Annotated in this window: 47 protein-coding genes, 1 tRNA gene and 1 pseudogene (2 of these 49 only partly in view); 31 read left to right on the plus strand and 18 right to left on the minus strand. The window is 63.1% G+C overall.

Going from position 1 to position 57,671, the window contains the following annotated elements; translation table 11 throughout:
• From QW868_RS07740 to QW868_RS07750, 3 genes are all read right to left on the minus strand, one after another.
• Window positions 1-337 carry the 5' portion of an SRPBCC domain-containing protein gene (locus QW868_RS07740; protein WP_315773169.1) on the minus strand. Its footprint begins 23 nt before the window's first position, so the window shows 337 of its 360 coding nt (coding positions 1-337); its start codon is at window positions 335-337; the stop codon falls past the left edge of the window.
• Complete coding sequence (locus tag QW868_RS07745; RefSeq protein ID WP_315735325.1) at window positions 334-648, minus strand: metalloregulator ArsR/SmtB family transcription factor; 315 nt, start codon at window positions 646-648, stop codon at window positions 334-336. Before QW868_RS07745 ends, QW868_RS07740 begins: the two co-directional genes overlap by 4 nt.
• 206 nt (window positions 649-854) lie before the next feature.
• Window positions 855-1,289 carry a DUF1330 domain-containing protein gene (locus QW868_RS07750; protein ID WP_315735327.1) on the minus strand — a complete coding sequence of 145 codons (435 nt, stop codon included), beginning with the start codon at window positions 1,287-1,289 and terminating at the stop codon, window positions 855-857.
• Between the two features lie 155 nt (window positions 1,290-1,444).
• On the opposite strand from QW868_RS07750, the gene QW868_RS07755 reads away from it, so the two are divergent.
• Complete coding sequence (locus tag QW868_RS07755) at window positions 1,445-3,655, plus strand: penicillin-binding protein 1A (RefSeq protein WP_316230289.1); 2,211 nt, start codon at window positions 1,445-1,447, stop codon at window positions 3,653-3,655.
• A 231-nt stretch (window positions 3,656-3,886) separates the two neighbouring features.
• Here QW868_RS07755 and QW868_RS07760 read toward each other — a convergent pair whose 3' ends face one another.
• The 5 genes from QW868_RS07760 to QW868_RS07780 all read right to left on the minus strand — a co-directional run bounded on the left by QW868_RS07760 (window position 3,887) and on the right by QW868_RS07780 (window position 10,988).
• The gene (locus tag QW868_RS07760) at window positions 3,887-6,568 is read right to left on the minus strand and encodes an EAL domain-containing protein (protein ID WP_316230290.1); all 2,682 of its coding nucleotides are present in this window, start codon (window positions 6,566-6,568) and stop codon (window positions 3,887-3,889) included.
• Window positions 6,569-6,886: 318 nt separating this feature from the next.
• The gene (locus QW868_RS07765; protein ID WP_315735333.1) at window positions 6,887-7,726 is read right to left on the minus strand and encodes a SprT family zinc-dependent metalloprotease; all 840 of its coding nucleotides are present in this window, start codon (window positions 7,724-7,726) and stop codon (window positions 6,887-6,889) included.
• 208 nt (window positions 7,727-7,934) lie between these two features.
• Window positions 7,935-9,263 carry a polyhydroxyalkanoate depolymerase gene (locus tag QW868_RS07770; RefSeq protein ID WP_315735335.1) on the minus strand — a complete coding sequence of 443 codons (1,329 nt, stop codon included), beginning with the start codon at window positions 9,261-9,263 and terminating at the stop codon, window positions 7,935-7,937.
• Between the two features lie 124 nt (window positions 9,264-9,387).
• On the minus strand, window positions 9,388-10,200 hold the full coding sequence (locus QW868_RS07775; RefSeq protein ID WP_315735337.1) for an ABC transporter permease: 813 nt from the start codon (window positions 10,198-10,200) through the stop codon (window positions 9,388-9,390).
• Window positions 10,197-10,988 carry an ABC transporter ATP-binding protein gene (locus QW868_RS07780; RefSeq protein WP_315756844.1) on the minus strand — a complete coding sequence of 264 codons (792 nt, stop codon included), beginning with the start codon at window positions 10,986-10,988 and terminating at the stop codon, window positions 10,197-10,199. The genes QW868_RS07775 and QW868_RS07780 overlap by 4 nt, the downstream gene beginning before the upstream one ends.
• 97 nt (window positions 10,989-11,085) lie before the next feature.
• On the opposite strand from QW868_RS07780, the gene QW868_RS07785 reads away from it, so the two are divergent.
• Window positions 11,086-12,441 carry an ActS/PrrB/RegB family redox-sensitive histidine kinase gene (locus QW868_RS07785; RefSeq protein ID WP_315735341.1) on the plus strand — a complete coding sequence of 452 codons (1,356 nt, stop codon included), beginning with the start codon at window positions 11,086-11,088 and terminating at the stop codon, window positions 12,439-12,441.
• 174 nt (window positions 12,442-12,615) lie between these two features.
• Window positions 12,616-13,170: an ActR/PrrA/RegA family redox response regulator transcription factor gene (locus QW868_RS07790; protein WP_315715137.1), complete on the plus strand. Its 555-nt coding sequence runs from the start codon at window positions 12,616-12,618 to the stop codon at window positions 13,168-13,170.
• 21 nt (window positions 13,171-13,191) lie between these two features.
• Here the strand turns inward: QW868_RS07790 and QW868_RS07795 are convergent, their stop codons facing one another.
• From QW868_RS07795 to QW868_RS07805, 3 genes are all read right to left on the minus strand, one after another.
• Window positions 13,192-13,557 (minus strand): hypothetical protein, encoded by a 366-nt coding sequence (locus QW868_RS07795; RefSeq protein ID WP_315735343.1) that lies wholly within the window; start codon window positions 13,555-13,557, stop codon window positions 13,192-13,194.
• Window positions 13,558-13,762: 205 nt separating this feature from the next.
• Entirely contained in the window at window positions 13,763-14,059 is a 297-nt protein-coding gene (locus tag QW868_RS07800) for a hypothetical protein (protein ID WP_316230291.1), read from the minus strand.
• Window positions 14,052-14,321, minus strand: coding sequence for a hypothetical protein (locus QW868_RS07805; protein WP_315735348.1), 270 nt, complete (start codon window positions 14,319-14,321; stop codon window positions 14,052-14,054). The genes QW868_RS07800 and QW868_RS07805 overlap by 8 nt, the downstream gene beginning before the upstream one ends.
• A gap of 509 nt (window positions 14,322-14,830) precedes the next feature.
• Here QW868_RS07805 and QW868_RS07810 point away from each other — a divergent pair.
• The 3 genes from QW868_RS07810 to QW868_RS07820 all read left to right on the plus strand — a co-directional run bounded on the left by QW868_RS07810 (window position 14,831) and on the right by QW868_RS07820 (window position 15,680).
• Window positions 14,831-14,968, plus strand: a complete 138-nt coding sequence (locus QW868_RS07810) for a hypothetical protein (protein ID WP_315735351.1) — start codon at window positions 14,831-14,833, stop codon at window positions 14,966-14,968.
• 106 nt (window positions 14,969-15,074) lie between these two features.
• The gene (locus QW868_RS07815; protein WP_315812110.1) at window positions 15,075-15,317 is read left to right on the plus strand and encodes a hypothetical protein; all 243 of its coding nucleotides are present in this window, start codon (window positions 15,075-15,077) and stop codon (window positions 15,315-15,317) included.
• 102 nt (window positions 15,318-15,419) lie between these two features.
• Complete coding sequence (locus QW868_RS07820) at window positions 15,420-15,680, plus strand: DUF1488 domain-containing protein (protein WP_315735356.1); 261 nt, start codon at window positions 15,420-15,422, stop codon at window positions 15,678-15,680.
• 157 nt (window positions 15,681-15,837) lie between these two features.
• Here the strand turns inward: QW868_RS07820 and QW868_RS07825 are convergent, their stop codons facing one another.
• A complete protein-coding gene (locus QW868_RS07825) occupies window positions 15,838-16,320 on the minus strand; it encodes an MmcB family DNA repair protein (RefSeq protein ID WP_316230292.1) in 483 nt (160 codons plus the stop codon).
• Window positions 16,321-16,570: 250 nt separating this feature from the next.
• On the opposite strand from QW868_RS07825, the gene QW868_RS07830 reads away from it, so the two are divergent.
• Complete coding sequence (locus QW868_RS07830; protein WP_316230293.1) at window positions 16,571-17,239, plus strand: MBL fold metallo-hydrolase; 669 nt, start codon at window positions 16,571-16,573, stop codon at window positions 17,237-17,239.
• A gap of 49 nt (window positions 17,240-17,288) precedes the next feature.
• On the opposite strand, the gene QW868_RS07835 is transcribed toward QW868_RS07830, so the two are convergent.
• Window positions 17,289-18,755 (minus strand): PHB depolymerase family esterase, encoded by a 1,467-nt coding sequence (locus tag QW868_RS07835; protein ID WP_315797249.1) that lies wholly within the window; start codon window positions 18,753-18,755, stop codon window positions 17,289-17,291.
• A 442-nt stretch (window positions 18,756-19,197) separates the two neighbouring features.
• On the opposite strand from QW868_RS07835, the gene QW868_RS07840 reads away from it, so the two are divergent.
• Window positions 19,198-20,439, plus strand: a complete 1,242-nt coding sequence (locus QW868_RS07840) for an LLM class flavin-dependent oxidoreductase (RefSeq protein WP_316230294.1) — start codon at window positions 19,198-19,200, stop codon at window positions 20,437-20,439.
• A gap of 211 nt (window positions 20,440-20,650) precedes the next feature.
• On the opposite strand, the gene QW868_RS07845 is transcribed toward QW868_RS07840, so the two are convergent.
• On the minus strand, window positions 20,651-20,773 hold the full coding sequence (locus QW868_RS07845; protein ID WP_315797247.1) for a hypothetical protein: 123 nt from the start codon (window positions 20,771-20,773) through the stop codon (window positions 20,651-20,653).
• 235 nt (window positions 20,774-21,008) lie between these two features.
• Between QW868_RS07845 and QW868_RS07850 the strand changes: the two genes are divergently transcribed.
• The 5 genes from QW868_RS07850 to QW868_RS07870 all read left to right on the plus strand — a co-directional run bounded on the left by QW868_RS07850 (window position 21,009) and on the right by QW868_RS07870 (window position 25,348).
• On the plus strand, window positions 21,009-21,320 hold the full coding sequence (locus QW868_RS07850) for a hypothetical protein (protein ID WP_315735370.1): 312 nt from the start codon (window positions 21,009-21,011) through the stop codon (window positions 21,318-21,320).
• 250 nt (window positions 21,321-21,570) lie between these two features.
• Entirely contained in the window at window positions 21,571-22,350 is a 780-nt protein-coding gene (locus tag QW868_RS07855; RefSeq protein ID WP_315735372.1) for a hypothetical protein, read from the plus strand.
• A 144-nt stretch (window positions 22,351-22,494) separates the two neighbouring features.
• On the plus strand, window positions 22,495-22,641 hold the full coding sequence (locus QW868_RS07860) for a hypothetical protein (RefSeq protein WP_315735374.1): 147 nt from the start codon (window positions 22,495-22,497) through the stop codon (window positions 22,639-22,641).
• A 226-nt stretch (window positions 22,642-22,867) separates the two neighbouring features.
• Window positions 22,868-23,026, plus strand: a complete 159-nt coding sequence (locus tag QW868_RS07865; RefSeq protein WP_213737209.1) for a hypothetical protein — start codon at window positions 22,868-22,870, stop codon at window positions 23,024-23,026.
• Window positions 23,027-23,971: 945 nt separating this feature from the next.
• Window positions 23,972-25,348, plus strand: a complete 1,377-nt coding sequence (locus QW868_RS07870; RefSeq protein ID WP_315797246.1) for a cytochrome P450 — start codon at window positions 23,972-23,974, stop codon at window positions 25,346-25,348.
• A gap of 172 nt (window positions 25,349-25,520) precedes the next feature.
• Here QW868_RS07870 and QW868_RS07875 read toward each other — a convergent pair whose 3' ends face one another.
• The gene (locus tag QW868_RS07875) at window positions 25,521-26,363 is read right to left on the minus strand and encodes an SDR family oxidoreductase (RefSeq protein ID WP_316230295.1); all 843 of its coding nucleotides are present in this window, start codon (window positions 26,361-26,363) and stop codon (window positions 25,521-25,523) included.
• A 181-nt stretch (window positions 26,364-26,544) separates the two neighbouring features.
• On the opposite strand from QW868_RS07875, the gene QW868_RS07880 reads away from it, so the two are divergent.
• The 10 genes from QW868_RS07880 to QW868_RS07925 all read left to right on the plus strand — a co-directional run bounded on the left by QW868_RS07880 (window position 26,545) and on the right by QW868_RS07925 (window position 38,674).
• Window positions 26,545-27,513, plus strand: coding sequence for a sensor histidine kinase (locus QW868_RS07880; RefSeq protein WP_315735382.1), 969 nt, complete (start codon window positions 26,545-26,547; stop codon window positions 27,511-27,513).
• 191 nt (window positions 27,514-27,704) lie between these two features.
• Window positions 27,705-29,483: a putative bifunctional diguanylate cyclase/phosphodiesterase gene (locus tag QW868_RS07885; RefSeq protein ID WP_315797244.1), complete on the plus strand. Its 1,779-nt coding sequence runs from the start codon at window positions 27,705-27,707 to the stop codon at window positions 29,481-29,483.
• A gap of 132 nt (window positions 29,484-29,615) precedes the next feature.
• Window positions 29,616-30,809 carry a substrate-binding domain-containing protein gene (locus QW868_RS07890; protein WP_315773241.1) on the plus strand — a complete coding sequence of 398 codons (1,194 nt, stop codon included), beginning with the start codon at window positions 29,616-29,618 and terminating at the stop codon, window positions 30,807-30,809.
• Between the two features lie 66 nt (window positions 30,810-30,875).
• Entirely contained in the window at window positions 30,876-31,640 is a 765-nt protein-coding gene (locus QW868_RS07895) for an ABC transporter ATP-binding protein (protein ID WP_316230296.1), read from the plus strand.
• Window positions 31,637-32,359, plus strand: coding sequence for an ABC transporter ATP-binding protein (locus QW868_RS07900; RefSeq protein WP_316230297.1), 723 nt, complete (start codon window positions 31,637-31,639; stop codon window positions 32,357-32,359). Before QW868_RS07895 ends, QW868_RS07900 begins: the two co-directional genes overlap by 4 nt.
• The gene (locus QW868_RS07905; protein ID WP_316230298.1) at window positions 32,356-33,366 is read left to right on the plus strand and encodes a branched-chain amino acid ABC transporter permease; all 1,011 of its coding nucleotides are present in this window, start codon (window positions 32,356-32,358) and stop codon (window positions 33,364-33,366) included. The genes QW868_RS07900 and QW868_RS07905 overlap by 4 nt, the downstream gene beginning before the upstream one ends.
• The gene (locus QW868_RS07910; RefSeq protein ID WP_315735395.1) at window positions 33,363-34,433 is read left to right on the plus strand and encodes a branched-chain amino acid ABC transporter permease; all 1,071 of its coding nucleotides are present in this window, start codon (window positions 33,363-33,365) and stop codon (window positions 34,431-34,433) included. The genes QW868_RS07905 and QW868_RS07910 overlap by 4 nt, the downstream gene beginning before the upstream one ends.
• Window positions 34,434-34,637: 204 nt before the next feature.
• Window positions 34,638-37,739 (plus strand): EAL domain-containing protein, encoded by a 3,102-nt coding sequence (locus tag QW868_RS07915; protein ID WP_316230299.1) that lies wholly within the window; start codon window positions 34,638-34,640, stop codon window positions 37,737-37,739.
• Between the two features lie 145 nt (window positions 37,740-37,884).
• Window positions 37,885-38,289 carry a YccF domain-containing protein gene (locus tag QW868_RS07920; protein WP_315797242.1) on the plus strand — a complete coding sequence of 135 codons (405 nt, stop codon included), beginning with the start codon at window positions 37,885-37,887 and terminating at the stop codon, window positions 38,287-38,289.
• 308 nt (window positions 38,290-38,597) lie between these two features.
• A tRNA-Arg gene (locus tag QW868_RS07925) sits at window positions 38,598-38,674 on the plus strand.
• Between the two features lie 189 nt (window positions 38,675-38,863).
• On the opposite strand, the gene QW868_RS07930 is transcribed toward QW868_RS07925, so the two are convergent.
• On the minus strand, window positions 38,864-39,100 hold the full coding sequence (locus tag QW868_RS07930; RefSeq protein WP_315715110.1) for a multiprotein-bridging factor 1 family protein: 237 nt from the start codon (window positions 39,098-39,100) through the stop codon (window positions 38,864-38,866).
• Between the two features lie 177 nt (window positions 39,101-39,277).
• Between QW868_RS07930 and QW868_RS07935 the strand changes: the two genes are divergently transcribed.
• The 4 genes and pseudogenes from QW868_RS07935 to tnpC all read left to right on the plus strand — a co-directional run.
• Window positions 39,278-39,763 (plus strand): hypothetical protein, encoded by a 486-nt coding sequence (locus QW868_RS07935; protein ID WP_315715109.1) that lies wholly within the window; start codon window positions 39,278-39,280, stop codon window positions 39,761-39,763.
• 54 nt (window positions 39,764-39,817) lie between these two features.
• The gene (locus tag QW868_RS07940) at window positions 39,818-39,997 is read left to right on the plus strand and encodes a hypothetical protein (RefSeq protein ID WP_315715108.1); all 180 of its coding nucleotides are present in this window, start codon (window positions 39,818-39,820) and stop codon (window positions 39,995-39,997) included.
• Between the two features lie 289 nt (window positions 39,998-40,286).
• On the plus strand, window positions 40,287-41,363 hold the full coding sequence (locus QW868_RS07945; RefSeq protein ID WP_315715107.1) for a phospholipase D family protein: 1,077 nt from the start codon (window positions 40,287-40,289) through the stop codon (window positions 41,361-41,363).
• A gap of 272 nt (window positions 41,364-41,635) precedes the next feature.
• Window positions 41,636-42,339: pseudogene (gene tnpC, locus QW868_RS07950) on the plus strand (IS66 family transposase); the annotation flags it as partial.
• Between the two features lie 179 nt (window positions 42,340-42,518).
• On the opposite strand, the gene QW868_RS07955 reads toward tnpC, so the two are convergent.
• Both QW868_RS07955 and QW868_RS07960 read right to left on the minus strand, forming a co-directional pair.
• Complete coding sequence (locus tag QW868_RS07955; RefSeq protein WP_315768066.1) at window positions 42,519-48,635, minus strand: DEAD/DEAH box helicase; 6,117 nt, start codon at window positions 48,633-48,635, stop codon at window positions 42,519-42,521.
• Window positions 48,636-48,653: 18 nt separating this feature from the next.
• Complete coding sequence (locus QW868_RS07960) at window positions 48,654-52,121, minus strand: STY4851/ECs_5259 family protein (protein WP_315715105.1); 3,468 nt, start codon at window positions 52,119-52,121, stop codon at window positions 48,654-48,656.
• Window positions 52,122-52,651: 530 nt separating this feature from the next.
• On the opposite strand from QW868_RS07960, the gene zorA reads away from it, so the two are divergent.
• The 4 genes in view from zorA to QW868_RS07980 are tightly spaced (at most 32 nt apart) and all read left to right on the plus strand, a layout consistent with a single transcriptional unit that may run on beyond the window.
• On the plus strand, window positions 52,652-54,637 hold the full coding sequence (zorA, locus tag QW868_RS07965; RefSeq protein WP_315715104.1) for an anti-phage ZorAB system protein ZorA: 1,986 nt from the start codon (window positions 52,652-52,654) through the stop codon (window positions 54,635-54,637).
• Between the two features lie 13 nt (window positions 54,638-54,650).
• A complete protein-coding gene (locus QW868_RS07970; RefSeq protein ID WP_315715103.1) occupies window positions 54,651-55,529 on the plus strand; it encodes a flagellar motor protein MotB in 879 nt (292 codons plus the stop codon).
• 32 nt (window positions 55,530-55,561) lie between these two features.
• Window positions 55,562-56,923 carry an EH signature domain-containing protein gene (locus QW868_RS07975; protein WP_315768069.1) on the plus strand — a complete coding sequence of 454 codons (1,362 nt, stop codon included), beginning with the start codon at window positions 55,562-55,564 and terminating at the stop codon, window positions 56,921-56,923.
• 1 nt (window position 56,924) lies between these two features.
• Window positions 56,925-57,671, plus strand: the beginning of a protein-coding gene (locus tag QW868_RS07980; protein WP_315715101.1) for a DEAD/DEAH box helicase. 2,256 nt of this gene lie beyond the right edge of the window; the window shows 747 of its 3,003 coding nt (coding positions 1-747); its start codon is at window positions 56,925-56,927; its stop codon lies off the right edge, out of view.

Raw genomic sequence — 57,671 nt, forward strand, 5'->3', positions numbered from 1 at the left:
GCCGGTTGCTGTTCGCCGCCGGCGGCGTCCGCCGCATCAGCTTCGTGACGACCAGTCCGTGAATGATTCTCAGCCTGGTCCCGCCTGCGGCATTGGGCATGACCTGGAACGTCACGATGCTCTCGAGGTACGGCGGCTCGTCGTCGCGCATCCGGTAGCGAACTTCTTCGCCGGGCGTCGAGGAGACCGGGGCGGCATCGGCCAATTCTCCTGAAGGCAGCCAGTTCTCGCGCAGCGCGGGAATGCTGATCGCCCGCCACACCTTCTCCGGCGGAGCGTCGAGCTCGTAGTCGAGCACCAGATCGTCGCTCTGCCGGTCAGCCTTGATATCGGTCATTGGTCCATGTCCTTCAGCACGGCCTTCAACGCATCGACCCGCGACGGCCAGTAGGCGCGGTACTTCGCCAGCCAGCGCGCGATCTGCGCCAGGCCCTCCGGATCGACCTCATAGTTGACGAAGCGACCCTGCCGTTCTTCCCTCACCAATCCCGCGCTTCTGAGAACCGCGAGGTGCTGGGACATCGCCGGCTGGCTGATCGTCAGACCCTCGCGAAGCGCGCTGGCATTCAAGCTGCCGTTCGCCAGCTTCTCGAAGATCGCGTATCGCGTCGGATCAGCCAGGGCCCTGAAGATGTCACTCTCGATCATGCCAACACATAAGCATAAACTTATGTGTCATGCAAGCGGCAACGGAGGCTGAGAACGCGGATGTCGTCGAGTAGAGCGACGCGCCTGGGCGCTTCTCGATCAGGACTCGCTCTCACCCAGCCCACTGCCGCGCTCCCTCCCCCACAAGGAGGGAGGGAACGTACCTTTTGCTTGTCGACTGCCGACTACCAATCTTGCGGGTGTAGTCAGACTTGCCCCGCCGGCACCTCGCCAAAGTTCTTGCCCACCGGCAGCACGGCGTGGCGGATCAGGCGCGAGTCTTCGACCGCAGCCTGGCGGTGCTTCACTGCCTCGCGATAGACGGGATCGCGGATCATCTCGACGAAGGCTTGCACGCTCGGATATTCGGCGATGAAGCAGTGATCCCAGTATTCCTCCTGCGGACCGATCAGCATCAGCTCGAAACGACCCTGCCAGACGACGCGGCCGCCGAGGCGCTCGAACACCGGGCCGCTCTCGCGGCCATAGGCGGCATAAGCTTGCGCGCCGCTGACCTTACGTCCATCGGGATAGGCCGCCTCCTTGCGCAGCCGCACCAGGTTCAGCATGTGGATCGGACCCGGGCGGTCATTCTCCCGGAACTGCGCGAACACCTCCTTGGTGGGATCGATATGGCCCATGAATTCCCTCGCCTGATTGTTGTTGACCTTCGCTTAACCATAACGCGGCGTTAGCGGCGCGAAACTCCTAATCGCGCGTTAAGCTCTTCCTAACTGCCCCTTAAACTCCGGACATTACCGTGGTCGGACGGCGGGGTCGCGGGCTCGGGTTGCGTATGGCGCGGGGACGGAAACAGAGCGGCGGACGCAAGGAGCCGCGATTCGGTCTTGCGGCCGCGATGGCCGATCTGCGCCTCGACCCCAAGGATCGCATCCCCTCCGGCAACAACGCGCCCAAGAAGTCCGCTGCGAAGAAAAGGCCGGTCGAGCCCGACGACGAGGAAGATGTGCCGGCGCGCGAGCCGAAGACCTCAACGCCGAAACCAAAGCCGAGCCGCGGCAGGTCGCGCTGGGGATTGTCGATTGGGCGCATGTTCTACTGGGCGCTGGTCTGCGGCCTGTGGGGCGTGATCGCGCTGGTCGGCGTCGTGATCTGGGCCGGCGCGCATCTGCCGCCGATCCAGTCGCTGGAGATCCCCAAGCGGCCGCCGACGATCGAGATCGTGGGCTATGACGGCACCATGCTGGCGCAGCGCGGCGAGATGGCCGGCGCCAATGTCGCGCTGAAGGATCTGCCGCCCTATCTGCCGAAGGCCTTCATCGCCATCGAGGACCGCCGCTTCTACCAGCATTTCGGCATCGACCCGATCGGCATCGCCCGCGCTGTCGTCGCCAACATCCTGCATCGCGGCGTATCACAGGGCGGCTCGACCCTGACGCAGCAGCTCGCCAAGAACCTGTTCCTGACCCAGGAGCGCACGCTGGCGCGCAAGCTGCAGGAGGCCGAGCTGGCGCTGTGGCTGGAGCGCAAATATTCCAAGCGCGAGATCCTCGAGCTGTATCTCAACCGGGTCTATTTCGGCTCCGGCGCCTATGGCGTCGAGGCGGCCGCGCAGCGCTATTTCGGCAAGTCCGCGCGGCAGGTGACGATCGGCGAGGCCGCGATGCTCGCAGGTCTCGTCAAGTCGCCGTCGCGGCTGGCGCCGAACCGCAACCCGGAGGGCGCGGCCAAGCGCGCGCAGACCGTGCTTGCGGCGATGGCCGAGGCCAAGTTCATCACCGACGCCCAGGCGCAGGCCCAGATCGCGCATCCTTCCGTGGCGGTGAAGCCGGCCGGCGCCGGCACCGTGAACTACGTCGCCGACTGGATCGGCGAGGTGCTCGACGACCTCGTCGGCCAGGTCGAGGAGTCGATCGTCGTGGAGACCACGATCGATCCGAAGCTGCAATCCGTCGCCGAGGCCGCCATCATCGACGAGCTCGCGGCCAAGAGCGTGAAGTTCAACGTCAGCCAGGGCGCGCTGGTGGCGATGACGCCGGACGGCGCCGTGCGCGCCATGGTCGGCGGCCGCAACTATTCCGACAGCCAGTTCAACCGTGCCGTGACCGCCAAACGGCAGCCCGGCTCGGCGTTCAAGCCGTTCGTCTATCTCACCGCCATCGAGCAGGGCCTGACGCCGGACACGGTGCGCCAGGACGCGCCGCTCGACCTGAAGGGCTGGAAGCCGGAGAACTACACCCGCGAATATTTCGGCCCGGTGACGCTGACCCAGGCGCTGGCGATGTCGCTCAACACGGTCGCGGTGCGTGTCGGTCTCGAGGTCGGACCGAAGAACGTGGTGCGGACCGCACACCGCCTGGGCATCGCCTCCAAGCTCGATCCCAACCCGTCGATCGCGCTCGGCACCTCCGAGGTGTCGATGATCGAGCTGGTCGGCGCCTACGCGCCGTTCTCCAATGGCGGGGTCAGCGTCTCGCCGCATGTGGTGACGCGGATCAGGACGCTCGACGGCAAGCTCCTCTACATGCGCCAGGCCGAGCAGCCGGTGCAGGTGATCGAGCCGCGCAACGCGGCGATGATGAACCAGATGATGCAGGAGACGCTGATCTCCGGCACCGCGAAGAAGGCGGAGATCCCGGGCTGGATCGCCGCCGGCAAGACCGGCACCAGCCAGGATTTCCGCGACGCCTGGTTCATCGGCTACACCGCGCGCCTCGTCACCGGCGTCTGGCTCGGCAATGACGACAACTCGCCGACCAGGAAGGCGACCGGCGGCGGCCTACCCGTCGAGGTCTGGACCCGCTTCATGCGCGCGGCGCATCAGGGCGTGCCGGTGGCGGCGCTGCCGAACGCGCAGGGCTCGGGTCTTGTGCCGACGCTGGCGCAGATCGCCTCGCAGATTTCAGCACCGTCGGCCCCCGCGCCCAATGCGGCCTACTCGGCGCGCTCGGCGGCGCCGAGCCCGAGCCGCAGCAATGTTCGTCCGGAGCCCGCGGCCGGGCTCGACGGCTGGCTGGTGGACCGGTTGTTCGGCGGCCGGCGCTGATCTGATTGCACCACGAACACCGTCATTCCGGAGCAAGGCCGTAGGCCTGGAACCCGGAATCTCGATGTTGTCTGGCATTCGTTTTCAACAAGCTCGGGATTCCGGGTTCAATCGCCAACGCGCGGACGCGCGTTGACGATTGCCCCGGAATGACGACGGAAGCGCAAATGCGCTGCGTGTTGCGACACAACGAGCGATGCTCGTCAGGGGAAGACAGTGAGTCCGGCCTGATCAGCCCGCGGCGGCCGCAACGGGCCGCGATGACGGCTCGCTTTTCGCAGCACCCTCGCCTTTCGCATCACCGGAGGCCTGCGCCAGCGCGCGTCCGACGAGCCGCAGCATCAGGCTCGCGCGATGGGCGCTGTAGTCGAGCAGCCAGCGGCTGAAGGCGCTGGCGGCCATCGGCCGCGCGAACAGGAAGCCCTGCATCGCATCGCAGCCGAGCTCGGCCAGTAGCTTGCGCTGCGGCTCGGTCTCGACACCTTCGGCGACCACGGCCACGTCGAGGCTCTGGCCGACGCGCACGACCGCGGTCACGATCGCCCGCGTGCCGCTGTCGTTCTCGAAATCGCGCATGAAGCTGCGATCGATCTTCAGCTCGTCGATCGGTAGCTGGGCCAGCCGGCTGAGGCTCGAATAGCCGGTGCCGAAATCGTCCAGCGACAGGCCGACGCCCATGTTGCGCAGCTCGTTCATGGTCGCGATCACGGTGGCGCGCTCGTTGAGGATCACGCCCTCGGTGATCTCCAGCATCAGCATCTTCGCCGGCAGATCGTTGGCGGCCAGGATCTGCGCCACCATCGCCGCCAGATTGACGTTCTGGAAGTTGATCGGCGACAGGTTCACCGAGATGCAGGGGATGTCGAGACCGGCACGCCGCCACGACGCCATCTGCTGGCAGGCCAGCTTGATCGACCACACGCCGATCTGCTCGATCAGGCCGCACTCCTCGGCAAGCGGAATGAACTTGGCGGGCGAGACCTCGCCGAGCACCGGATCGTGCCAGCGCGCCAGCGCTTCCACGCCGTGGATCGCGCCGTCGCGGGTGCGGATCTGCGGCTGATAGTGCAACGTCAGGGCCTCGCTGGCGATCGCCTCGCGCAGCGCGGTCGAATGCATCAGCCGTTCTTCGGCGAGCTTGTCGATGTCGGCGCTGAAGAAGCGGTAGGTCGCCCGGCCGCCGCGCTTGGCCTTGTACATCGCCGCGTCGGCCTGCTTGATCAGGGTCTCGATGTCCTTGGCATTATCAGGATAGAGGCTGAGCCCCATGCTCGCCGACATCGGCACCTGGCGCTTGCCGATCGTCAGCGGCATCGCCAGCGCGGCGGTGATGCGCGCCGCCGCGAGCGAGGCTTCCAGGGCATCGCGGTTCTGCAGCACGATCACGAACTCGTCGCCGCCGAGACGGCCCAGCATGTCGCCGTTGCGGATCTGCGCTCGCAGGCGGTTGGCGAAGCCGACCAGGAACTCGTCGCCGGCGGCATGGCCCAGCGTGTCGTTGACGTCCTTGAAATTGTCGGCGTCCAGGAAGGCGACGGCGACGTGTCCGCCTTCCGGACAGGCCTTGATGGCTTCGGCGATCAGCGACGGGATGCGGGCACGGTTGGGCAGGCCCGTCAGCATGTCATGATAGGCGACCTGTGAGATCGTCGAGCGGACCTCCTGGCGCTCGATGGCGAGCGCACCGAGCTGGACGCAGGCGGCCACGATCTGCTCGTGCCAGGGGCTGGGGCCGCGGCATTCACGGAAGTAGAAGGCAAAGGTGCCGATGACACGGCCGTCCTTGCCCTTGATGGGCGACGACCAGCAGGCGCGCAGGCCGGCGGCGAGCGGGCCGGCCTTGTAGGGTTGCCAGCACGGATCATTGTCGATGTCGTGCGACAGCACCGGCTCGCAGAGATGGGCGGCGGTGCCGCAGGAGCCGACGTCCGGCCCGATCGCGACGCCGTCGAGGCTGGCCGAATAAGCGGGCGGAAGGCTGGGGCCGCCGAGCGGATGCATGCGGCCATCGGAATCGACGTGCAGGATCGAGCAGACGACGTCCGGGGCGAGCTCTTCGACCCGGCGGCACAGCTGATCGGCGATGGTCGTGATCGAAACGTCGGACGCCAGCGACGCCATGATCAGCTGCTGCAGCGAGCGCAACTGCTTGGTCTCCCGGATGTCCGTGAGCAGCCCGAACAGATATCTGACCTTGCCCCGCTTGGTCCGGTGCGCCTTGACATAGGCGGTCGTCCAGATCTCGCGGCCGTCCTTGTCGTAGACCAGCACGTCCTCCTCGATGCCGCGATCGTCCTCGAGGCATTGCCTCAGCCGGTCGACGATGGCGGGATCAGTGCAGGGGCCGATCAGCAGTTCCTCGGCCCGGCGCCCGATCGCCTGTTCAGGCGTGTAGCCGAACAGGCTGGCAAAGGCGGCGTTGGTATAGAGGACGTTGAGCTCGCGATCGGTGACGATGACGGCCCGGTTGGTCCGGTCGGCGACCGACGTCAGCAGCGCATTGCGCTCGCGCATGTCGACTTCGGTGGTCACGTCACGAATGAACAGCAGCGAACGGACCGGCTCGTCGTCACGGCCCGGCGGGAGAGCGCACAGCGACAGGCGGAGGCGGGTCCGCCCGCCATCGGCATGGCGCATCGTCATTTCGCGGGCTTCGGACTGGTCCGCCTCCTGCTGCGCGTCCGTCGTCTCGTCGCAGGGGGGCGCCGGGATCAGATCCGCGGGCAGACCCAGGCTTTCGAGGTCGGCGCCGATCAGAGCGGCCGGCTCACGCCGCAGCAGCACCGACGCCGCCTGGTTGGCGTGCTGGACATGGCCCAGCGCGTCGAGAAACAGGATCGCCTCGGAGGCACCGTCGAGCGCGGCCGAGAGCAATTGTGTGGATGCGGCCGGTTGGAACTCGCTTGCAGGCATCGTTCGATTCGAGGCGCGCTGCACGTTTCGAGAGAAACGATCGGCGCTTTGGTTGCAGCGAACGACCCGGCAGCTCGCTGGGACGTCACCTTGGGGTTGATCGCGGTAAATCTGGCGAGCGCAGCGTTACGGCCGCGTTAAGGCGCCGCCGAATTGAGCAATATCCTCCGACTGCAGGCGAGAAGGCTTAAGAATTCGATAGTCCGCACGCGGGTTCTGAGTTCATCGATGCAGATTGGAACCCGACAAAGAAATGGCCCGGACCAGAAGGCCGGGCCATTGGGACTCGCATCGTCGAGATGCTCTATCGTCGAGACCTCAGTCGTCGATGCCATAGCGATGCAGATCGTTGCCGCAGGTGTCGAGCCACTTCTTGGCGCGCTCGACCGAGGAGCAGATCCTGCCACACACCTTCCAGAACCGCGGCGAGTGGTTCATCTCGATCAGATGAGCGACCTCGTGCGCGGCGAGATAATCGAGCACGAAGGGCGGCGCCAGGATCAGGCGCCACGAGAACGACAGCGAGCCGGCCGAGGTACATGAGCCCCAGCGGCTCGACTGGTCGCGGATCGACAGCCGCTTGACCTTGACGCCGAGCTGCTCGGCATAGGCATCGGCGGCCTTCTGCAGGTCACGGCGCGCCTCGCGCTTCAGGAAGTCGAGCACCCGGCGTTCGGTGTGCTCGATCCCGCCGGCCACGCACAGGATCTTCTCGCCACTGTCTCGCGTCTCGGTCCACACCGTGCCGCGCTCGCCCGCGCGATGCACGATCTTGTGCGGCACGCCGCGCAGCGGCACCAAAGTGCCCGGCAGGAACGGCGCCGCCTTCGGCAGACGGCCAAGACGCGCCGCGATCCACGCGCCGTGACGCTGCGCGAAGTCTTTCGCTTCGATGATCGTGCCGCGCGGAGGCATCGTGAGGATCGCTTCGCGATCCGACGGATGAATTCTCAGGGTATAACGTCGCGCACGACGGTGACGCCGCAATCTAATCGAGTAGATTTGCGAGCCATGCTTGACGAGAAGACGCGAAGGTTCGGCGGGCCGCCGATAAAGTAGCGCGCGAGTGGCCATTTCTGTCAGTCCGGGAGGGAAGAACTCGCCCGGATTTTGCCATATCCATCGCCAGGGAAAGCGCTCGGCGCAAAAACAAATCATTTGCCCAACATACAGGGGTTCGGAAGGTTCCGCACCCTAGCGGTTGGGCCTCGCGCGCCCCCAAAAACATGAATTCAGATTCAAAAGCATCGCTCAAGAAGCGACGCCACATTCACTGCTTGAGTCACTCCTGAGTTCCGGTTTCTAGCGTCCCTTCAAAGGGTTACCCCGCATCCGGATTCGGATGCGCGGTGACCATCGTCTTCACTCATTCAGCCGCAATGGCGAGCAGCGACTTCGGATCGGCTGCCGACAGCATGAAATCGTTGATGCGCGGCACGATCTCCGACTTGAATCGCGAGCCGTTGAACACGCCGTAATGACCGACACCCGGTTGCACGTAGTGAACCCGGCGGTGATCCGGGATCGACGAGCAGAGTCCGTGCGTCGCTTCGGTCTGACCAAGACCGGAGATGTCGTCCTTCTCACCTTCGACTGTCATCAAGGCCACGCGCGTGACCTTCGACGGATCGACCAGGGTGCCGCGATGGGTCATCTCGCCCTTCGGCAGCGCATGTTTGACGAACACGGTCTCCACCGTCTGCAAATAATATTCCGCAGCCAGGTCCATGACCGCGAGATACTCGTCGTAGAAGTCGCGGTGCTTGTCGACCTGGTCACCGTCACCCTTCACGAGGTTGGCGAACAGCGCCTTGTGGGCGTCGACATGGCGGTCGAGGTTCATGCTGATGAAGCCGTTCAACTGCAGGAAGCCCGGATAGACGTCGCGCATGACGCCTGGATGCGGGAACGGCACCTTGGTGATGACGTGGTTGCGGAACCAGTCGATGCCGCGCTCCTGGGCGAGATTGTTCACGCCGGTCGGGTTGCGCCTGGTGTCGATCGGGCCGCCCATCAGGGTCATCGAGATTGGTGCGAAGGGATCGCGCTCGGCCTCCATGACAGACACCGCCGCCAGCACCGGCACCGCCGGCTGGCACACCGCCATGACGTGCATGTTGGTGCCGAGGAAGCGCAGCATCTCGATGACATAGTCGATGTAGTCGTCGAGATCGAAGCGGCCTTCGGCCAGCGGGACCATCCGCGCGTCAGACCAGTCGGTGATGTAGACCTCGTGGGTCGGCAGGAACGCTTCCACCGTGCCGCGCAACAGGGTCGCGTAATGGCCGGACATCGGCGCCACGATCAGCAGCCGGGGCTGGGGGCTGCGCAGCGGGCGGGTCAGCTTGCGGTCGAAATAGAGCAGCCGGCAGAACGGCTTTTCCCAGATCGAGCGGACCTCGACGGGGGTCCGGATGCCGTTGACCTCGGTCTCGTCGAGGCCCCATTCGGGCTTGCCGTAGCGGCGCGTGGTGCGCTCGAACAGCTCGCAGGCCGCCGCGACCGATTTGCCCATCTGGGTGTGGGCCCAGGGATTGAGCGGGTTCTGAAACAGGATCTTGGTGGCGTCGGTGACAGCGCGCGCCGGATTGAGCGAGGCGTGCGCCATTTCGTACATCCAGTACATCGGCGTCGTCAGGACCGGACTGCCTTCCGACGCCAGGGGCGGTGCACCGCCAAACTCACCTATCGGCATTCTCGTTCAACCTCTCTGCAATGCAGCATACTGCCGAATGCGCAATTAAGCGTCAATGCGGTGTTGTACGTGTCAACGCCGCAAAGCGACGAAATGAGCCCGGAAATCCACGGGAAAAGCGCAATTATTCCCCTGCCGCCAGCAACGAGCCGGCGCGGCGCGCGCTACGCAAAAGGGCAATGAATGCCGCAAACGACGCCAGCAGCAGGGCGGCATTGAGCCCGAGCGCCGTCAGCATCAGGTCCGATCGGAAGACGTGATCGGCCAGCAGCGCGCGCATGCCTTCGAACACGTAGGTCGGCGGCAGGGACCAGGCGACCAGTTGCAGCCAATGCGGCAGCACCTGAACGGGATAGTAGACGCAGGCGAGCGGCATCAGCGCGAACATCAGCGTCCAGACGATGCTCTCGGCGCCGAGCCCGTTGCGCAGCACGAGCCCCGACACGAAGATGCCGACCGCCCAGGACGTGAAGATCAGGTTGCAGAAGAAGGCGATCAGCGGCAGGCCGAGGCTGTAGAGGTTGAAGTCGAAGAACCAGACCGCGATCAGGGTCATCGGGATGATGCCGATGGCCAACCGGATCAGGCTCATCGTCATCAGCGCCAGCAGGAATTCGATCGGCGTCAGCGGACTCATCATCAGGTTGCCGATGTTGCGCGCCCACATCTCCTCGAGGAAGGAGATCGAGAACCCGAGCTGTCCGCGGAACAGGATGTCCCACAGGATGACGGCGCCTATCAGCGTGCCGCCGGCGCGGGCGAAGAAGCCGGCATTGGCGGTGATGTAGGTCTGCAGGAAGCCCCAGGTGATGATCTGCAGGGTCGGCCAGTACATCAGCTCCAGCAGCCGCGGCCAGGACGACAGCAGCAGATACCAGTAGCGCAGGATCATCGCGCCGATCCGGTGCGGGGCGATGCGGAGCGAAAGATCGTTCATTGCGCGGCCTCCCGGTCGCGGCCGCGGGCGACGTCGAGGAATACGTCCTCGAGCGTCGAGCGGTTGTAGCGCGCCATGATCTGCGCCGGGCTGTCGTCGTCCTCGATGCGACCGCGCTTCATGATGATGACGCGGTCGCACAGACGCTCGACCTCCAGCATGTTGTGCGAGGCGAGCAGCACGGTGGCGCCACGGCGCTTGCGGTAGCTGTCGAGATGGCCACGCACCCAATCGGCGGTGTCAGGATCGAGCGAGGCGGTCGGCTCGTCCAAGAGCAGCAGCTCGGGATCATTGATCAGCGCCTTGGCCAGCGCGACGCGCGTCTTCTGCCCGGCGGAGAGCTTACCATTGGCACGATCGATGAAGTCGGTCAGGTCGAGCTGGGCGGCGAGCTCCGCGATCCGCTCCTTGAGGTGGTCCACCGCATAGAGCCGGCCGAAGATGGTGAGGTTCTGCCGCACCGTGAGGCGCATCGGCATGTCGACATAGGGGCTCTCGAAATTCATCCGTCCCAGCACGGCAGCAGCCTCGTCCGGCATCCTGTGGCCGAGCACGGCGACCTCGCCCGAGGTCGGCTGCACCAGCCCCATGATCATCGCAATCGTCGTGGTCTTGCCGGCGCCGTTGCCGCCGAGCAGCCCGGTGATGCTGCCGCGGCGGATCGCAAAGGAGATGCCGTCGACAGCGGTCGTCGTCTTGTAGACCTTGGTCAGCCGCGACACGGCAATCGCGGGCGAAACCGAGCTGGAATCGGATGAGAGGGTCGGCACTGCGTCATCTTGCGTCATGGGAGGGGTTCATTGAGGCATTGTGCCGCAAACCGCAACAGGCCACCAACGGCCGGCCAGATTTGTCGCCGCGCCTGCGCGGCATTAGGTTCCCGTCATGACCGACGACGCCCTGATCATCGACACGCCCGACACCGACTATCGCCATCCGCGACAGCGCGTCCGGCTCGACACCATCCTGCGGCTGCGCTGGCTGGCGGCGCTCGGTCAGTTGAGCGCGATCTTCATCGTGGTGCAGGGGCTGGAGTTCGACCTGCCGGTGGTGCCCTGTCTCGCGGTGATCAGCATCTCGGCGCTGCTCAATCTCGGCCTGCAGATCGCCTTCAACCCGATGCAGTTGTTGGAGCCGGCCCACGCCGGAGGCCTGCTCGCGCTCAACATCGTCGAGCTGACGGTGCTGCTCTATCTCACGGGCGGGCTGGAGAATCCGTTCTCCTACATGTTCCTGGCGCCGGTGCTGATCTCGGCGACCGCCCTCCCCGTCCGCCTGACGATCATGCTCGGCCTGCTCGCCGTGGCCTGCGCAACCGCCTTGTTCTTCATGCACCTGCCGCTGCCGTGGGAAGGCGAGGAGCCGCTGATCTTCCCGCCGATCTATCTGTTCGGCGTCTGGCTCTCGATCGCGCTCGCGATCGGCGTCACCAGCCTCTATGCGTTCCAGGTGACCGAGGAGGCGCGCAAGCTGTCGGACGCGCTGGCGGCGACCGAGCTGGTGCTGGCGCGCGAGCAGCACCTCACCCAGCTCGACGGTCTCGCGGCGGCCGCCGCGCACGAGCTCGGCACCCCGCTCGCGACCATCGTGCTGATCTCGCGCGAGTTGGAGCGCGCCCTGCAGGACAACAGCCAGGTCACCTCCGACATCAAGACCCTGCGCGAGCAGGCGCAGCGCTGCCGCGACATTCTCGGCAAGATCACCCAGCTGTCCTCGATCGGGTCGATGTACGACCGGATGAAGCTGTCGACCTTGATCGAGGAGACGGTGGCCCCGCATCGCGACTTCGGCGTCGACATCAAGGTGCGCGTCGCCGTGGCCGCGGCCAAGGAGCCGGTCGGCTCGCGCAACCCGGCGATCCTCTATGGCGTCGGCAATATCCTGGAGAATGCCGTCGACTTCGCGCGCAACGCCGTCGAGGTGAACGCCTGGTGGAACAATGAGACGGTCGAGATCGTGGTGTCCGACGACGGCCCCGGCTTCGCGCCTGATATCCTGAAGCGGATCGGCGAGCCCTATCTGTCGCGACGGCCCAGCGCCGAGGACGGCCCGGGAGGTAACCAGGGCGGCGGCCTCGGGCTCGGCGTGTTCATCGCCCGCACGCTGCTGGAGCGGACCGGGGCCAAGGTCTCGTTCAGCAATCGCACCTTCCCCGACCATGGCGCCGTAGTCCAGATCGTGTGGCCGCGACGGCGCTTCGAGGCCAGCGAGGACGACGATGGCGAGGCGGAGCCGGAATGAAGCCTCGGCGGCAGCCGCCGCCGGCGTGGTCCTGGCATACAGCACACCCGCCCCGCGCGGCGTCACGCCGCAGACTGCGGCAACCCGCGATCTTGGCAGCGGCCGGTCGGCAGACCATATGAGGATGGACCAGACGTCTCGCAACCATCGAGCCTTCTTCTCAAGGATATGACCGTGGGCGCCATCGCCGAACTGACGAACCACCCGGACCGCTCTCTCCTCATCGTGGAGGACGACAAGCCGTTCCTGGAGCGCCTGTCGCGCGCCATGGAGACCCGCGGCTTCACGGTCACCTCCTGCGAAAGCGTCGCCGAAGGTATTTCACAGATCGGCAAGGCAGCGCCGGCCTTCGCCGTGGTCGACCTCCGGCTGGGCGACGGCAACGGCCTCGACGTGGTGTCGGCGCTGAAGCGCAAGCGCCCCGAGGCCCGCGCCATCGTGCTGACCGGATACGGCAACATCGCCACCGCCGTGACGGCGGTGAAGATGGGCGCCGTCGACTATCTCGCCAAGCCGGCGGATGCCGACGACGTCGTTGCAGCGCTGCTGTCGACCACCAGCGAAAAGTCCGAGCTGCCGCAGAATCCGATGTCGGCCGACCGTGTCCGCTGGGAGCACATCCAGCGCATCTATGAGATGTGCAACCGCAACGTCTCGGAAACGGCCCGCCGGCTCAACATGCACCGCCGCACTCTGCAGCGCATCCTCGCCAAGCGCGCGCCGAAGTAGGCTTTTGCGGCTCGTCCGCACTCAGTGCGACTTCACGAATGCCTGCAGCGCATGGAAGACGGTGCGCCGCGGATTGCGGCTGCACCAATTGCGCATCCAGCTGTCGACCTCGGTCAGATCGAGCTTGATCTGCCGGCCCTCGTCGCCGCGGTCCGCATTGATGGCGGAGACGTAGCCCATCATCCACTGCTGATACTTTGAGATGGCGTTGACGTAGGGGCCGTCGGCATTGCCGATCGCCTTGTAGGTGCCGGGCGGCTGCTCCTCGGCGGCGGTGATGAAGCGCTCGCAGGAATCGGCGCCCACGCCCAGGACGTAGAACGCCATCTCCTCCGCGCGAACTCCGGTCGCGTAGAGCAGTGTCAACGCCAAGAGCACCCGTCGCATCTGTCGTCCCTGTTCGCACCCCTCGGCTGGATACCGCTCGAGCCTTAAAAATGTTCCGAGATGTTGCGCCCCATGCGGGGCATTTATCGGGCAGAGAGGGGAAATTGCCGGGAGGGCGGGACAAGCGAATGTTGTTGCGCCAGCAACAGTCTTGGATCGGGCGGGGGATCCAAGGCCGGGCGGCGCCCCGATGCCCCGGCTCGCGTCAGCTCTCCCCCGTCAGCCGGGAGAAGTCGGCCAGGACGGCGGCGATCAGCTCCCGGTGCCTGGTATCCTGTTCCGTAAGGCTCGCGGCATACATGTTCAGGAGATAGCGCGCCTTCGCGGCGGCTTCCGGCCACGACGCAGCCGCGTTGGCGAGCAAGTGCTGCTCGAGAACAGCCTGCCGCTCGCGCAGGTCCCGCGCGTGACTTTCGGCCTCGGCCAGAGCGCGACGCAGGTCCACGGCCTTCTGCGCGCTCATCCCGCGGTGTCTGTCGAGATCGAGCGGTTCGTCAGTCATCCGACGCACTCGCGTCGACACGCTGCGCGTCTGCAAGATCGACCGAGCTGACGGACACCATCTCGACGGCCGCAGAGCGCGAGCCGGCGGCGGGCAGCATCATCATCGTCGCAACCCGGCGGTAGGCAGCAAAGGACAATCCTTCGATCAGCTCCTCGTCCGTGACCACCTCGTAGGTGCCCTCGGGCAAGAGACGCTCGATGCTTCTGATCCGGAACGGATGTTTGAAGGTGACGAATTCGCGCCGCGAGCGGATGCTCATCTGCGCCTACCTTTCGCAACAGCCTCGCTGTCGCTGTCGCAACTTCGAGGTCTTCGAAGCATGCGCCTTACGGCCGGCAATAGCCACCGCTTTCTCATCAGCACGACGTGACGAACGGCTGGGCGTCATCGGACCGTGTCGCTGCGCTTTGGTGCTCGCTATTGCAGGAGCCAGGGTGTATCAATGGTGATCACCGCCATTCCGACGGCATTCATCGGTGACTGAGGGTCACGAGCGCTCCCGCCGCAAACACGCGAGGGACAGCCAATGCCGCAGTTTCGTCTGAGCGAGTGGATCGTTCCACCCATCATTGTGCCGCTTCTGCTGATCCTTCTCGCGCTCGCAACTGCCGCGCTGCATTCGTAGATCAGACCACCGTGCGCCCCGTCGGCAGCCGGTGGATGACGGCCACCCGGCCGATAGGCAGTGACGCCGCGCACGCAGGATCGACGCGGCGCCTTCGTCCGATGCGTTGAACCAGCTCCAACCCGAGCCGAGAGGAGATCGACATGGCCAAAGGTCAGCAAAAAGGCAATCGCGAAGCCAAGAAGCCCAAGAAGGAAAAGCCCAAGAGCATTGCCGCAGCGCCGAGCCAGAAGACCGGAGCATGGCAGCCGGATTTTTCCAGCGACAAGAAGAAGCGCTAGGAGATTTCCGGCCCTCATCAGTCTGGATGGTTCTCCCGCAAGGCCGCAGGGCCGCGCGCAATGCGGCGACGCGGCCGACCGTACTCGACAGCCCAAAGGACAGAACATGGCGCGCGAAACGATCTATTTCGTTCAGGCGTTCAGCGCCGGCCGGGGCGGACGCGCGAAAGCCGAGACGCCGATCGCCTGCAAGACGGAAGCGAGCGCGCTCCGGACTGCGGAACGACTGGTGTCGAGCAAGGCAGGCGTCGTCGCCTTCTCATCCTCGGGCGATCCCGACATGGGTGACTATGACGATGAGCCGACAGTCCTCTTCCGCCACGGCGAGTTGCCGTCGGCTTTCGATTGAGATGCGCGCAAACCTTTGTCGCCGGCGACCACCGCCGAACGACGCCCCTTGGATGACGTCCGCCCTATCGGCGGCGTCCTCCGAACCTGATCGGACACACACATGATTGAGTTTCCAAATCACAGCCGCTCCTATGACCGCACGCGACGTGCCGTACGGTTCTGGGGCTATGACAGCGCAATGGAAGCATCGTTCTTCGTCGACGAGGGCGCGTTGAGACGCCTTCAACCCGACACCCGTCCGGACGAGTCGGGCTTTCTGACCGCGTTCGATTCCAACCGCGAGCGGATCTGCGCCGCCGCCGCCAGGGTCTATGTCCGCGGCAGCCGGGGATCCTACGATCTCGTCGCTGCCAATTTTTGACGGCGATGCCTGGCGATCGATCGGCCAGGCTGGTGGTGATGCGGATCGGCTCTCAGCGATGCTGATGTCTCTCATCTTGAGACTCGTGACCTGACGGAGCCTCTGTCACCTACCTAGGCGGGGAACCCCCGTCCAGTGGACCGCATTTGAGGATTCTCTAGAGGTCCGCGTGGCCCTGCGGGTCGATCAGCCGGTTGATCCGCTGCGCCGCCGCGAGCCCGAAGCGCACCGTCATGAGCTTGCGCGTCGGCGCCGGCAATCTGTGCTCTGGCGCCTCGCAATGCAGGTGGGCGCCATAGGCATCGGCCACGATCAGGCCGGTGTCCTGCGGAAAGATCTCGCACGGCAGATCCTGCGTGAAGGCGAAGAACAGCCGGTCGCAATGGGCACGGTAGTCCTCCCATTTGTGATCCGCGCGCAGATCCTCGACCGACGACTTGATCTCGACGATCCAGATCTCGCCGCGCTCGTTCAGCGCCACCAGGTCGGCGCGACGTCCCGACGGCAGCGGCAGCTCGCTGATGGTGGCAAAGCCGAGCGAGCGCAGCAGGCGCGAGGTGCCGCGCGCGATCGCCAGCGCCGTCTCGGATTGGCGGCGGTCGACGGGAACGAGGCTGATCCTGGCGGCTGACGAGTCCATGACCGCAGCATAGCCGATTCCGGAGCCATCCCAAGCCCCGGCCCCGTCGCGGAACCTGGGACCCAGGCGGCGCTCTTCGCCGATCAAGCAGACGTCAGGTCCTGCGCGACGCGGCCCAGCCGCCGACCTCGCGCGCAGGCAGGGCGCGGCTGCAGGCGGTGGCGGCGTGCCTTGCCGAGAGCGGATTTCAAGCCGCCGCACCGCGGTGTTTTTCGCTTGGCGCACTGCGAAAAATCGGCATGCTGGCGCCATGAGCGAACCCGAAACCACCAAGGCGAAGGCCGGCGCGATGATCGTGCCCGTCACGCCGTTCGAGCAGAACTGCACCATCCTGTGGTGCGAGGCGACCCGGAAGGCGATCGTGATCGATCCCGGCGGCGACGTGCCCAACATTCAGGCGGCGATCGCGCAGGCCAATATCACCGTCGAGAAGATCTGGCTGACGCATGGCCATATCGATCATGTCGGCGGCGCGGCCGATCTGCGCGACGCGCTGAAGGTGCCGATCGAAGGCCCGCATGTCGCCGACAAATTCCTGCTCGACAACGTCGTCACCAGCGGCGCGCGCTTCGGCATCACAGGCGTGCGCGATTTCACGCCGGATCGCTGGCTCGAGGAGGGCGACCGCGTCGAGATCGGCGAGCTCGTCTTCGATATCCTGCATTGCCCGGGGCATTCGCCGGGCAGCGTCGTGTTCTTCAACAACGAGATGCGCTTCGCCCAGGTCGGCGACGTGCTGTTCAACGGCTCGGTCGGCCGCACCGATTTGCCCGGCGGCAGCCATGAGACGCTGATCAGATCGATCAAGGACAAGCTGCTGCCGCTCGGCGACGACGTCGGCTTCATCTGCGGCCATGGCGCCGGATCGAGCTTCGGCCAGGAGCGCATGACCAACCCATTCCTGACCGGGGACGTCTGACCCGCGCGTCCCTCGCGAGCGAGCTCTGAACGGCTGCGGTTGTGGCCGCCTACTTCAGGCCGGCCGCTTGCAGGGCACGGTCGATCACGGCAGCGACGTCGATGGTTCGGCGCCGCGGCCTGACGGTCGCGCCACTGCCGTTGATCGAAGATTCGCCGGTCGCCGACTCCAGCCGTTTCGGCTCCACGGGCTTGGAGACGGCCACGGGCTTGGACTCCGGCCTCTGGTCCGGCTTGGACTTGGCCGCTTTCCGCGACGGCGACTGGGGCTCGACCTCGGGCTGCGGGACCGCAGCGGATGCCGGTGCAGAGAGCAGCATGCCGGTCGGCGACATTCTGGGCTCGACCACCTTGATCTCGGCCGGCTTGACGTCGACCGGTTCCGCAGCGGGCGATGGAGCGTCCGCCGCGCGTCGCAAGGTCTTGGTGAAGGCCGGCACCGCCGAGATCGGCGACACCTGCGGGATCAGCTTCGTGCTCGGCGACGTCGTGGCCGCCTTGAGCGGACGAATCCAATCGGTGACGCCGAAGAATTTCGCGATGTGATAGGACGAGGAAATGCCGGCCTCGAGCAGGAACGGCCCGGCCTTGCCATAGCGCTTGTCGTTGGCCGCGATCCCGATCGGCGTGCCATGCGCCATGTTGGAGATCGTGAACGATTCCACGACGGTCTCGCCGTCGGCATTCCACCATTGCTCATGCGGATAGCCGTTCACCTCGGCCGCGGCCATCGGCGCCAGCGGCAGATGGTGCAGGTCCAGCCACTGCTTGACGATCTCGCCGGCATTGTCCGGATGCACGGTGTAGTCCGCTGTGCCGTGCCACACCGACAGCTTCGGCCACTTGCCGCGGTGGTTCGAGGCACGACGAACGAGATCGCCGAGCTCGCCTGCGGGGCGCGCCGGCGGCATCCGCATCTGCAGGATCGCGTCGCGCATGCTGCGCGCGGTGCCGAACGGCAGCCCGGCGATGACAGCGCCGGCAGCGAACAATTCGGGATGCGCCGAGAGCAGCGCCATGGTCATCGCGCCGCCCGCCGACAGGCCGGTGACGTAGATGCGCCTGGGATCGATGGCACAATCCGCCACCATGCGCGCAATCATCTGACGGATCGAGGCGACCTCGCCCTGATCACGCGTGATGTCTTCGGACTGAAACCAGTTGAAGCAGCGCTGCGGATTGTTGACCCGCTGCTGCTCCGGCAGCAGCAGCGCGAAGCCGAAATGCTTGGCGAGCGTCGACCAGCCGGCGCCGAGATCGTAGTCGGCGGCGCCCTGCCCGCAGCCATGCAGCACGACGACCAGCGGCGCCAGCGGCTGACGCTGCGCCGGCACATAGGCAAACATCTTCAGGCGCCCAGGGTTGGTGCCGAAGTGCTCGATCTCGATCAGGGGATTCTCTGGAGCGCGACGCGGCTGACGATGAAAATCGGCAAATCCGGTAATACTGTTCAGCTCGCGCAGCCGTCGCAAATACTCAACATTTTCGGCGAGGGACAACGGCAGCTCCTTAGGCATTCGCGTATTCACGGCAGCGGGTAGACAATCCACCATCACCCAGATGGTTGTTGCAGTGCAAAAGAAAAAGCCCACACCATCCCGGACGTCAGCAATTTGATTGCGAATTTCGGTCTTGCTGCGATCTAAATGCCACGCCGACGCGGCGCTTCACGCAGCAATCACCGAAATGCGAACCGAGCACCACGAATATCGCCGTTGGCGTGAACGCGACAGACTCCGCAACCGCAAAGGCCGACGACCGCGATTTGGAAATCATCATTCGAGCCACATCGCGAATCGACCATGTCAGCGGGAAGTGTGCCGTACCGATCGGCGATCAGTAAACAAACAAATGGCAGCCATGCACCGATCGGCATACGCGCCAAGGTGATTGCCTGACTCCGATGCGCCAATTAGCCTGATCGGCAAGCAACAACGAATTCCGCTTGGGAGAAAACGCATGGCGCGGCTCAAATTCGGAGCGTTCCTCGCTCCGCATCATCCGATCGGCGAGCATCCGATGCTGCAATTCCGCCGCGACCTCGATCTGGTCGCGCAGCTCGACGAGCTCGGCTACGATGAGTTCTGGTGCGGCGAGCATCATTCCAGCGGCTGGGAGATGATCGCTTCCCCCGAGATGTTTCTCGCCGCCGCCGGCGAGCGCACCAAGCGCATCAGGCTCGGCACCGGCGTGATCTCGCTGCCCTACCATCATCCCTACAACGTCGCGCAGCGGATGGTGCAGCTCGATCACATGACCGGCGGCCGCGCCATCTTCGGCTCGGGCCCCGGCGCGCTCGCCTCCGATGCCCACACTCTGGGCATCGATCCGATGACGCAGCGCGACCGTCAGGACGAGGCGATCGCCATCATCCGCCGCCTGTTCAACGGCGAGCGCGTCACCGCCAAGAGCGACTGGTTCACGATGAACGATGCGGCCTTGCAGATCCTGCCGTTGCAGGAGGAGATGCCGTTCGTCGTGGCCTCGCAGATCTCGCCGTCCGGCATGACGTTGGCCGGCAAATACGGCATCGGCATCATCTCGCTCGGCTCGATGTCGACGCAGGGGCTGATGGCGCTGCCGCAGCAATGGGAGTTTGCCGAGGACGCGGCGAAGAAGCACGGCACGACAGTGAGCCGCGCCGACTGGCGCGTGCTGCTGTCCTGGCACATCGCGGAGACGCGCGAGCAGGCACGGCGCGACGCCGGCGCGGGACTGATGCGCTGGCACAACGAGTACACCGTCGGCACCCTGATGCGGCCCGGCCTGAAGGCCTTCTCATCGCCGGACGAGGCCGTCGACAAGACCGCCTTCGTCGAGGGCGCGGCGTCGACGATCGGCACGCCGGACGATCTCGTCAAGACGATCAGGAACCTGATGCAGGTGTCGGGCGGCGTCGGCCACATCATCGGCTTCGTGCACGACTGGGCCAACCCGGAAGCTTCGCGGCGCAGCTGGGACATGGTCGCGCGCTACGTCGTGCCGGAGATCAACGGCTACATCGACGGCCTGCGCCGCTCGCAGAAATTCGTCATCGAGAACCGCGCCATCTTCGAGCGCGCGGGCCAGGCCGTGATGGCCAAGATCATGGACAACGACAAGGCCGCCGCCGCGCTGTCGCAGACGGGGCCAGGACGGATCGCGATTCCGGCCGTGAATGCCCCGGATCTGCAGGAGGCGGCGGCGAAACAGCGAGGGTGAGCGTGGGGCGAAGCCGCTCCGTGGCACGCGCAATATCGCGGCATTCGATGCCGCTAATTAGTTACTCGTCATGCCCGGGCTTGACCCGGGCATCCACGTCCATCCACTATCTCGAACGACGTGGATCGCCGGGACAAGTCCGGCCATGACGGCCTTAATGGTTGGACTCTAATATGGCGGCAAGGCGCAACTCGAACGGTCGAGCGCGTGACTACCTCACCGCCGCGACGAGCTTCTCGCAGTCGGCGATGGTCGCTATCTGCTTCAGCGTCTCGCGCAGGGCCGGCAGGTCGACCGGCTTCTGGAATTGCGGGTAGACGACGAGGCCGAGCACGGTGGCGAGGCGGACATTCTTCGTCGCCGGCGGCGTCGGTGTCGGCTTCGACGACCGCTTCACCGCGCATGTGACGACGCGAACGCATACGGCGACGGTCGGCGTCGGCTACAAGTTCTGAGCGCGGCTAGTCCTGAAGCGAGCGGTCGTGCGCTCGTCGATGACAGTGAGAACAGTCAAACCATGGGGCAGGCGAGGCTTGGCTCCAAACTGCCCGGGCGCTACTTTGAGCGCCATGCCCGCTGCCAAACCCCAGTGCCCTCCGCAGCCGCCCGCTCCCTTGTCTGCTGATGAAGTCATTTTCATCAAGGACACGATCAAGCGCTTTTATGGCGACGACGCGATCGTGCGCAATTTCGGCCCAGACCCGGCCCGCATGGAATTGCACGTCGAAACAGGCCGCGACATTGGAATTGCGCATTATGACTGCTGCGGCGTCCTGATGACCCGAATCGACCGCGACCAAATCGCTCTCGAGGTCTCGCGGCGAGGCATGCGGATAAAGGGCCGGGCCAAGCTCGCCTATCGTTATGGCGTCGCGCTTTGAAAACCGGCACCTCAAGCAGGCCGCGCGGATCCTTCCGGTCTGGACGACAGTTGGGCGACAGCTTCGCAGCCGCGGAAAGGGATGACACACCGCCCTCATCCGCACTCATAGCCGCTAGCTTAAGCGCTCCGCTATCGCGATATTTGGCGTCATACGTCCTAGCGCGTCACCGACATAGCCGCGCAATCATCCAATACTCTTGCCGATTTATAACACAAATGTATACGTCGTTTAGGTTGAGGGAAAAGAAATGGACAAGGCGGAGTTCGTGGCCCGAGCGCCAATTTACTATGCCCTGGCGATTGCAGTGGCATTGCACGAAGCGAGCACTCCTCTTCCGGAGTTTAAAATAAAGGGCCGGTATCCGGATTTAGATGATCCGAACCCCGAAGGAGGAAGCCTCATCGAGCGTTGGATGATCTGGGACCGTGCGGTGGCATGGCTGGTTAAACGTGAAATGATCAAGATTAAGCGCGACCCATTCGGACCCGCGATTTTTTCGTCAAGTCCCGAATTCGATGACGTATGGAATACTCTCATCCAGGACGAAGATCTTCCGTTCTCCACCTACGAAGCAGCCGGACGGAGCAATGATTGGCTTGTACCTGCGCTAATCTCTCTCGAAAACCATTTCGTCAACTTGGACATAAAGGTCCTGGATTTTGAGAATCCGGACGGCGAGTGGGCGCCCATTCAATTAGAGGAAGACGACCCGACAGCGAAGAAGGCGATCTCATCACTTGAAAATGTTATCGAAGAAGTCCGTTCTGATAACGGATATAGCGCCACGCACTCCCAAGAACGCGACTTTGCTCTGGAAGGCCTCCAAGGGACGCTCAACAAGCTGCGATCCCGAATTGTCAGCGCTGGCTACGTGAAGATCGCCCTTGAGCGGCTTGGGATGCTCGGCAAGCGGTTTGCGGGAACGATCAAAGAGGGGACAATTGCGGCGGCGAGGGCGGCTCTAATCGACTTTGCCAAGGCACATTTTGGCGATGCCTTGAACTACGTTTGGAAGATCTTCTTTTAATCGACCTACTAGCGCGTGCGCGAAAGCATGATCCGCGTCCGTGGTCCACAAGGCGCGGCACTCGGGATCGGCGCTGGCAGCCGACCTGCCCCTCGAAGCGCAGCCGCGGATGGCTGCGCCGTTGTGGTCGGCGGAAACTGGATCGTGCGTGCCGACTATCGCTCCGCCGATTTCGGCACCTGGACGCAGCCCTTCTTCACCACCGGCGGCGTCGGCTTCGACGACCGCTTCACCGCGCATGTCACGACACGCACCCACACCGCAACGGTCGGCATCGCCTACAAGTTCTGAGGTCGACTGATCGCCAGCGTTTGGTAGCAGTGGATCTCCACACCTCGAGCCGTCGGTGGCGACCTGGCGGCCATCGGCGATTGGGCGCCACGAGGATTTTCTTAACCCGGGCCTGCCATGCTCACTGCGAATCGAGCATGGCCTTGCAAGGGACCGCTCGCGCGTAGGACGCGTCAGGCAGCCCGCCGTCTCGACCCGGCGGGCTTTTCCGTGGGAAAGATCGCCAATGTCACTCTCCTCAGCCAAGAACTACGCGCTGCGCGCCGAACGGTCGCAGGACCCCAAGGAGGCCGCCGACCTCCTGGCAAAGGCGATCCTGGAGCTGGCGGCCTCGATCGAGGCAACCGACGCCAAGGTGAAGAAAATCAACAAATCGGGCGGCTGATGATCCTGACGCCCGCGTCGGAACGCGTGGCAGCTTCCGGCGGTGGCGGGACCTCCTCGCAGCGAGACATGATCCGCTGAACCTGCGTCGATCGATCGCCGATATCGCGGCGTCGCCCACCGGCGACAACAGCAGGAAGCTGATGGCGACCGTCGGGCCCGACGGGCAAATCGCTTCCAGCAAAACATCTTGAGAAAAGAAACACCACCGCGCCGACCTGCCGATCACAGGTCGATCGCCGCGAGACGGTGCGCGCCGAAAAACTCATTTCGCGAACCACCTCAATCACATCACCCCTGTCCAGTCCTGCCCGCAAAAATATTCCTGTTTCTCTTTATCAGAATTCATGCTTCTCTCCCACCGTCCCGTCTCGATAAGAGGGGCGCTTCGCGGTCGTCACGAACGTTGAGGCGGGATGCGGTGGGCGTGTCGATGTCGCAGCGTGGTTGACGCCGCGCGGACGAACGACGGCGATGCGCACGGTCAAGTCGCGTGGTCCTGGCACCCCGATGCTGGTGTTACGCTTGCGGTGGCGCTCACGCGTCGCGCAGGCAACGGTGACCAACAAGCCCGGCGCACCGGGGAGCACGCGAAGCAGCCGTTCAAACCATCGCGCGGGGAATGCCGGGATGCCTCGGCTGAACCTATGGTACCTGCCGCCTGCATTTTTTTCTGCAGGCGGGCCATGGGTGCGGCCAGCGCCCGGCATTCCCCGTGCCCTCTGACTGGAGGAGGACGGAATATTCCATCCCTCGGACGCATCAACGCGCCGCGAGATCGCAGCCGCGTGCGACGCAGCACAACTGGCGGATCATGAGACACCGGAGCGTATTGCATCAGGGCCGCAACCGCCCGACAATGCAGGCCACGGTGTCTGTCACTGTGCCACTGACCGAAACGAAGTCAGATCCGAGACACCGCCATCAGACGAGAGGAAGCCCCGCGATGTCGATGCAGCATGTGGTCTCTGAAGCGATCAGGCTGACCCCGCCACGGCGCAATTCACTCACCCATATCCCCGGCGACGAAGGCTGGCCGATCATCGGCAAGACATTCGAGACGCTCGCCGACCCCAAGGGTCACGTCGAGCGCAACGCCAGGAAGTATGGCCCCGTCTACCGCACCCACATGTTCGGCGACGTCAACGTCGTGCTGCTCGGCCCCGAAGCCAACGAGCTTGTGCTGTTCGACCAGACCAAGCTGTTCTCGTCGGCCCATGGCTGGGGCCACATCCTCAATCTGCTGTTTCCGCGCGGCCTGATGCTGCTCGATTTCGAGGAGCATCGCATGCACCGCAAGGCGCTGTCGGTCGCCTTCAAGGCCGGGCCGATGAAGTCCTATCTCGCCGGCCTCGACCGCGGCATCGCCGCACGCATCGCGCAGTGGAAGGCAAATCCCGGCGAGATGCTGTTCTATCCCGCGATCAAGCAGCTGACGCTGGATCTCGCGGCGACGTCCTTCCTGGGGAGCGAGATCGGGCCCGAGGTCGATGCGATCAACCGCGCCTTCGTCGACATGGTCGCGGCCGCGGTGGCGCCGATCCGCCGGCCGCTGCCGGGCACGCAGATGGCGCGCGGCGTCAAGGGCCGCCAGCGCATCGTCGCCTATTTCTCCGAGCAGATCCCGCTGCGCCGCGCGCGCGGCGACGGCGAGGACCTGTTCTCGCATCTGTGCCGCGCCACCGACGACCGCGGCGCGCTGCTGTCGACGCAGGACATCGTCGATCACATGAGCTTCCTGATGATGGCCGCGCACGACACGCTGACCTCGTCGATCACCTCGTTCGTCGCCCAGCTCGCCGCGCATCCAGAGTGGCAGCAGAAGCTGCGCGACGAGGTCGCGAGCCTCGGCCTTGCAGAGGGCGATCCGATGAGCTCGGAGCATCTGGAGAAGATGAAGCTCACCGAGATGGCGTTCCAGGAGACCTTGCGGCTGATGCCGCCGGTGCCATCATTGCCGCGCCGCCCGGTCCGGGACTTCACCTTCAAGGGCTATGCGATTCCCGCCGGCACCGGCGTCGGCATCAATCCGATGTTCACGCATCACATGCCGGAGATCTGGCCCGAGCCCGAGCGCTTCGATCCGATGCGCTTCACCGACGAGGCCCAGCGCGGCCGCCACCGCTTCGCCTGGGTGCCGTTCGGCGGCGGCGCGCATATGTGCCTCGGCCTGCACTTCGCCTACATGCAGGTAAAGTGCTTTGCCCGGCACTTCCTCTCCAACCTCGAGGTCTCCTTCGCCCCCGGCTATCAGCCGAGCTGGCAGGTCTGGCCGATCCCGAAGCCGCGCGACGGGCTGAAGGTGATGCTGAAGGCGGTGTGACCCGCGCGCATTGATACAGCAAGGGCGCCAAGGATCTTGGTTTGTTGCGGACGCTTTCCTCCTCGTCTTCCTCCTCGTCATGGCCGGGCTTGACCCGGCCATCCATCCTGCTGCAACTCGCAGATGAGAGACGTGGATGCCCGGGCATGACGAAATGTATACTTCGCCGTCCCTACTCCACCGCGTCCCCCAACAGCTTGCGCATCGCCTGATAGCCCTGCTGCTGCTGGCTCCAGTTGCGGCCGCCGGTGATGGCGCCGTCGATGACGAGATCATGGCCGTTGATGAAGCTGGCTTCGTCGCTGGCGAGAAACACCGCCGCGTAGGCGATGTCGTCGGGCAGGCCGGCACGCGGAATCGGCTGCGCCGTGGCATAGGCGTTGCGGATCGTCTCCGGCGTCTTCTCGGCGGCCTCGGTCGACAGACCGAGCGCCTTGCCGAAGATGCCGGTGGCGATCAGTCCGGGCGAGATCGAGTTGACGCGCACGCCGGACTCGCCGAGCTCCATCGCCACGCATTTCGTCAGATGGATCACGGCCGCCTTCGCCGTGCTGTAGACCACCGAGGTCGAATAGCCCGCGAGCCGGCCGGCGATCGAGCCGTTGTTGATGATGCTGCCGGCGCCTTGCCGCTTCATGTGGGGCGCGGCGTATTTCATGCCGAGCATGACGCTGCGCACCAGCACCGCCATGGCCTGGTCGAAACGATCGGCGTCGAGCCCTTCGATGCCGCCGGTCTGCGCCGGGCCGCCGGCATTGTTGAACACGCAATCGAGGCGGCCGAAGCGCTCGGCCGCGCCATCGATCAATGCCCGCATCTGCTCGTCGACGGTGACGTCGGTCTGCCGGAAGACGCAGTCCGCTCCGAGCCGGCGCGCCAGCGCCTCGCCCTCGGCGCCGCGCCGGCCTGCAACGACGACCTTCGCCCCCTCGGCCACGAAGATCTCCGCCGTCCGCAGCCCGATCCCGCTGGTCGCGCCCGTGATCACGGCGACCTTGCCCTCCAACCGTCCCATTCCCTGCTCCTTCCGTTGTTGCTGCGTGCTCATTCTTGGCGACGGAATAATAAGCGCCTGAGTTCCGCCGCGGAACCATCATCGTGCGCGCCAACCTGCAACACACGCAAGACGGCTTCCATCAACCGGACAAATTACCGCCACGTCGGCCTTAATTTGGTTGCGCAGTTGAGGCTCATGGATGTCCATGACGCGACTCATCGACGACATCAAGCGGATCTGGCGCGGCGAGCAGCAGCCTTCCCTGACATGGAGCTGCATGTTTGCAGCGATGTGCCTGCTCGCAGCCACGGCGATCCGCTACGGCATGGCGCATCTGCGGCCCGACGTGTTCTTCACGCCCTACATGGCGGCCGTCTTCTTCGCCACCGCGATGGGCGGATCGGGCGTCGGCCTGGCAACGGCGATCGCTGGCGCAGCGCTCGGCCTGACGCTCGATTTTGGCGGCGGTCCGGCCGATGGCGCCCGGCTCGCGCTGATGGCGATGTATATGGTCGTGGCGATGCTGGTGATCTGGGGCGTCGATCACTACCGACGCCTGGCCGGCAAACAGCGCGAGATCGCCCGGCGCCTCGCCCAGGAGGAGCAGTATCGCAAGCTCCTGGTCGACGAGCTGCATCACCGGCTCAAGAACAAGACCTCGACCATTCACGCCGTGCTGCATCAGGTGCTGTACGACCAGCCGCAGGTGTGGAGCCGCATCGACCAGCGCATCCGCGCACTCGCGACCGCCGACGACCTGATCGCGCGCGCCGACGGACAGGGCTGCGACCTGAAGGATCTGCTGGTCTCGGAGCTCGGGCCATATGGCCATGTCCGCTTCGAGCTCAACGGCCCGCCGCTGTTCCTGCCTGCCAAGCTCGCCGTCAGCCTCGCTTTGATCTTTCACGAGCTTGCGACCAATGCCGGCAAGTACGGTGCCTTTGCTTCGCCGCGCGGCTTCCTTCAGGTGTCGTGGACGATGCAGGAGGACCGCCTCGATCTGACCTGGGACGAGGCCGGGGGTCCACCGATCGGTCCGATCGGCAAGCCCGGTTTCGGGAGCAAATTGCTGAAGTCCGTGCTGTCGTCGTTCGATGGCAGGACCGAGACCAGGTTTCTCGAATCCGGCCTTCACTGCACCTTGCAGTGTCGCGTGCCACCGAACTGAACCGGCTGCCGGGCGGCCATTCCTGCCTACGACTTTCGCCGCATGCGTGCGGCCGCGTCGCTACTCCGATTCACGAACGGTTAATGACGCCGCGGCACAAAGCTCCGTCATTTCCAATACTTGGTTCGCGCGTTCCGTGTTTCTACGTAGCGCTTAACTAAAATGAAGCGGGAACTTTGCACAATCGGCGCATGTACAGCAGCGACCGATTCAACTTTTCCCCCGGGCCGAACGAGGGGCTGGGCTCGACCGAGGCCGAGCTGCGCTTCCTGCGCAGCGTCCTCAGCCAGCTGCCGTCGGGCGTCACGGTCCAGGACGAGCACGGTCGCTTTCTGCTGGTCAACGATACGGCCGCCGTTCAGCTCGGCGCCGCCGCCAACAGCATCGACGGCCTCTCGGCGCCGCATCTCCATAACCGGCGCACCGCCTGCCGCGAGATCCTCGGCCGGGGGCGAACGGTGATCGGCGAGGAAAAAGTGGCAGGCGAGCGCGGCGCGCAGACCCTGCTGACTGCGCATCGGCCGGTCCGCATCGGTGACCAGGTAGTCCTCATCTCCAGCTCGGCCGACATCAGCGAGCAGAAGGAGTTCGAGGACCAGCTGTTTCGCGCCGCCTATTACGACGAGCTGACTGGCCTGCCGATGCGCCGCGTGGTCGAGCATCGCGCCGACCATCTGGTCCGGCGCGGCCGGGTCGACGGACGCTTCGCGCTCGCCTTTCTCGATCTCGATAATTTCAAATACATCAACGACTATTACGGCCACGCCACCGGCGATGCGCTGCTGGTCGAGCTCGCCAAGCGTATCAGCCGCGACCTGCGCGAGTCGGACCTGCTGTCGCGTATCAGCGGCGACGAGTTCCTGCTGCTGCTGCATCCGATCGAGCGCGCCGAGGAGGTCGCCGAATTCCTCCAGGACATGGTGAACCGCCTGAACGCGCCCTTCTTCATCGACGGCGCCGAGGTATTCGCCTCGGCGTCCGTTGGCGTCAGCCTGTTTCCCGAGCACGGCGCGAGCTACGACGTGCTGCGCCAGAACGCCGATCTCGCGATGTATCGCGTCAAGAACGGCGGCAAGGGCGCACTGGCCTTCTTCTCGAGCGCAATGGAGCACGAGGCGCTGGCGCGCATGAAGGTCGAGCAGTCGCTGCGGCTCGCGATCCTCGAAAAGCGCTTCTGCTGCGCGTTCCAGGCCAAGGTCGACATCCGCACCGAGGAGATCAAGGGCATCGAGGCGCTGGTGCGCCTGCGCGACAATGAAGGCGTGATCCAGGCTCCCGGCTCCTTCATCAATCTCGCCGTCGAGCTCGGCCTGATCGACGAGCTCGCCCATCTCGTGCTGGCCGAGATCGTCAAGTCGATCGATCTGATCAACGACGCGTTTGGACCCGAGGCGACGATCAGCATCAACGTCGCGGCAAAACAGGCATCGAATCCGGAATTCATGCAGCCCTTCGCCCGGGCGATTGCAGCAACCGGCTTTCCCAAGCGGTTCATGATCGAGGTCACCGAGGACGCGTTCGTGACCCGCAGCCATTTCCAGGACGAGATCGTGCCGCTGCTGCGCGGGATCGGCGTCGGCATCTCGATCGACGATTTCGGCATCGGCTATTCGTCGCTGTCGGCGCTCGCCGACATCACGGCAGACGAGATCAAGATCGACCGTTCCTTCATCACCGACATTCATAAGCGGCCGCGCAGCCAGGGCATCCTGCGTGCGATCGAATCCCTGAGCGAGGCTCTGGGCATGACGGTAATCGCCGAGGGCATCGAGTCGTTCGAGGAGCTCGCCTATCTGCAGGCCGCGACCAAGATCCGCTATGCGCAGGGCTACTACTTCTCGCGTCCGATCTTCCTCGAGGAGCTGAAGCCGGCGGCCCCGCTTGCAAGCGAAGCGCGCATCAGTCTCGCCAGTCGCCCTGTGCAGGAAAATCGCCAGGCCTATGCGCGCAGCAGCCGCTATCGGCGCTGAGTTTTAGGAGGAAAAGCCCTTCGGCCCGAGGAATGAGCCGTCACGGGGTGCCGCCGAAAGCGCCTTGACCCAGGCCGAGCCTGCACACTATCAGTTGCAGACAACAGCCGCCGGTAGCTGGGAGGAAGGCTCGTGAAGACGTCACATATTCTCAAAGGCATTGTTTCATCGCTGACTGCAGCCCTGCTGGCCACCGCCGCCCAGGCCGACGATCTGAAAATCGCTCTCATCTATGGCAAGACCGGCCCGCTCGAGGCCTATGCCAAGCAGACCGAGGCCGGTCTTCGCCTCGGCTTCGAATATGCCACCAAGGGCACCAACATGATCGACGGTCGCAAGATCGTCATCATCACCAAGGACGACCAGGGCAAGCCCGATTTGTCGAAGGCGGCGCTCTCCGAGGCCTATCAGGATGACGGCGCCGACATCGCCATCGGCACGACCTCCTCCGCTGCGGCGCTCGCCGACCTGCCGGTCGCCGAAGAGAACAAGAAGATCCTGATCGTCGAGCCGGCAGTGGCCGACCAGATCACCGGCGAGAAGTGGAACCGCTACATCTTCCGCACCGGCCGCAACTCCTCGCAGGACGCAATCTCCAACGCAGTCGCGATCGGCAAGCCCGGCGTCACCGTCGCCACGCTGGCCCAGGACTATGCCTTCGGACGCGACGGCGTCGCCGCCTTCAAGGAGGCGCTGGCCAAGACCGGCGCGACGCTGGGCGCCGAGGAATATGTGCCGACCAGCACCACCGACTTCACCGCCGTCGGCCAGCGCCTGTTCGACGCGCTGAAGGACAAGCCCGGCAAGAAGATCATCTGGGTGATCTGGGCCGGCGCCGGCGATCCGCTCACCAAGCTGCAGGACATGGATCCCAAGCGCTACGGCATCGAGCTGTCGACCGGCGGCAACATCCTGCCGGCGCTCGCCGCCTACAAGCGGCTGCCCGGCATGGAAGGCGCCACCTACTATTATTATGACATTCCCAAGAACCCCGTGAACGACTGGCTGGTGGCAGAGCACCAGAAGCGCTTCAACGCACCGCCGGACTTCTTCACCGCGGGCGGCTTCTCCGCGGCGATGGCGGTCGTCACCGCCGTGACCAAGGCCAAGTCGACCGATACCGAGAAGCTGATTGCGGCGATGGAAGGCATGGAGTTCGATACGCCGAAGGGCAAGATGATCTTCCGGAAAGAGGATCACCAGGCGCTGCAAAGCATGTATCACTTCCGCGTCAAGGTCGATCCGAACCTCGCCTGGGCCGTCAACGAGCCGGTGCGCGAGATCAAGATCGACGAGATGACCGTCCCGATCCGCAACAAGCGCTAGACGCTGACATCCGTGCCCGGCCCTCGCGCCGGGCACGTTGGCGTTGGTATTGAGACAGCTGGCGACATGGCCCTCACCCTCGAAACCCGTGACCTCACCATCCGTTTCGGCGGTCATGTCGCGGTCAATAGTGTCAGCTGCAGCTTCCGCCCGGGCGAGCTGACCGCGATCGTCGGGCCCAATGGCGCCGGCAAGACGACCTATTTCAACCTGATCTCCGGGCAGCTGCGTGCGTCCTCCGGCTCCATCCTGTTCGATGGCAAAGACATCACCACTCTCTCAGCGCCGCTGCGCACCCGCGCCGGCTTGGGACGTGCGTTCCAGCTCACCAACCTCTTTCCCAATCTTAGCGTCGAGGAGAACGTGCAGCTCGCCGTGCAGGCGCAGAGCGGCGTGCACTATGACCTGCTCCGCCCCTGGATGGCGCGGCGCGACCTGATTGCGCGCGCGGACGCGATCCTCGACCAGGTCGCGCTCGGCGGCCGCCGCAGCGTCACCGCGACGACGCTGTCGCATGGCGACCAGCGCAAGCTCGAGGTCGCGCTGATGATGGCGCTGGAGCCGAAGGTTTTCATGTTCGACGAGCCGACCGCCGGCATGAGCATCGACGAGGTGCCGGTCGTGCTCGACCTGATCGGCAGGCTCAAGCAGGACAAGAGCAGGATCATCCTGCTGGTCGAGCACAAGATGGACGTCGTGCGCTCGCTCGCCGACCGCATCATCGTGCTGCATAACGGCCAGCTGGTCGCCGACGGCGAGCCGGCGGAGGTCATCGCCTCGCCCGTCGTGCAGGAAGCCTATCTCGGCGTCGCGCCGCGGAGCGCGGCATGAGCACGCTACTGAAGCTTGCGGGCGTCGAGACCTATATCGGACGCTATCACATCCTGCAGGGCGTCGACTTCGAGGTGCCCGAGGGCCAGACCACGATGCTGCTTGGCCGCAACGGCGCCGGCAAGACCACGACCTTGCGCACCATCATGGGGCTGTGGCAGGCGAAGACCGGCACCATCACGCTCGCGGGCGAAGCGATCGAAAAGCTCGCGACGCCCGACATCGCACAGCGCGGCGTCGGCTACGTGCCCGAGAGCATGGCGGTGTTCTCCGACCTGACGGTCAAGGAGAACCTGGTGCTGGCGGCGCGCAACGGTCCGCTCGACGATGCCCAGCTCGCCTGGATCTTCGGCTTCTTTCCAGCCCTGAAGAAGTTCTGGTTGTCCCGCGCCGGCAGCCTGTCCGGCGGCCAAAAGCAGATGCTGTCGATCGCGCGCGCGATCGTCGAGCCGCGCAAGCTGCTGCTGATCGACGAGCCGACCAAGGGCCTGGCGCCGGCGATCGTGGTGTCGCTGATCGAATGCCTCAAGGAGATCAAGCGCCGTGGCGCCACGATCCTGCTGGTCGAGCAGAATTTTCACGCCGCGCGCGAGCTCGGCGACCAGGTGCTGGTGATGGACAACGGCACCATCGTCCATCGCGGCGAGATGGCCGCGCTCGCGGCCGACGTGCCGCTGCAGGAGCGCCTGCTCGGCCTCAGCCTGGAGGCGCATCAATGAGCGAGATCGCGGCAACCGATGCGCTGCCCAAGCCGAAGCGCGACATCGCGCCGCTGCTGCTGCCGGTCGTGCTGGCGCTCCTGATGATCCCGCTGGTCGGGTCAGCGAGCTCCTGGGTTACCCTGACGGTTGCGAGCCTCGCGATGGGCATGATGATCTTCATCATGGCCTCGGGCCTGACGCTCGTATTCGGCCTGATGGACGTGCTCAATTTCGGCCACGGTGCCTTCATCGCCGTCGGCGCCTACGTTGCGACCCTGGTGCTGCTGCCGCTGGCGGGCTGGGCCCAGTCCGACTCGCTGCTGACCAATCTCGCCGTCCTCGTCCCGGCTGCGCTGCTGTCGATGGGCGTGACCGGCGCGCTCGGCCTGGTCGTCGAGCGCGTGCTGGTGCTGCCGGTCTACGGCCAGCACCTCAAGCAGATCCTGATGACCACCGGCGGCCTCATCGTTGCCGAGCAGACCCTGTATGCGTTGTTCGGCCCGCAGATCATTCCCATGCCGCTGCCCACGGCGTTGCGCGGGTCCTTCATCATCGGCGATGTCGCGATCTCGAAATACCGGTTGCTGGCCATGCTCGTCGGCTTCGCGATCTTCGTCGCCATCGAGCTGGTGCTGAACCGGACCAAGATCGGCCTGTTGATCCGCGCCGGCGTCGAGAACCGCGAGATGGTCGAGGCGCTCGGCTATCGCATCCGCCGGCTGTTCCTCGGCGTGTTCATGACCGGCTCCGCGCTGGCCGGCCTCGGCGGCGTGATGTGGGGGCTGTATCGCGAGCAGGTGCATGCCTCGATCGGCGACGAGCTCACCGTGCTGGTGTTCATCGTCGTGATCATCGGCGGGCTCGGCTCGATCACTGGCTGCTTCATCGGCGCGATCCTGGTTGCGATGGTCGCCAACTATGGCGGCTTCCTGGTGCCGAAGCTCGCCCTCGTCTCCAACATCCTGCTGATGGTCGCCGTCCTGATGTGGCGGCCGCGCGGCCTCTATGCGGTGACCAGCCGATGATGATCCTGTCCGGCGACCCACCGCGCAGCCGCGCGCTGTCCATCCTGCTCACCGTCATCATCCTGGCACTGCTGGCGACACCCTTCATCTTTCCTGGCGCCAAGGCGCTCAACGTCGCCGCCAAGATCTGCATCTTCGCCGCGCTGGTCGCGTCCTACGACCTGCTGCTGGGCTACACCGGCTCGGTGTCGTTCGCGCACACGATGTTCTACGGCATCGGCTCCTATGCGATCGCGATCGCGCTCTATGGCCTCGGCCCCAATTGGACCGCGGTCGCGGTCGCCGTCGCGGCCGGGCTGCCGCTCGCATTGCTGCTGGCGCTCGCGATCGGCCTGTTCTCCCTGCGGGTCGAGGCGATCTTCTTCGCCATGATCACGCTCGCGGTCGCCTCGGCCTTCCTGGTGCTGGCGTCGCAATTGTCGTGGCTGACGGGCGGCGAGGACGGCCGCAGCTTCCAACTGCCGGAGCTCCTGCGCCCGGGCACCGTGTTCATCAGCAAGGACTGGTTCGGCTTCCCGATCAACGGACGCATCCTGACCTATTACCTGGTGCTGTCGGTCTGCGCACTGATGATCCTGGCGCTGCTGCGCGTCGTCAACTCGCCGTTCGGCCGCGTGCTGCAGGCGATCCGCGAGAACCGCTTTCGGGCCGAGGCGCTCGGCTACCGCACCGTCTTCCATCTCACCTATGCCAACTGCATCGCCGCTGTCATCGCGGCGTGCGCGGGCATGCTGAACGCGCTGTGGCTGCGCTATGCCGGCCCCGACACCTCGCTCGCCTTCTCGATCATGCTCGACATCCTGCTGATGGTGGTGATCGGCGGCATGGGCACGATCTATGGCGCAATCATCGGCGCGGCGATCTTCATCCTGGCGCAGAACTATCTCCAGGCCCTGATGGGCATCGCCTCGACCGCGGCGGCGGACGCCGGCCTGCCGCTGCTGCCGGGCCTCCTGCATCCCGACCGCTGGCTGCTGTGGCTCGGCCTCCTGTTCATCGCCAGCGTCTATTTCTTTCCGACCGGCGTCGTCGGGCGCCTCCGCAACAAGCCGGGCGCGACACGCTGAGCTGCAAGTACCCTTAAAATTCCGCGCTGCGGCGCCGCCGCAGCTTTGGCCGCACGGTATTCGCATGCGGAAATTATCGTTTGCCGCGAAGTTTCGACGCGCCCTTAAGCGACGGCTAACCGCATTTCCTAACCGGTCCGGCACCAGTGCCTTGTTATCAAGCTTGCTTGCAACAAGTCATTTCCTCCCCGGGTCGATCAAGGCATGCAGGGCGCAGCAGACACGTCAGGGACCGGCGGTAGCGAGCCGGAACGGATTGGCACGTCCCTCTGGCGCGGTCCGGTGCCATGGCTGATCGCGTGCGGCGCGCTTCTGATCGCAGCGATCGTCATCGGGACGATCGTCATGGCCAGCGGCTTTCGGACACGTGCGATCGCCAACAACGAGCGCGAGCTCGAAAATACCGTGCTGCTGTTGAGCCGGCATTTCGCGCAGCAGTTCGAAGATGCCGAGACCGCGGTGTCGCATGCGATTCGCCGCATGCAGCTCGCGTCGATTGGTTCGCCGGAGGCATTCCGGACCGAGATGGCAAAACCCGAGATCAGCGAGATGCTGCGCTCTCAGGTCAGTGGCCTGTCCTATATGGGAGACCTCACGATCATCGACGTCGACGGCAATTTCGTGAACTGGTCGTCCAACGACCCGCTGCCGGCCATCAACGTCGCGGACCGCTCCTACTTCAAGGACCTGCAATCGGCATCGCGGCCGGACAGCTTCGTGATCCTGCCCGTCATGAGCCGCGTCACCGGCGGCTGGGCGACCATCGTCGCGCATCGCCTGAACGGCCCGAACGGGGAATTCCTCGGCCTCCTGACCCGCCGGGTGGATCCGCACACCTACGAGACGTTCCTGGAATCGATGGCTCTCGGGAAGGGCTCGTCGATCATGCTGGTCCATTCCGACGGCGCCGTGCTGGCGCGCTACCCGCACGCCGAATCCCTGATGGGCGCCAGGATCGGGAACGACGAGCTGCTGAAGGGGGTCGCGGAGAGTGGCCTGCGCACGACCCTGCTCACGAGCTCCTTCGACAACCTGGAGAAGATCGCGTCGGCCTCTAGGATCGGGCGCTTCCCGCTCGTCATCTCGGCCAATAGGCTGGTCGACGATGCGCTCGCGGACTGGCGATCGCAGATGGTGCTGCTCGTGGGTGCGGCGATGCTTGCGATCGCGGTCATCGCCCTGACGTTCAGCCTGATGATCCGGCAGATCGTGCGACAGGGGCGTGCGGCAACGCGTCAACTGGAGACCGAGAAGCAACGGGTCGAGACTGCGCTGGACAACATGACGCAGGGGCTGATCTCGTTCGACGCGAACGCATGCGTCGTGATGTTCAATCAGCGCTTCATCGACCTGCTCGGCCTGTCCAGAGACGCGATCAGGCCCGGTGCCCACCTCAGCGAGGTCATCGCACACTGCAAGGCGCGCGGATCCTTCAACGGCGACGTGACCGACTTCTGCGCCGACATCATCGACAGAGCCGCGGCAGGCGGCACGTCGCAGATGATCGCGGAGGGCGGAGCCGGACGCTTCTTCAACATCATCGACAAGCCGCTGGCGTCGGGCGGATGGGTCACGACGATCGAGGACATCAGCGAGCATCGCAGGATCGAGCAGGAGCGCGACCGCAATTACGCATTCCTGCGCGAGATCATCGACCACATCCCGTCACACATCATGGTCAAGGACGTCCGCGACCGCCGCTACGTGCTGGTCAACCAGTCGACCGAGCAGCGCTTCGGCGTGCCACGCGACGAGATCGTCGGCAAGACGGCGTTCGACCTGCTGCCGCGACCGGTCGCGGAAAAGGTGACGGCGGACGACGACCGGGCTCTGGAGCAGTCGGACGGGCTGTTTCTCGCCGAACATCCCTGGCAGAGTCCGGGGCTGGGCTTGCGCTACATCACATCGCGGCGCATCGCCGTCGCGGATGATGCGCAGCGGCCGCGCTATCTGATCAACGTGATCGAGGACACCACGGAGCGGCGGCTGGCCGACGAGAAGATCGCCCATCTCGCACATTTCGATGCGTTGACCGAGCTGCCGAACCGCGTGCTGTTCCAGGAGCGCATCGACGAGGAACTGGAACGCGTGCGCCACGGCACCTTCTTCGCGCTGCTCTACATCGATGTCGACGAGTTCAAGGGCATCAACGATTCGCTCGGCCATCATGTCGGCGACGAGCTGTTGAAGACGATCGCGCGCCGCATCGAAAGCTGTCTCGCGCCGGAGGATATGGTGGCCCGGCTCGGCGGCGATGAATTCGCGGTGCTGCTGACCACCGTTGCGGACCGGGACGAGGTCATCGTGGCCGTGAAGGAGATCCTCGACGCGATCCGCGAGCCCTATAAATGCCTGGGCCACCAATTGTCGACCGACGCCAGCATCGGCATCGCGCTGGCGCCCCAGGACGGCGTCGAGCGCGACCAGCTGACCAAGAATGCCGACCTCGCAATGTATGCCGCCAAGGCCGGCGGCCGCCGCACTTTCCGTTTCTTCGAGCCGGCGATGGATGAAAACGCGCTCGCGCGGCTGCAGTTGCAGCAGGACCTGCGCCGGGCGATCACGGAAGGCCAATTCGAGCTGCACTACCAGCCGCTGCTCGGCTTCAGCGAGAACGTCATGACCGGCTGCGAGGCGCTGTTGCGCTGGCGTCATCCGGAGCGGGGGATGGTGCCGCCGCTCGACTTCATTCCGCTCGCCGAGGACACCGGGCTCATCAACGAGATCGGCGACTGGGTGTTACGCACCGCCTGCGCCGAGGCCGCGCATTGGCCCGCCGACATCCGCATCGCCGTGAACGTCTCGCCCGTGCAGCTCAAATCGCCGACCCTGGCGCTGCGGATCGCAGGCGCGCTGTCGGCGGCCGGCCTTGCACCCGAACGGCTCGAGATCGAGATCACCGAGGCGGTGCTGATCAGCGACGACGACGCCGCGCTCGGCATCCTGCACCAGTTGCACGACATGGGCGTGCGCATCGCGCTCGACGATTTCGGCACCGGCTATTCGTCGCTGAGCTATCTGAAGCGGTTCCCGTTCGACAAGATCAAGATCGACCGCTGCTTCGTCAGCGACATCGGCGCCGGCAGCTCGTCGGCGATCGTCCAGGCGGTGGTGAGCATCGCCGCCGCCAGCAACATGACGACTACGGCCGAAGGCGTCGAGACCGGGGCGCAGCAGACGGCGCTGCGCCAGCTCGGCTGCACCGAAATGCAGGGCTATCTGTTCAGCGCCCCGAAGCCGGCGGCCGAGCTGCGCAAGCTGTTTGCCCTGGAGGCGGCGGCAGGGGGCCTGCAGGTCGCCGGCTGAGCCGGCTCGACGGCACGGTCCACGCCCGGCCGCCCCGGCCGTGGCTGCGGCGCGAGGCCACGCAGATTTCGACGACCGGCCCGCTACCGGCCTCGGCGCGGCGTTCCTATATCCGGAGCGGCAACAACGGAGTTGGCAGGTCGTCATGCAGCCGGTTTCCTTGCTTCTGAACATCCTCTGGATCCTGTGCGGCGGCGCCTACATGGCGTTTGGCTGGCTGGTCGCCGCGGTCGTGATGGCGATCACGATCGTCGGCCTGCCCTGGTCCCGCGCCGCCTTCAACATCGCCGCCTATACGCTGCTGCCGTTCGGCTCGCGCGCGGTCCGCCGCGACGAGCTCACCGGCATGGAGGACGTCGGAACCGGCGTTCTCGGCCTGCTCGGCAACATCATCTGGCTCGTGCTGGCCGGCTGGTGGCTGGCGCTCGGCCACCTCCTGACCGCAATCGTGCTCGCGGTGAGCATCATCGGCCTGCCCTTCGCCTGGGCCCATCTGAAGCTCGCCGGGCTCGCCTTGTGGCCGATCGGCAAGACCATCGTGCCGGCGTAGGGCGGTCGGCGGGAGCGGGCCGGCCGCGCCCCCCGCCGAACTGCCCGCGTGCCTCGCGGCGCGAGCGGCCGTCCGCCCGGTCCGGGAGCATCCAAGGCCGTTGCCGTCGCCGGGGCAATCGGCTAAACGATTTGCCGTACGCACCCGTAGCTCAGCTGGATAGAGCGTTGCCCTCCGAAGGCAGATGTCAAGCTGTTTTGCGGCAGTGTGAAAGTAAAAAGTCACTTGGGTTTCAGACACTTAAGAAATCGGCGCGGATCGCTTCACAGCCACGAAGTTTCCGCGTAAGCACTGCGTAAGCAGCGCAGGCACCCGTAGCTCAGCTGGATAGAGCGTCGCCCTCCGAAGGCGAAGGCCACACGTTCGAATCGTGTCGGGTGCGCCACCCAATCAAAAGCTCTTTCGCAAGTCGGGAGGATCTCCCGACACATTCCCCGTGACTACCGATCAATTTGCGTTCAGCATCAAAGGCGCCTTCGCGCCCTAGTGGATTAGGTCGTCAGAAGCCAACTGATGCGCTTGAATCGAGCGCCGTTGATCGGGGGCACGCAGGGATCGTAGATCTGGGGCCCGGTTAGGCTTTCGGACTCTTTAGCCTCACGCCCTCGCCTTTTTGGTCCGCATCGAGAAACTCTATACCGGCTTTGGCCAAAGCTTCCTGAACGGCCTGCACCGTACTTATCCGAGAATCCACCACCCCGCCCTCGAGCCTCGCAACGGCGTTCAGGGACACAATCGCCTTGTCCGCAAGTTGCTGCTGGGACCAGCCAAGCAACGCTCTAGCAGCCCGAATTTGTCGAGAGGTGATCATGAGATCACCATCGACAGCCCTAGCAAAAGCGCCACTATAAGGTTATAAATACACCTCTTAAGGGTATTATCCACCCGTATCGGAATGAAATCTCATGTGGATAGCCTTGAGAGTTTCGAGTTGAGCCGTCTGCGCAATTTTCAGGTGCTTGTTGCCGTTCATTGAGATGCGTAAGCAATGAAGACCCCCTCGTCCCAACCGTCCTACGAGCCTCAGACCAAAATCGGATCTCGCTCCGGCAGCCGCGACCGCGACAACCCCGACAAAGCCTATAGACGTTCAGCTTCAGACGTCGCCAACATACGGGTCAAGGCAACCGACGACGATTCAGGCTTGATCATAATGGGCAAGCAGCTCGAAGAGGCTATTGCCAAGATACGAGCCTTGTACGATCCGGCATCACCAGATCATCTCGAAGGAATCGAAAGCATGCTCGCCGAGCTAGCGCCCATAGAGCAGGCCATATTGGCCACACCGGCACGAACCCTAGCCGGTCTGGGCGTAAAAGCTCGCCACGCAGCCTACGTTATTTCCGAATATTGGGATGCGCCGATTGATCAGATCGACTGGGATGCTCGGGCCGTACGTTCCTTGATTGAAGCGGTGTGCGAAGTGGCCTCCATACCATTTTCCTTCGAGCCGAACTCTAAAGAAGTGAAATAGCCGCGCTGTACAGATCTTGCTGCCGTTCAACTTTCGACAAAGGGATTGGAGCGAATGCGCATCGTATCGATCATGGCCGCGATCCTCGAAGAGGAGTTGCGAGCACATGGGATCCGCGGACTAACCCAACTCGACCGCGAAACGATCGTCCACAGCATGATTGAACGCACGGCCGAACTCGAAACAGACATCAGGCAGCGGCAGTTGGAATCACGCCTCGATGATCAGAGCTGAGGGACCGTTAGTCTCTTGCAGACTTCTTTCGAGACGGAGGAGAGGGATGGATTCCCACTCAAAGGCCGCAGGTACCATAAAAACCCTGTAAAGCAAGGCATTCCAGAAAAAGCCGAAGGTTTGTGACCACCTGTGTGTACCACTCGATCGGCCCGGAAAGCCGTCAATCCCGGCCGATGTCGGGACTGCTCAGGGCGGGTCGGATTGATCTCGTGGAGCTCATTGAGCTGGACGATGAGGGCGCGCGGGCCTGCCGGCCGGAGCCGGAGCTTGACGGAAAAGTATCCTCATGAATCAATCGACGGCTTTCGTCGAGGTGATAACGATGGCTCAATTTCTTTCCGGCCCCAAGATTCTTGACGCGATCAACTCCTCGGTTACGCAGGCCAAGTCGACGTCGATCGACCTCGCAGTGGCATACTGGGGTCGCGGCATGTCTGATCAGCTGAAGCTCTTTGAGACCGCTGCGCCCGTCCGCATCTTGTGCGACCTGAACAGCGGCTTCTGCGATCCGGGCGAGATCAGGCGCCTCCTCGCTCGCAAGAAGACGACGGTCAAGACTCGAAACGGACTGCATTCCAAGGTTTACCTCGGACCCAAAACTGTGGTCGTAGGATCGGCCAACGCGTCCAACCGCGGGCTAAAGAACCTGTCCGATCTCGAGGCCGCCATTTCTGACGCGACGTCCGTCGCCGACGCCAGACGGTGGTTCGACCGTCTCTGGGAGGATGACGGGTCCCTCGATGTGGACGAAGAGATCCTCAAGGCGGTACCGCCGCCTCAGGCGTCGCTGACGTTCCTGAAGCTCCTGACCAGGGCGCCAGTGCTCCTCGCCGATTTCAAAATCCATTTCCTGGCGTTCATCGAGCCATCTCGCAAGCGCTCCAACAAGGAGTACGACCAGGCGTGGACGGAGATAAAAGCGCTCCGCCCTCCCGTTTATTCCGCAGCAGAAATCCAGCACAACGGCGACGACCACCCGTTCTACATTGACCACGGCAATACGTGGGCCTTACCTGTGGGATCGTTCGTCGTGAGTTTTTGGCTTTATGCCGATGTCGCAAAGCCGGCCGAAATCGGCGGGGTATACCGCGTCAAAAAGATTGGCGATCTGAACGGTAAGAGGATCGTTTTCGGCCAGCTTATTCACGACACGAACCGCGTGTTTAGCTTCTCGTTTCCGCCGAACGAGCGCCGAGCCGTCAAAAAGCTGATCGACTATTGCGTCAGGCAACGCCGCATTGAAGCGGGGAACCTCGGCGCGTCCTTGCATCATGCGATCGAGATCTCGGCCAGCGATTTGGCCTCGGCGGTGCCGATCGTTCTGGGGGCTGAAAAGTGGGCCTCAAGACAAACGCCAATGTGACCTTGTTCGATACCGCCCAATAGATGCGCTTTTACGCGCCCTGGGGTGGTCCCCGGCTGGTTGCGGTTGGCGCTTTTGTGGCCGCTGCCCGCCGAAGTCGCCGCTGGACGGTCTCCCGTGCGCGAGACGGCGAGCGCACGCCTCGACACGCATATCTATCTCAAAGCGCCATGGCGGTATGGCGCGTAGCTTCCCGTCTTTGACTTCGAATGCGACCAAAAGCCGGTTTCCTGTCCAATGGCCGCGCGGCGCGCCACAAAGACTGCCGCTTCTACTCGCCCGACCGCTCCGGCACCGATCCAGAGGCGCATCTTGCGACCTATGCCCCGGACCCATGCAGGCGGATGCCTATGCCGGCTTCAACAGGCTTTACGAGGTATCGCGCAAGCCTGGTCCGGTCATCGAGGTCGGCTGCTGGGCGCATGCACGGCGCAAGTTCTTCGAGATCGCACGGCTGAAGAAGGCGCCGATCGCGATCGAAGCGATCGCTAAGATCGACGCCCTGTTCGCGATCGAGCGCGAGATCAATGGTTTGCCGCCGCACGAGCGCAGAGCCGCGCGCCATGCGCGCAGCCGCCCGCTGGTCGATGAGCTTCATACCTTCCTGCACGAGCGCCGCGCCAAGCTCTCCGGCAAGAGCGAGACCGCCAAGGCGATCGACTACAGCCTCAAGCGCTGGGAGGTGTTCACGCGCTTCATCGACGATGGCCGGCTGTGCATGACCAACAACGCGGCCGAACGCGAGCTGCGCGCCGTGGCCGTCGGCCGCAAGAACTGGACCTTCGCCGGCTCCGACGAGGGCGGCCGCCGTGCCGCCGCCATCTACACCCTGATCCAGAGCGCCAGGCTCAACGACGTCGACCCGCAGGCCTGGCTCGCCGATGTGCTCGCCAGACTGCCCGATCATCCGGCTAGCAGCATCGCAGACCTGCTGCCCTGGAACTGGAAGCACACCGCCATCCCTGCCGCTGCTTGATCGCTCTGATCAATCGTCTATCCGCGCGGGCTACTCCCGCCTGCGGTCTTCACCGGATGCGTACTAAGCTAAAAGGAAGGCTAAGCCGGAGACCACGTCCGAGTTCGTCGATAGCAGCGGCGCAGCTGTGCGGCTTGATCGAGATTCCTCTTGAGTTCCAGTGTGGCCGCTTGATTGCCTCAGCTCGAAGCAGCGACAAGATAAGTCTGGCCGACACCTCTACGCTGAAGCATCGCGTTGAGAGTCGATAACCTCTTGGACTGAACGGCTGCACCGGCACTAAAATCAAATCTTACGGGAACATTCCTGGGCGGAGCCCAAGCGCCGAAGCCCTGATCCAGCACAATGGTCGCCTGGCGACCGTCTTGGAATTCAAGCCTGAGATACCGGCCATGCGGAACGTCCCTGTGGAGCAATATGACCCGAACGCCGCGCTCCTTCCCAAAAAGTTCGATCACGGCCTTCTGGTCCGCTGGGCTGAGCCAATCATGCGATATCTGCCACGGTTGTCCGCGCGAGCCACCCCTCGGTTGCCGCGTTTCAATAGATAGCAGAGCATCTCCGTTGCCTGATTTTGCGAAAATCTGACCGACGGTGTCGATCAACAGACGCGCGACGAGAGGGGACGAAACAAATGGATCTTGATACACAGCACGAGTAATACCCGACTTTGTCGATATTTCGCTGCTGGCCAGTAGCTTGAATAGTATTTCGGAAGCGAGTGCACCGAATGCCGCAAGATTGCAGTCGAGTTCCGAGCCGATTTGAATAAGTTGGGAGCCGGATCGGGGTAGAAGCGTATTGAGATCAATCAGCGCTGATTGTTTGACGAACGATCCTTGTCCACGCGCCAATGGCAGATTGGCAGGTTGGCCCCAAGCAGGTCCCGGAAGTCGCGGCTCTACATCACGTGCGGCCCAAATTGTACCTTCGTCGCCCAACGTATCGACGATCGCAAACGCGCATGCGCCATTTTTGAATGTGAGCGGCTCCTCCGCCATGAGTTTGATGTTGTGCTTTAGAGCAAAGTCGCGAAGGACAAGCTTCTCTGCCGGAGTTAGAGCCTGGATCAGCCTCGGTGAGATTGCCACTCTCACTGGATGTCCACGCATCGTCCAGTGAAGGAGCTGGGGAGCGAGTGGCCAGTCCTGCATCGCAGCCGGAACGCTACGATCGGGCAAGAAGACAGTCAGTGTTGAGCGCGCCGCGCGACGGAGCGAGCGGTCGATCTCGTCGAGCGGGGCGAGCGACAGGACGGCGCCGTCCGTAAAGCGGTCATCAATATCGAGCTCTGATGGAAAAATCAGATGGGCAAGCAAATATTGAAGGGCATTAATGCGATCCAACTCGCCTGGAGCAGTGGGCGCATCTGGCGTCAGCACGCAGGCTGCGCAACCCCGCTCACAGCCGGGGGTTTGGCAATCAAGAAGTTTTTCCGCGCGACCGATAACCGGTCGAAGCAGATACTCTAGGGCCACGGCAAAACCCGCCCCGCCCGCTGCACGATCGAATAAGAAGAGCGAGACCGCGTCCGCGCCGAGCGCATTCCTGGTGTGGCCGACAGCAAATCCCATCTCGTCGGCCTCGATGCCGAGTTCCTGCGCGAGCGATTCTCGCAGCGCGATCACAAGCGCGTTGGCAACCGCGCGCCGCATAGGGTGCTTCAGCTGCAGCTCAAATACGTCGGTGGTAATCTCAAGGCCCAGCGCTAGGTGACGCTTGATGCTGAATGGCTTATCATTGCCGGCGCAATAGTCTTCACCCCTTCGATAGCGCAGCGGCTTGTGATCAACGAGTGCCCGCGGCGGAGGGTGCACCTCTCTGTTGTCGGTGTCGGCTTCAGCCCGGCCACAATGCAAGCAAATGGCATACCCAAATTTTCCTGGGCCACCACGATTGGAATAATAAACGAGCCCCTCGCGGCTGCAGCGATAGCGACCCAGTTCGGGTGCAGGGAGAGTCCGCCATGCAGCATCGCGGGCAGAGACCATTGGATCTTCCGCGGGTACGAAAGAAAGCATGTTGGTATCGGCATGCGCCCGGACCCGAGGATCAACGGAAAATCCCGCCGGCCGAAGGAATTCTGTGCTGGCTGGCCGCTCGGATCCGCAGGATGGACAGAACTCTGGTGGGCCGTCGCGTCGAGTGTCGCTTGTACCACACTGCTCGCAGTGCCAGAAATGCCGCAGACTTTGAATCTCGGCCAGGTTCTCTTCGCTCGCCGGCCGCTTCCAGTTCAGCGTCACTCCCGCCGACTTGTGGACGAGTCCGTCAAGCACGACCTCCGATCCAGGTGCATAATCACGTATAGCGAGATCAAGCGACCGCTGCGGACCGACCGTCCGGAATTGGCGCGCTCCGTCCTGAGCAGCATCTTGAGGGGGCTTGTATTCCTTACCAGGCAGGAATGAAACCACGTCGGTCGGGAAGCCGTGACCCGGCAGGAAGCCTCGGTCCGCCAAGCTGCCAAGCAGGAATTCTCCGCACATTCGCTTCAACTCCAGGCCCATCCGTGACCTGCCTGCATCCTGCAAGCCCTCGTCTTTTGCAAGACCTATTAGCCCGTTCCATTCGGCGACAAAGTTATCCGACAATGCGCCAATTGCATTCCTGGTATCTTCGACGAGCCTTTGATCCCCCTCGAGGATCGAGCGCTGGGTCAGGATCGTCAGACTCTCCGTATGTTCTCGGGCTGTTGCGGGCTGCTCGAGCCACGCGATGAAGGTTTCGACAGGTCGATCCGACTTTGAGGGCCGCGCTTCCCTCGGGTCTGCCGGACAACCGAGGAAGACACCGATTTGCATCTTCAGCGCGTCGCCGACGCGCTCGCGGAAGAAGCATCCAAGAAGGAACGCATTGATGTGACGCTGCACGATCGGTCGGCTGCTCAACGTGACCTTTGGTGCGGCGATCGTGCTGCGCAAGAAGGTCTGTGGATCCCGGAATGCCTCGCTGTCCAGTGGGCGATCCTTGCAGAATGTGAAGGCCATCGCCACGTCTTGCCCCCGCCGACCAGCACGACCAACCCGCTGTCGGTAGTTTGCGATCGATGGTGGTACGTTGGTCATCATGACCGACGACACCGAGCCGATGTCGACACCCATCTCCATCGTTGTCGAGCAGCTCAAAATGTTGATTCTGCCTGCCTTAAAATCCCGCTCGTAGCGACGTAGCCGGACGCTGTCTTGCTGCGCGGAATGCTCGGCCGAGCGGGCATAGTTGGCAAACAGCGCGATCCGATCGGAGATGTTGTTCCAAGCTCCCCTCGCTCTAAGCTCCTGGATAACTTGATCACTGGCTATCCATTGACGAGTGACCTCGCGCGCTTTGCCCAGATCGGCAAGTCCCATCACGCTTTCGGGGTGCCGCGGCATAGCGACGGGAGCAGCCTTTCGGCGATCCGGTGCATGCTCTTCGAGGCCGTACGGAGTCAGCCCGAACGGCGCCCGGTCCAACAAGCGGTGCGTGACTGGACAGTAAAATGCATCGACAATTGGCGCAACATAGGCCTTTGAAAAGTCATAGACGCGCCGTTCTGGATCGGCGCCGAAAGTGAACGAGACCTGCGTCCATGCGGCGTGAAGAGCCTCGTCGAGGTCTGACCTCTCAGCAGGATCGCTAAGATTGAACCCCACCCCCTGCACCAGAAATGCGACCGGCCGGGATCGAGTATACGCGCGGAAGAAGCCGTTCGGCCAAGCTTGAAGCGTTCTGTCACCATTGGTCTGGGCGTCCGGGCCAACGAGCGAGGTTAGCCTGACCTTCGGCGATATCCAGTGCTGCATCTCCCGGGAGATGGAGACGGCGCTATTCGCCCTCACGAACCAGGTCAGCACCGAGTCCAAATAGGCTCGCCAGTCCTCAATGGTCCCTCCCTTGCGCCGAAAGCCTTTAGGTAGATGCGTCTCGTTGAGCCGGTCGATGGAGGGATTGCGAAGCCGGGCGATTCCGAGGACTTCAACCGAGTTGGCCCGTCGCGGCCGGCGCGCAAACTCGCGCAGTAGGAGAAACTCTGCGATCTTAGATGGCGCCGAGAAAAGCTCTTCATCACGGGCCTGCCAAACCCCCTTGATCCACTCGGCGACCTCAATCCTTGCCGCCAAACGGTCCACGAGCTCGGGCCAAGAAATGCCATCGCTGTTCCCGAAAGCAAGTTCAGCAAGTCTGCACTTTCGCTTCGCTATCTCTGTCGTTAGTAGTTCCAGGCGCGTCTGCTTGTAAGCCTCCTCGTATTTCTCAATCTCGGTTGTTAGGTTGACCCGCTCCTCGTCTGCCCCGATGGGGGGCTGCATCGAAGACTGCACCTGATGGTAGATAAAGGAGCGTACGAAGTTCCGCTCCGATTCGACCTGCAGTTTGGCTGCCATTCGGGCCGTGCCTTGCCGCGAGTCGGTAAACGAAAGAAGTCTCCTTCCGCCGGAAGGCAATTTCTCTCCTGCTTCTGATTTTGCCGGCTCTATGCCCTCGAGCAGAATGGGTGCCGCGTTGCTCAGGATAAATGGCGCCCCGAACCGCAGGGGCCGAATCAACTCGGACGCGCCCTGACCCGCAGGATTGCAGTGAGGGCAGGCCCGCGGGCCGCCATGATCCTCTGCGAGCAGTGACACGCCATCTTCGGCAGCCGCATCCACAACGCGCCAATTGCCCCGTCTGTCCAACCAGAACGGTCGCGCGGAAGACGTTGGATTCGCCGCAAAGAGTCGATCCACGATCAGAATCGGTTCCCGTTCAGCTTCCGCGGCAGCGTCGCCGCTATCGTCCTCATCGCGGCCAGCATCAATTTCGCGCTCGCTGTCGAATGCGAACTCATCTCGTGGCGGAGTGCGCATCGGCGCCGATAGACGAGATCCTGATTCAACCCCCTCAAGATAGGCTTCACCACATTCGCAGCAGCTAACGACCTCCAACACCGGCGCCGCGCAGGAAGGGCACTGGTCGGCGCGCTCAGGCAGGATGCGCCCGAATGGCCAATTCGGAGAACGACCCGCGCAATCGGGATTGATGCAACTCCAAAAGCCAGGTACGGCTCGCTCAAATGCATGAATGCGGATCGGCGCCAGGCGCTCCTGATCTCCTTCCGCCGTCGTGCTTGCAGCCCGCGCCATGGCCAGCGCGAGATCGTCCTCAGCGATACCGTAGGAGTTTGCAGCGTCTCTGAAGTCTGAAAGAGGCACACTGCCATTGAAAAGTCGCTCAACCAGGCGCCAAACCTTCGGGTCGCGGCCAAGGAGTTCATAGAGCTGATTGGGTTCGGCGTCACGAATGGCGGGCAAGCGACCACTGAACTGACCCGATGGCCGCATCGGCATTTGCCGCAGGCCCTCGATGACCTGGACCTGGCCGTCCGGAATGCCGGCGACGTCGGCAAGAAATTGTTGAAGCTGCTGGCGGACATTCTCCCCCGATCCAATCGTTGCGGACGTCGCAATGAATCGGACTGTTTCCGGCTGAACATCAAATGCACGCAGTACGCGACGCAAGAGCAGGGCGATCTCGGCCGCAGCCGCCCCTACGAGCGAATGTGCCTCATCAAGAACGATCCACTTGAGCGCGCCTCTCGATAGGTCGATGATCGGCTGGTCTTCTGTGCGAACCAGCATGTACTCGAGCATCGTCACGTTGGTGACGAGCAGGGGAGGCGGGTTGGCGCGGAATTGCACGCGATCGATAATCTGTTCCGGAGTGCGCCGACGTTCGGATTCCTTCTCAGAGGACGGAAGGTTTCCGTTGTAGAGACAAAAGCGAATTTTCCCGCCGAACGGTCTCGTCCATGCTGAAAGACGCTCGCGCTGACTTTCAATCAGTGCGTTCAGGGGATAGAGCATGATCGCTTGCACCCCTGTGATCGGATCCCGTGTCCCGCGCGCTTGGGCGGCAAGGTCATTCAGAATTGGAAATAGGAAGCACTCGGTCTTTCCGGAGCCCGTACCCGATGTCACCAGCACGGATTGCGGATCTTTGGCCGAAAGGATTTGCCAGGTCTCGGCCTGATGACGAAAGGGCTTGCGCGTTCGTGGAAACCGGTATTCGTGATCATCAGGCAACCCATCCAATGCCTTCACCAGGTCAGGGTGCAGGGATGACCCTACTAGGGCCTCCATCGTATGGTTGACAGAAACAAAGGGATGGGCGCCTTCGATCATCGGCTCCTGCAGCAATGCGCCGATCGCCGGATCATCGCCGGACAGCAGTCCGCGCAAGATCCGTTTCAGCCCCTCGTGTGACAGCCCGGATTGTGCGATAATCGCTTCCGCGGAGCGCTGCTTGATTTCGTGTAGCGTTTCGAACTGCGTCATCTCAATCCGGGACCATTCTTAGCTGTAGAAGTCGACCAGACGGCGCCAGGCCATCGAAACATAGGCCGGGTCCTCGCGGAGCGTACGTCGCGCGAGCAGCGCCATCTCGCGATCAAGCGAGATCCTCCCTCTGGCGCTCGCTGCCAGGAGAACCGGCGCAAAGAGACCCGCAAAGTCCGCATGAGATTTGGTTTCAATCTCGCCGGGAAGTCTTAGGCCCTTCGACCGCAATCGGTCGGCATAGTCATTTTGCGGCTCGTCACTGCGACTGGACTGAGAAACGATATAGCCATTTGTCAAGTCACTAAGCGACGGCGTCTCCTTTGAATTCTTTAAATCCGTCCCCGACAGACCGGCGAGCCCGAAGATCTTTTCAAGGGCTGGTTCCAGTTCAGTCAGTTCGTCGCGAAGGCGGCGAAGCCGCGCGGCGGCTTCGCCGGCAGCTCTCTCCGGGCCGAAGACATCTTTGAGCGCTTGTGCAAAAGATATGTAATCGTTCTGTAGCGCGCTTTGCCATGCAGACATGGGCAAGCCGAGCCAGAGAAACGGAAGCTCATTCTGCAGCGACCAGACGGTGCCCTGCTCCTCGGCGTCGCGAGCATTCAGCAGTAGGCAAACCAAGGCCTCAGGGTTTGATGGCAATAGCTTCAACGCGTCAAACGCGCTGGGAGGTAGACCATTTAGATTGGTCGCTACGTCTAGCAACCAGGTGAGGTCGTCACTTTTGTTTTGTACGCGCGCCAACTTTGACAGCGCTGCCGCAATTTCCCGTTGACGAACGTTGAAATCCGCAATCGTGAGCGTTGATACCAGATCCCCACCATACATCGCGGGCATTCCCGGTCGCATGATCGGGACCGGTCGCGATACGACGTCTACGCCATCCCGCAGATAGATGATGCAAAGACCTTTGCAGCGCTCGGGTATACGCCATCGTCCATCACTCTCGGGTTCAAGCGCGTGCTCTCGCCGCGGATCTAGGATCATCTTCGCGACTGGGACAGCTCTCAGAGAATTAGTCGGGAGGGAATATCGCACGATACCCGCTTCAATCGTGAGCTTGTCCAGTCGATATCGGCTGATTCGGATTGGTGGACGATTGTCACCGATGAATTCGAGCTCCACGAGGTCGTCCTGACCTGGCAACGTGGCAAGCATCTCGTCAATCGAGCTTCGCAATGTCCCGAGAGGAAGCTCGCCATCGACATCCGTTCTCAGTCCAGTCGATTTTGCTCCCTTCGGCGCGAGATGAATGCCTTTGCGATGAGGTGATATAGCTAACGCCCCGCGTAGCGAGCTGAAGTCGATCCGGGAGCCAGGCGTAACGAGAGAGCTGTTGGCAAGAGCGATGGCCGCGTTGCGGCCGACGAGCGAAACGACCACCTCAAGGGCAGGACCGGCCGGCGGCCGTAATCGCATCGGAAGACGATATGTCGGGCGTCCGGCGAATCGAAACCAGAGTGTAGATGCATCCGCCTGCCCAACGGTGCAGTCTGCGTCCCGAAGGGATGCCGACCACCCAGCAAGGCCTTGAAGACGTAGCTCGCCGCTGACTGCGTCCTTCAGAACACCGCTTATGCGCGCTCCGCCCGGAACAAGCGCGAGCAGGCGCTTCTCGATCTGAAAATTGGCAGTTGGATCACGCCAGGAGAGCTCGATTAGGCCGACTCCCTGGAGGGGTCCGGACAGCGCCCCCCATTTGCCACCCGGGCATCGAACGAACAATTCGCCACTCACAGGCGGCCGAGGCTGCCTTCCCTGCTCTCGGATCCGCACATAGGCAGGTGTTGGCACAAGCTCGCAACGATCATCGGCGAGATCGATCTCCGCCGCCGTCACGGAGCTGATTTCGAGGTCACGGTCGACGCCGTCCGTATCTGGTTCCACTTTGAAACGACTGGATTCGAAATCTCCGCTCGAAAAGTAGGTCGCTCCAGCGACACAAACGAGCCGGCGTCCCAGCGAAGAGATCAATGTTTCAGTGACTGAGGTCTCAGAGGACGGCTCCACAATCCATTCGGCAGGAACCAATGCGTAAAGTGTCTTCGCCGGCGAGCTCACCGAGCCAGCCCGCAAGAATCGGAGCAGCGGTTCCTGAGGTGTCGATCCCTCGTCCTGTTGGAACACCAGGATATCAGACCGCAGGGCTTCACCTCCTGGCCAAGTCCAGTGGCACGGCGCATGATCGGGCGAGGTCACGGTCGTATTGACCGGTGCACTGAATGGAAAGCCCGTCAGGAGCTTGCCTGTCCGCGCGAAGGGACGGACACGCCAAAGCCGAGGTTCTCCGACAGGAGGCTCCATCAGCGCCAGCTCGCCAGTGAGGTGATTGCCAAGCTCTCCCATTGGAATGACCCGCGCTCGGCTCTGGCCCGATAGCTCCGGCAATTTCGACGCCTGAATTTCGCCATCGGCCAATATCTGCACCGCAGGAAGCCATTCGCCGCCCCTCTTAACCAGATAGCGCCTGACCTCGACGCCGTGAGTGACCGGACCGCTCATTCTCTCGTTGAGCAACCCGGTCAGAAGCTCGGCTGCGAGCGCCTCGTCTTCAGCTGGGAGATAGATCGGCAGTTCCTCGCGCCAGCCCGGGCATTTCGCATCGAGCATCAATGTATTTCGGACGCCGGGGGCACCTTCATTCTCTGCGATATGCCGAAGCAGCAAAAGGCTCTCCGCGAGTTCAGAGCACAGCGCGACGAACTCATCGCGCTGATACCCCTTACGCATACGCCCGCGTTCTTCCTCAGCAATCGCGAGAACCTCGTCTTCGGTACTCACTTTCGACGCGATCGCCCTGCGCATGATGATCCGAAGGTAATCCTTCAGCCAGCCCCGTTCGCCCTCGGCTAGAATCCTGACGGGAAAGCCTCCTTCGAGGGCCAGCGTCAGCAAGAACTCGCGCCCGTGCGGACCTCGCCGGAGCTCGCGGCGCCAGAATTTCAAACCCAGGAGGGTCAATTGCTGTTTGTTGGAGTAGGCAAGCCAGGGAAAAATGTCTGGAGCCAGGTCATCCCAGCGGTGAAATGTGGAGTTGGATTCACGCCTGAACCATTCGGCGCCAAATGAAACGAACATCGCACCTGAATGACGATCTGGATTCGCTAGACGACCCGTCGCCGCAAGTTGCCGAAGGATGCCCTTTGCGTCTTCATATTCGCCATCAGTCATCCGATAGCGATAAAGCGGCCGCTGATCGGGTTCAGCCAACCTCCTGGCATTCAGAAATGTCCAGATCCATTCGCCTAGCGAGCTCCTGGGTCGTCTGGTTATTGGGTCCGTGGCTACAGAAGCTGACTTAGAGAAGCGCGCTTTCGCCACCTCCATGTGTAGTTCGGAGGCCTGATCGCTGTCTCGTTTCTTCAGCTCGTGGTTCAGGGCTTCGAGAACGTTCGGATCATCACCTTGCTGCTCAAAAATCTCAGCAAGGCGCTTGTCACCCAGCTGCGAAAGATCAGTAAGGCTATCCCCCGAGGCGCCGGACATCTCACACTCTCCCTAAGGTAGAATGCACGAACCCGTCGGGAAAGAAAGCGGGTCCCGACATGTTTTGGGGGGAAATATAGCTTGGGGGCGTCCCTCTTTTGTCCAACGTCTTGGCATCCACATACCAGTGAAAGCCCGCGAGACGCGAAGGCTTCATGCGATGCATTTTCATCCGAGACTGCTTTGGCAGCGGCACGGAGATGGGGAGACAATACGTTGCTGTTGCTTTCAGTCTCCTACTCCTGACGGGATGCCACTTATCTGAGACTCAGACCCACCAATGGCGCCACGTGGGCTGGATCAGAGATAGCTGCGACCACCCGATAGCAAGGCCCGAGCAAAGACGATCCCATCTTCGGAAGCGGTGGCCGTGTTGTTGGTGGGCCTGCCTGTAAGCCCCTGCAATACCTTGCCATATCGGCCCAGAAGTTTTCCCCTCCGATGTGGCGGCCACGCGCATGTTCGCAACAACGGTTGTCCTTTAAGCCCTCTACTCGTAAGCTGCTGAAAAGGTCGATGGGGGGTTCAGGTTGAGAGTCTTCGCGTCAGCAACGCTGTGGAGCGGTATAGTTCGTTTTTTGCTGTTCTGGAGCCTCGTGGGCTTTGGGCTGACTGCCGTTTCCCACATAACGCCGTACTCGAACTGGCAGCTTGTCGATAGCGTTTTGAACGAGGTTCGTGCCGGTGATATCGACCATGTCGCCGAGCAAAGCTTCGCGTTCGCACTGTCCTCGGCAATTGTTCAGCTCGCGCTCGCCTTTGCATTCGCGATCTTCGTTGCGCATGTGCTGCTGCTTCGGGCCGCCCTCTACACCGCGAAACGGGATCTCGGCCCGGACAGAGATCTTCGCGGATTCGCGACAAGATTCGACGCCATTTCTGAGAGGCTTGCGCAAAACGCGATCGTTCGACATGCTTGGCGCCAATTCGAGCAGACTGCCATCCGCAGGGACGACGCTGTACACAACACCGTTCGTCCCCAGAACTTCATAAACTTGGCCGACGCGCGCGAATACCTTTTTGGCCTGAAGATGATGGGCTCGATCCCAGGCTTCTTCGTCGGCCTCGGCCTGCTGCTCACGTTCATCGGGTTGGTGCTCGCTCTAAACAAGGCGGCGGCGAGCACCGGGGCCCACTCGGCCGAAGCAATGACGAACTCCTTAAGCGAATTGCTGGCGGCCGCCACGTTCAAGTTCTCGACATCGATTGCAGGCCTCGGATCCTCACTACTTCTTTCTCTGCTGTTTCGCTCATATCAGATTTGGATCGAAGGGGCCTTCAATGGATTTGGGCGGGCGCTCGAAGAGCGGATGATATTCCAGCCGCCGCAGCGGGTCGCTGCCGACTCGTTGAACGTGCTTGCGGCCCAGCGCGATGAGCTCAAGCAGATCAACAGCGAGGGCTTCTTTGCGCGCCTTGGCGATACCGTCGCTCCGCGACTCCAGCACGCCATGCAAGATGCAATCAGCCCCATTTCTGAGACCCTGGATCGCACCGTGAAAACGCTCGCCCAGACGTCGCAGACCGGGGTCGACGATCTGGTCCGTACCTTTATGGAAAGCCTCAACCAGGGGGCCGGCCGCGAGCTGACAGAGGTCGCCCGGACGCTGACCGGACTAAGAGAAAGTATCGAGCGGACGCAGAAGGACCTCGCTGGCTCAGGCAACGACTTCTCGAGCAACCTCGCGAAGGCTGCCGATACCATGACCCAAGTCGTCACCGACGCAGCGCGGGCGCTCGGCGGCTCCGCTACGGGGGTCGCCGGAGCCGTGGACGCCGCAATGGCGAGCGTCGTCGAAAAGCTGGAGGCGCAGACCTCCGCGTTCGGAACAGGACTCGCGACACTCCAAGCCGACATCGGCGGACAGATGCGAGAGAGCGCACGCGTGTCGCGCGAAGCAGGCCAAGAGACCGCGGCGGTTGTGCTCTCGAGCATGCGCGAAGTGGTCGCGAGTTTGCGTGACGACATCGGACAGCTATCGGGCACTATTCGCGCGGTCTCAGGCGCCATTGCCGGCCAAACGGATCAGATTAATGCCGTCACCGCTCGCTCGCGCGACACCGCAGACGCTTTCGGCCGAGCGGCCAGCGATGTCCGTTCGGCCAGTCAGCCGCTGCTCGTTCATTCGGAGCGCGTCGCCAACTCCACCGACCGCATGGCAGCTTCTATCGAGAGCTCCGTCGGAGCGTTGTCGGTGGCAGAGGACGCCGCTCGCTCCGTCGCGGAACAGCTTTCCGCCCATCTCACTCAGATCGGGCGCGTCTGGGACCAGTACGAGGCGCGCTTCAAGAACGTAGACGAGGACTTCGGTAAGGCGGCAGACCGTTTCCATACGGAGGTATCACGTCATCAGGAAGCGATGCGAGACTTCGTCAAGGACATCGATGAACATACGAAGGAGATCCTGAGCAAAGTTAGCAGCGCCGTGGCAGGCCTCAACGAGAGCGTTGAAGCGCTGCATGAAACGATGGATGGCTTTCTCAGAACGTTTCCTCCAGCCCAAGCGGCAGAATAGAGGATGAATTGTAATGGCTCTTGAACAGGACGCAGGTGCGTCAGAGTTCAACCAGGGCGAAAACTATTTCGTTTCCATGACCGACATGATGGTCGGAATGCTGTTTATCTTCATCATCCTTCTCATGAGCTTCGCTTTGGCATTCAGGCAGCAGACAGACACGCAAGAAGTCAAGACCCAGGAGCAACAGGACAAGATCGAAGTTGCCAAGGAGGTCGGGCGAAAGCTTGATGAGCTCGAAACGCGTATTAGCCGGCGCATGCACGAAATTCAGGAGGCAAGTCAACTCCGCTCGCGCCTCCTGACAGAGCTTCAGATCCAGCTGCGTCGAGAAGGCTTGGCCGTCGAAGTCGTCGACTCCAGCGGCGTGCTTCGACTGACCGAAGAGGCCGTTCTGTTTCGCTCAAACGATACTACTCTCTTTGGGCAAGCAAAGACCAACGTCGATAAGATCGCGCGCGTGCTCGGGCGTATTCTGCCTCCATATGCGGCCTGTCTAATGACGCAGTCCGGCCCCTCATGTCCGAAGAAGAGCGCCCCCTCTCTAGAGACTGTTTTCGTCGAAGGCCATACGGATAGTACTGGTCCTGACGATTCGAACTGGACATTTTCGACGTATCGAGCCGCGAATACATACCGCGAGCTGATGGCGGCATCGCCAGATCTAAGACAGATGCTCAATAGGGCTCAGGAAGAGATCTTCTCGGTCGCTGGATACTCCTCGACGCGCCCCGTCGATTCTGCGGCCAACGACATTGCTCGAAAGAAAAATCGCCGAATCGATCTGCGCTTCGTGATGGACACGGATCCATCGCCAGGGCTGCAAGACATGCGTGCGTTGCTCCTGAGCATGCGAACAACGATCCAGGAACTCCGGGGTTCGCCACCATGAGCTTGCGCGGAGCCCTCGCCGGTGGACGGCTTATGGTACAGCCCTTGCCAGCCACCAGCCGCACTGCCCGTCTTGCGGCGGCCCTTTCGGCAACCGGCATAGGAATGGACAGGAGGCCGACGGCCGATCTTAACACCGTGGCGGATCGGTTCATTCTATCAATGCGAAAGGGCGACGAGCCCGTTCCCGGCGATTGGAATAAGATCGCGTGGTGCCTTTGGACGACGCGACCGGCGATTGCCGAGCATGACCAAGCGCTCGATGCGGTACTCGGTCGAGTGGCCCGCATGGAACGGGCGAGACCCTATCGCCAGCTTGCATCGGCGTACCTTGCCGATTTCGCACCCGATCGACCGCGCCTTGATCGCGTCGCGGGCGTTCTTGCCGCCTTCGCACCGAAAGCAGGAAGCCCCTGGGACCGTGCACAAACAAAATTCGGCATTTTCGACTGGAGGGAAGGGGCATTTCGGATTGCACGTACAGCGTTAAACGAGGAAAGGAACGTGCAACAACTTCTTGAATCGGCAGGTCTCGGCGGCGCACTGCGTGAAGGCGGCTTTGCCAAGACGGTTCACGACATCGGGCTGCATCACCTCTGCGGGACGACGGTGACGAGCGCCACTAGTCGCCTGGAAATCATCCGCCGCTGGTGCCTTCGAGCGGATGACACGTTCATTTTCAAAGATTGCAGCGCAGGCTTGGCTCGAGCCGTCGTTCTCCCGTTTGGCGATCGCGTCCCGCCCGCCGTCGATCGTGATCTCCTGGTCGGCTTTCTCGTCGGCAAGTTCGGCGACCCGAGGGTGGCCCCTGGCCGTTGGATCGGAATGGACGATGTCGCAGAGATCTTGAAGCGCTGGCTTACCGAGCAGTCGCTACGGCAATTCTTCGACGTGCTCGACAAGATCGCCCAACCGTCTCATTGGCGCTATCGTCGCGCATTCTGGCAAGCGTACTTCGATCATAAGCCGTCGCTGATCCGAAATGCCTGGGTCGTGTTTGGCTCTGATGGGGCTGCGGAAGCAAAGCGTTCCTTTGGGGATGCCGTTCGGTTCGGAGTTTTCCGCAGTGGCGGGCGCAAGCAGGTGCTCCGCGGACACGCGGTCTTGCTGATGGATCTCGGTCAGTGCGTCGTCGCGGATTGGAGCCACACCGGATATTGCACAATATGGCCAAACTCAGACCCGACTCGGCCAAGGAATATGAACGCCGAAAGCTACACGACGAGCGATGTCGGGCGCCCGCTTCCTAAGGACCTGAGCGAAGCCAATCTCAATCGGCACGACATGTTCAGCCATGTCGGATCGGAAAACTACGTTTGGCAGGACCGTGTCGCGGGCCGGCTCCTGGAAATGATCGGCGTACGGATCCCGCAGTACGCATACCGTGTGCGCTGACATGGCGGCCCGCTTTCGCAGCCGGATCGATCTGAACGGCATTCACGTCTCGCTGGTGCACGCGTCGATTTTCGGCAAGAAATCACCAATTCGCTACGCTGACTGGGACGATATTGCGAACGATCGCCGCGTGCTCAGAAATGTCAAAGACCTAGTTGAAGACGGCGCGGCCACGGCTACGGACACTGAGGTGCTGCTGCCATCGGTGGTGGCTGCGACGCTCAGCCCTGAGATCGCCGATGGCATCGGCCTTCCCCCGCTCGTTCCCCTCGGCCTTGCTGTCGCGTTGGACGGACGGATCGAAAGCCCCGAGGGGCGCATTCATCTACGCTGGACGGACAGATCCGGCCGGCAGCTACGACCGGAACGAACGGGAGTCCTCTTACGATGGGGCGAGCAGGCGGCTCGTCTTTCCGCTCCGCTATACCGTGTTGCGGAGGCTGCCGAAGCATATAACCGAACGAAGGGGCGCCCAATTGACGAGCGCGTGGCCGGCTGGATGCCGATGCAAACGGCCTTAGCCGCGGCTACCGACACCGAGGTACAGCGCGACGGCTACCTCGGCACGTTCACGCTATATCAGGCTGGCTCGTTCGCGTTGGATATTCAGCAGGTCGAGGAGGGCATCGACTTCACGCCGATCCTTATGAGCCGCCAAAAGCCGGCCTCACTGCTCGACGAGGCGCCGGCCGACGACTTGCGCGATCGCCTCAATCCGTCGGGGGAATCCTACACTGGCTCCGAGCTG

It is taken from the genome of Bradyrhizobium sp. SZCCHNR1051, from assembly GCF_032489615.1.
Lineage (GTDB): Bacteria > Pseudomonadota > Alphaproteobacteria > Rhizobiales > Xanthobacteraceae > Bradyrhizobium.

What these genes read in the sequence shown, in the direction of transcription:
- QW868_RS07745 (WP_315735325.1), bottom strand. Translation starts at nt 648, where the DNA reads ATGATCGAGAGTGACATCTTCAGGGCCCTGGCTGATCCGACGCGATAC.
- QW868_RS07750 (WP_315735327.1), bottom strand. Translation starts at nt 1,289, where the DNA reads ATGGGCCATATCGATCCCACCAAGGAGGTGTTCGCGCAGTTCCGGGAG.
- QW868_RS07755 (WP_316230289.1), top strand. Translation starts at nt 1,445, where the DNA reads ATGGCGCGGGGACGGAAACAGAGCGGCGGACGCAAGGAGCCGCGATTC.
- QW868_RS07760 (WP_316230290.1), bottom strand. Translation starts at nt 6,568, where the DNA reads ATGCCTGCAAGCGAGTTCCAACCGGCCGCATCCACACAATTGCTCTCG.
- QW868_RS07765 (WP_315735333.1), bottom strand. Translation starts at nt 7,726, where the DNA reads ATGATTTGTTTTTGCGCCGAGCGCTTTCCCTGGCGATGGATATGGCAA.
- QW868_RS07770 (WP_315735335.1), bottom strand. Translation starts at nt 9,263, where the DNA reads ATGCCGATAGGTGAGTTTGGCGGTGCACCGCCCCTGGCGTCGGAAGGC.
- QW868_RS07775 (WP_315735337.1), bottom strand. Translation starts at nt 10,200, where the DNA reads ATGAACGATCTTTCGCTCCGCATCGCCCCGCACCGGATCGGCGCGATG.
- QW868_RS07780 (WP_315756844.1), bottom strand. Translation starts at nt 10,988, where the DNA reads ATGACGCAAGATGACGCAGTGCCGACCCTCTCATCCGATTCCAGCTCG.
- QW868_RS07785 (WP_315735341.1), top strand. Translation starts at nt 11,086, where the DNA reads ATGACCGACGACGCCCTGATCATCGACACGCCCGACACCGACTATCGC.
- QW868_RS07795 (WP_315735343.1), bottom strand. Translation starts at nt 13,557, where the DNA reads ATGCGACGGGTGCTCTTGGCGTTGACACTGCTCTACGCGACCGGAGTT.
- QW868_RS07800 (WP_316230291.1), bottom strand. Translation starts at nt 14,059, where the DNA reads ATGACTGACGAACCGCTCGATCTCGACAGACACCGCGGGATGAGCGCG.
- QW868_RS07805 (WP_315735348.1), bottom strand. Translation starts at nt 14,321, where the DNA reads ATGAGCATCCGCTCGCGGCGCGAATTCGTCACCTTCAAACATCCGTTC.
- QW868_RS07810 (WP_315735351.1), top strand. Translation starts at nt 14,831, where the DNA reads ATGGCCAAAGGTCAGCAAAAAGGCAATCGCGAAGCCAAGAAGCCCAAG.
- QW868_RS07815 (WP_315812110.1), top strand. Translation starts at nt 15,075, where the DNA reads ATGGCGCGCGAAACGATCTATTTCGTTCAGGCGTTCAGCGCCGGCCGG.
- QW868_RS07820 (WP_315735356.1), top strand. Translation starts at nt 15,420, where the DNA reads ATGATTGAGTTTCCAAATCACAGCCGCTCCTATGACCGCACGCGACGT.
- QW868_RS07825 (WP_316230292.1), bottom strand. Translation starts at nt 16,320, where the DNA reads ATGGACTCGTCAGCCGCCAGGATCAGCCTCGTTCCCGTCGACCGCCGC.
- QW868_RS07830 (WP_316230293.1), top strand. Translation starts at nt 16,571, where the DNA reads ATGAGCGAACCCGAAACCACCAAGGCGAAGGCCGGCGCGATGATCGTG.
- QW868_RS07835 (WP_315797249.1), bottom strand. Translation starts at nt 18,755, where the DNA reads ATGCCTAAGGAGCTGCCGTTGTCCCTCGCCGAAAATGTTGAGTATTTG.
- QW868_RS07840 (WP_316230294.1), top strand. Translation starts at nt 19,198, where the DNA reads ATGGCGCGGCTCAAATTCGGAGCGTTCCTCGCTCCGCATCATCCGATC.
- QW868_RS07850 (WP_315735370.1), top strand. Translation starts at nt 21,009, where the DNA reads ATGCCCGCTGCCAAACCCCAGTGCCCTCCGCAGCCGCCCGCTCCCTTG.
- QW868_RS07855 (WP_315735372.1), top strand. Translation starts at nt 21,571, where the DNA reads ATGGACAAGGCGGAGTTCGTGGCCCGAGCGCCAATTTACTATGCCCTG.
- QW868_RS07865 (WP_213737209.1), top strand. Translation starts at nt 22,868, where the DNA reads ATGTCACTCTCCTCAGCCAAGAACTACGCGCTGCGCGCCGAACGGTCG.
- QW868_RS07870 (WP_315797246.1), top strand. Translation starts at nt 23,972, where the DNA reads ATGTCGATGCAGCATGTGGTCTCTGAAGCGATCAGGCTGACCCCGCCA.
- QW868_RS07875 (WP_316230295.1), bottom strand. Translation starts at nt 26,363, where the DNA reads ATGGGACGGTTGGAGGGCAAGGTCGCCGTGATCACGGGCGCGACCAGC.
- QW868_RS07880 (WP_315735382.1), top strand. Translation starts at nt 26,545, where the DNA reads ATGTCCATGACGCGACTCATCGACGACATCAAGCGGATCTGGCGCGGC.
- QW868_RS07885 (WP_315797244.1), top strand. Translation starts at nt 27,705, where the DNA reads ATGTACAGCAGCGACCGATTCAACTTTTCCCCCGGGCCGAACGAGGGG.
- QW868_RS07895 (WP_316230296.1), top strand. Translation starts at nt 30,876, where the DNA reads ATGGCCCTCACCCTCGAAACCCGTGACCTCACCATCCGTTTCGGCGGT.
- QW868_RS07900 (WP_316230297.1), top strand. Translation starts at nt 31,637, where the DNA reads ATGAGCACGCTACTGAAGCTTGCGGGCGTCGAGACCTATATCGGACGC.
- QW868_RS07905 (WP_316230298.1), top strand. Translation starts at nt 32,356, where the DNA reads ATGAGCGAGATCGCGGCAACCGATGCGCTGCCCAAGCCGAAGCGCGAC.
- QW868_RS07910 (WP_315735395.1), top strand. Translation starts at nt 33,363, where the DNA reads ATGATGATCCTGTCCGGCGACCCACCGCGCAGCCGCGCGCTGTCCATC.
- QW868_RS07915 (WP_316230299.1), top strand. Translation starts at nt 34,638, where the DNA reads ATGCAGGGCGCAGCAGACACGTCAGGGACCGGCGGTAGCGAGCCGGAA.
- QW868_RS07920 (WP_315797242.1), top strand. Translation starts at nt 37,885, where the DNA reads ATGCAGCCGGTTTCCTTGCTTCTGAACATCCTCTGGATCCTGTGCGGC.
- QW868_RS07930 (WP_315715110.1), bottom strand. Translation starts at nt 39,100, where the DNA reads ATGATCACCTCTCGACAAATTCGGGCTGCTAGAGCGTTGCTTGGCTGG.
- QW868_RS07935 (WP_315715109.1), top strand. Translation starts at nt 39,278, where the DNA reads ATGAAGACCCCCTCGTCCCAACCGTCCTACGAGCCTCAGACCAAAATC.
- QW868_RS07940 (WP_315715108.1), top strand. Translation starts at nt 39,818, where the DNA reads ATGCGCATCGTATCGATCATGGCCGCGATCCTCGAAGAGGAGTTGCGA.
- QW868_RS07945 (WP_315715107.1), top strand. Translation starts at nt 40,287, where the DNA reads ATGAATCAATCGACGGCTTTCGTCGAGGTGATAACGATGGCTCAATTT.
- QW868_RS07955 (WP_315768066.1), bottom strand. Translation starts at nt 48,635, where the DNA reads ATGACGCAGTTCGAAACGCTACACGAAATCAAGCAGCGCTCCGCGGAA.
- QW868_RS07960 (WP_315715105.1), bottom strand. Translation starts at nt 52,121, where the DNA reads ATGTCCGGCGCCTCGGGGGATAGCCTTACTGATCTTTCGCAGCTGGGT.
- QW868_RS07970 (WP_315715103.1), top strand. Translation starts at nt 54,651, where the DNA reads ATGGCTCTTGAACAGGACGCAGGTGCGTCAGAGTTCAACCAGGGCGAA.
- QW868_RS07975 (WP_315768069.1), top strand. Translation starts at nt 55,562, where the DNA reads ATGGTACAGCCCTTGCCAGCCACCAGCCGCACTGCCCGTCTTGCGGCG.